The sequence below is a fragment of the Pseudomonas sp. TMW22089 genome (assembly GCF_022496645.1).
GTDB lineage: Bacteria > Pseudomonadota > Gammaproteobacteria > Pseudomonadales > Pseudomonadaceae > Aquipseudomonas > Aquipseudomonas paraversuta.
This window is the reverse complement of the sequence record NZ_SCFG01000019.1, coordinates 1-57671: the sequence shown is the minus strand read 5'-3', so window position 1 is coordinate 57671 and position 57671 is coordinate 1. Positions and strand designations below refer to the sequence as shown.

At 60.3% G+C, this 57671-nt stretch carries 43 protein-coding genes (1 of these 43 running past the window's edge); 21 read left to right on the top strand and 22 right to left on the bottom strand.

All coding sequences use genetic code 11. From position 1 onward, the window contains the following. Positions 1-661: the 5' portion of a M24 family metallopeptidase gene (locus tag EQV90_RS16430; RefSeq protein ID WP_010657253.1), read on the bottom strand. 551 nt of this gene lie to the left of the window's left edge; 661 of the gene's 1212 nt are visible here — the first part of the coding sequence; it begins with the start codon at positions 659-661; its stop codon lies beyond the left edge, outside the window. A gap of 230 nt (positions 662-891) precedes the next feature. Next, the gene (locus EQV90_RS16425) at positions 892-1140 is read right to left on the bottom strand and encodes a hypothetical protein (protein ID WP_240878421.1); all 249 of its coding nucleotides are present in this window, start codon (positions 1138-1140) and stop codon (positions 892-894) included. Between the two features lie 108 nt (positions 1141-1248). Between EQV90_RS16425 and EQV90_RS16420 the strand changes: the two genes are divergently transcribed. Both EQV90_RS16420 and EQV90_RS16415 read left to right on the top strand, forming a co-directional pair. Continuing rightward, a complete protein-coding gene (locus EQV90_RS16420) occupies positions 1249-1686 on the top strand; it encodes a YqaA family protein (protein WP_010657252.1) in 438 nt (145 codons plus the stop codon). 165 nt (positions 1687-1851) lie between these two features. Continuing rightward, on the top strand, positions 1852-5172 hold the full coding sequence (locus EQV90_RS16415) for an RHS repeat-associated core domain-containing protein (RefSeq protein WP_240878420.1): 3321 nt from the start codon (positions 1852-1854) through the stop codon (positions 5170-5172). Positions 5173-5181: 9 nt separating this feature from the next. Here EQV90_RS16415 and EQV90_RS16410 read toward each other — a convergent pair whose 3' ends face one another. From EQV90_RS16410 to EQV90_RS16390, 5 genes are read right to left on the bottom strand one after another with little or no spacing between them, the layout of a single operon-like run. After that, positions 5182-6093 (bottom strand): SMP-30/gluconolactonase/LRE family protein, encoded by a 912-nt coding sequence (locus EQV90_RS16410; protein WP_010657250.1) that lies wholly within the window; start codon positions 6091-6093, stop codon positions 5182-5184. 11 nt (positions 6094-6104) lie between these two features. Continuing rightward, positions 6105-7067 carry an ABC transporter permease gene (locus EQV90_RS16405; protein WP_240878419.1) on the bottom strand — a complete coding sequence of 321 codons (963 nt, stop codon included), beginning with the start codon at positions 7065-7067 and terminating at the stop codon, positions 6105-6107. Continuing rightward, the gene (locus tag EQV90_RS16400; protein WP_003444823.1) at positions 7064-8068 is read right to left on the bottom strand and encodes an ABC transporter permease; all 1005 of its coding nucleotides are present in this window, start codon (positions 8066-8068) and stop codon (positions 7064-7066) included. The genes EQV90_RS16405 and EQV90_RS16400 overlap by 4 nt, the downstream gene beginning before the upstream one ends. Next, positions 8065-9519: a sugar ABC transporter ATP-binding protein gene (locus EQV90_RS16395; RefSeq protein WP_003444825.1), complete on the bottom strand. Its 1455-nt coding sequence runs from the start codon at positions 9517-9519 to the stop codon at positions 8065-8067. The genes EQV90_RS16400 and EQV90_RS16395 overlap by 4 nt, the downstream gene beginning before the upstream one ends. A 24-nt stretch (positions 9520-9543) precedes the next feature. Then, the gene (locus EQV90_RS16390; protein ID WP_160627362.1) at positions 9544-10566 is read right to left on the bottom strand and encodes an ABC transporter substrate-binding protein; all 1023 of its coding nucleotides are present in this window, start codon (positions 10564-10566) and stop codon (positions 9544-9546) included. Between the two features lie 233 nt (positions 10567-10799). Between EQV90_RS16390 and EQV90_RS16385 the strand changes: the two genes are divergently transcribed. From EQV90_RS16385 to mntP, 3 genes are all read left to right on the top strand, one after another. Next, positions 10800-12038 (top strand): GAF domain-containing sensor histidine kinase, encoded by a 1239-nt coding sequence (locus EQV90_RS16385; RefSeq protein WP_240878418.1) that lies wholly within the window; start codon positions 10800-10802, stop codon positions 12036-12038. Between the two features lie 14 nt (positions 12039-12052). After that, positions 12053-12796 (top strand): response regulator transcription factor, encoded by a 744-nt coding sequence (locus tag EQV90_RS16380; protein WP_010657248.1) that lies wholly within the window; start codon positions 12053-12055, stop codon positions 12794-12796. A gap of 940 nt (positions 12797-13736) precedes the next feature. After that, the gene (gene mntP / locus EQV90_RS16375) at positions 13737-14306 is read left to right on the top strand and encodes a manganese efflux pump MntP (protein WP_240878417.1); all 570 of its coding nucleotides are present in this window, start codon (positions 13737-13739) and stop codon (positions 14304-14306) included. Between the two features lie 48 nt (positions 14307-14354). On the opposite strand, the gene EQV90_RS16370 is transcribed toward mntP, so the two are convergent. After that, positions 14355-15539, bottom strand: coding sequence for a sugar transporter (locus EQV90_RS16370; protein WP_003444849.1), 1185 nt, complete (start codon positions 15537-15539; stop codon positions 14355-14357). Between the two features lie 1338 nt (positions 15540-16877). Then, positions 16878-18017, bottom strand: coding sequence for a metallophosphoesterase (locus EQV90_RS16365; RefSeq protein ID WP_240878416.1), 1140 nt, complete (start codon positions 18015-18017; stop codon positions 16878-16880). A 279-nt stretch (positions 18018-18296) separates the two neighbouring features. Between EQV90_RS16365 and EQV90_RS16360 the strand changes: the two genes are divergently transcribed. Next, positions 18297-19355, top strand: coding sequence for an aromatic ring-hydroxylating dioxygenase subunit alpha (locus EQV90_RS16360; protein ID WP_003444870.1), 1059 nt, complete (start codon positions 18297-18299; stop codon positions 19353-19355). Positions 19356-19414: 59 nt separating this feature from the next. Then, entirely contained in the window at positions 19415-20365 is a 951-nt protein-coding gene (locus tag EQV90_RS16355; RefSeq protein WP_240878415.1) for a PDR/VanB family oxidoreductase, read from the top strand. 2 nt (positions 20366-20367) lie between these two features. On the opposite strand, the gene EQV90_RS16350 is transcribed toward EQV90_RS16355, so the two are convergent. The 3 genes from EQV90_RS16350 to EQV90_RS16340 all read right to left on the bottom strand — a co-directional run bounded on the left by EQV90_RS16350 (position 20368) and on the right by EQV90_RS16340 (position 23931). After that, positions 20368-21081 carry a GntR family transcriptional regulator gene (locus EQV90_RS16350; RefSeq protein ID WP_003444865.1) on the bottom strand — a complete coding sequence of 238 codons (714 nt, stop codon included), beginning with the start codon at positions 21079-21081 and terminating at the stop codon, positions 20368-20370. Positions 21082-21213: 132 nt separating this feature from the next. Next, the gene (locus tag EQV90_RS16345; RefSeq protein WP_232286876.1) at positions 21214-22434 is read right to left on the bottom strand and encodes an OprD family porin; all 1221 of its coding nucleotides are present in this window, start codon (positions 22432-22434) and stop codon (positions 21214-21216) included. A gap of 165 nt (positions 22435-22599) precedes the next feature. Further along, positions 22600-23931 (bottom strand): MFS transporter, encoded by a 1332-nt coding sequence (locus EQV90_RS16340; protein WP_240878414.1) that lies wholly within the window; start codon positions 23929-23931, stop codon positions 22600-22602. A 599-nt stretch (positions 23932-24530) separates the two neighbouring features. Here EQV90_RS16340 and EQV90_RS16335 point away from each other — a divergent pair. Then, a complete protein-coding gene (locus EQV90_RS16335) occupies positions 24531-25772 on the top strand; it encodes an MFS transporter (protein ID WP_240878413.1) in 1242 nt (413 codons plus the stop codon). Here EQV90_RS16335 and EQV90_RS16330 read toward each other — a convergent pair. From EQV90_RS16330 to EQV90_RS16315, 4 genes are read right to left on the bottom strand one after another with little or no spacing between them, the layout of a single operon-like run. Next, positions 25690-26559: a sugar phosphate isomerase/epimerase gene (locus tag EQV90_RS16330; protein WP_240878412.1), complete on the bottom strand. Its 870-nt coding sequence runs from the start codon at positions 26557-26559 to the stop codon at positions 25690-25692. The two genes, EQV90_RS16335 and EQV90_RS16330, sit on opposite strands and share 83 nt — an antisense overlap. 1 nt (position 26560) lies before the next feature. After that, the gene (locus tag EQV90_RS16325; protein ID WP_240878411.1) at positions 26561-27802 is read right to left on the bottom strand and encodes an FAD-dependent oxidoreductase; all 1242 of its coding nucleotides are present in this window, start codon (positions 27800-27802) and stop codon (positions 26561-26563) included. A 17-nt stretch (positions 27803-27819) separates the two neighbouring features. Next, the gene (locus EQV90_RS16320; RefSeq protein ID WP_003444856.1) at positions 27820-28140 is read right to left on the bottom strand and encodes a MocE family 2Fe-2S type ferredoxin; all 321 of its coding nucleotides are present in this window, start codon (positions 28138-28140) and stop codon (positions 27820-27822) included. 29 nt (positions 28141-28169) lie between these two features. Continuing rightward, a complete protein-coding gene (locus EQV90_RS16315; RefSeq protein WP_003444855.1) occupies positions 28170-29249 on the bottom strand; it encodes a fatty acid desaturase family protein in 1080 nt (359 codons plus the stop codon). A 153-nt stretch (positions 29250-29402) separates the two neighbouring features. On the opposite strand from EQV90_RS16315, the gene EQV90_RS16310 reads away from it, so the two are divergent. The 4 genes from EQV90_RS16310 (at position 29403) to EQV90_RS16295 (ending at position 41277) form a co-directional block, all read left to right on the top strand. After that, the gene (locus tag EQV90_RS16310; protein ID WP_003444854.1) at positions 29403-30446 is read left to right on the top strand and encodes a LacI family DNA-binding transcriptional regulator; all 1044 of its coding nucleotides are present in this window, start codon (positions 29403-29405) and stop codon (positions 30444-30446) included. 165 nt (positions 30447-30611) lie between these two features. Beyond that, positions 30612-31079, top strand: a complete 468-nt coding sequence (locus EQV90_RS16305; RefSeq protein WP_240878410.1) for a hypothetical protein — start codon at positions 30612-30614, stop codon at positions 31077-31079. 3 nt (positions 31080-31082) lie between these two features. Beyond that, positions 31083-35666, top strand: a complete 4584-nt coding sequence (locus EQV90_RS16300) for an RHS repeat-associated core domain-containing protein (protein WP_240878409.1) — start codon at positions 31083-31085, stop codon at positions 35664-35666. A gap of 550 nt (positions 35667-36216) precedes the next feature. Further along, positions 36217-41277, top strand: a complete 5061-nt coding sequence (locus EQV90_RS16295; protein ID WP_240878408.1) for an RHS repeat-associated core domain-containing protein — start codon at positions 36217-36219, stop codon at positions 41275-41277. A 200-nt stretch (positions 41278-41477) separates the two neighbouring features. Here the strand turns inward: EQV90_RS16295 and EQV90_RS16290 are convergent, their stop codons facing one another. Next, complete coding sequence (locus EQV90_RS16290; protein WP_010657235.1) at positions 41478-42500, bottom strand: LacI family DNA-binding transcriptional regulator; 1023 nt, start codon at positions 42498-42500, stop codon at positions 41478-41480. Positions 42501-42636: 136 nt separating this feature from the next. On the opposite strand from EQV90_RS16290, the gene EQV90_RS16285 reads away from it, so the two are divergent. Together EQV90_RS16285 and EQV90_RS16280 are read left to right on the top strand one after the other, a co-directional pair. Next, on the top strand, positions 42637-43479 hold the full coding sequence (locus tag EQV90_RS16285; RefSeq protein ID WP_003446400.1) for an SDR family oxidoreductase: 843 nt from the start codon (positions 42637-42639) through the stop codon (positions 43477-43479). Next, entirely contained in the window at positions 43476-44636 is a 1161-nt protein-coding gene (locus EQV90_RS16280) for a phytanoyl-CoA dioxygenase family protein (RefSeq protein ID WP_003446399.1), read from the top strand. Before EQV90_RS16285 ends, EQV90_RS16280 begins: the two co-directional genes overlap by 4 nt. Here the strand turns inward: EQV90_RS16280 and nikR are convergent. Beyond that, positions 44627-45046, bottom strand: a complete 420-nt coding sequence (gene nikR / locus EQV90_RS16275) for a nickel-responsive transcriptional regulator NikR (protein ID WP_003446397.1) — start codon at positions 45044-45046, stop codon at positions 44627-44629. The two genes, EQV90_RS16280 and nikR, sit on opposite strands and share 10 nt — an antisense overlap. Before the next feature lie 151 nt (positions 45047-45197). Between nikR and nikA the strand changes: the two genes are divergently transcribed. Genes nikA through EQV90_RS16250 form a run of 5 tightly spaced genes read left to right on the top strand, consistent with a single transcriptional unit; the run spans position 45198 to position 50069 of the window. After that, positions 45198-46712 carry a nickel ABC transporter substrate-binding protein gene (gene nikA, locus EQV90_RS16270; protein ID WP_240878407.1) on the top strand — a complete coding sequence of 505 codons (1515 nt, stop codon included), beginning with the start codon at positions 45198-45200 and terminating at the stop codon, positions 46710-46712. 3 nt (positions 46713-46715) lie between these two features. Continuing rightward, on the top strand, positions 46716-47657 hold the full coding sequence (gene nikB / locus EQV90_RS16265) for a nickel ABC transporter permease subunit NikB (RefSeq protein ID WP_240878406.1): 942 nt from the start codon (positions 46716-46718) through the stop codon (positions 47655-47657). Then, positions 47654-48499, top strand: a complete 846-nt coding sequence (gene nikC, locus EQV90_RS16260; RefSeq protein WP_003446390.1) for a nickel ABC transporter permease subunit NikC — start codon at positions 47654-47656, stop codon at positions 48497-48499. Before nikB ends, nikC begins: the two co-directional genes overlap by 4 nt. After that, complete coding sequence (locus EQV90_RS16255) at positions 48496-49269, top strand: ATP-binding cassette domain-containing protein (RefSeq protein ID WP_160627424.1); 774 nt, start codon at positions 48496-48498, stop codon at positions 49267-49269. The genes nikC and EQV90_RS16255 overlap by 4 nt, the downstream gene beginning before the upstream one ends. Further along, the gene (locus EQV90_RS16250) at positions 49266-50069 is read left to right on the top strand and encodes an ABC transporter ATP-binding protein (protein WP_003446388.1); all 804 of its coding nucleotides are present in this window, start codon (positions 49266-49268) and stop codon (positions 50067-50069) included. Before EQV90_RS16255 ends, EQV90_RS16250 begins: the two co-directional genes overlap by 4 nt. 58 nt (positions 50070-50127) lie before the next feature. Here the strand turns inward: EQV90_RS16250 and EQV90_RS16245 are convergent, their stop codons facing one another. Both EQV90_RS16245 and EQV90_RS16240 read right to left on the bottom strand, forming a co-directional pair. Continuing rightward, positions 50128-51228, bottom strand: coding sequence for a polyamine ABC transporter substrate-binding protein (locus tag EQV90_RS16245; protein WP_240878405.1), 1101 nt, complete (start codon positions 51226-51228; stop codon positions 50128-50130). Further along, positions 51225-52049 (bottom strand): carbon-nitrogen hydrolase family protein, encoded by an 825-nt coding sequence (locus EQV90_RS16240; protein ID WP_240878404.1) that lies wholly within the window; start codon positions 52047-52049, stop codon positions 51225-51227. The genes EQV90_RS16245 and EQV90_RS16240 overlap by 4 nt, the downstream gene beginning before the upstream one ends. Positions 52050-52141: 92 nt before the next feature. Between EQV90_RS16240 and EQV90_RS16235 the strand changes: the two genes are divergently transcribed. Together EQV90_RS16235 and EQV90_RS16230 are read left to right on the top strand one after the other, a co-directional pair. Then, positions 52142-52930 carry a helix-turn-helix transcriptional regulator gene (locus EQV90_RS16235; RefSeq protein ID WP_003446382.1) on the top strand — a complete coding sequence of 263 codons (789 nt, stop codon included), beginning with the start codon at positions 52142-52144 and terminating at the stop codon, positions 52928-52930. Positions 52931-53037: 107 nt separating this feature from the next. Next, positions 53038-54777 carry a dipeptidase gene (locus EQV90_RS16230; protein WP_127197082.1) on the top strand — a complete coding sequence of 580 codons (1740 nt, stop codon included), beginning with the start codon at positions 53038-53040 and terminating at the stop codon, positions 54775-54777. Between the two features lie 363 nt (positions 54778-55140). Here the strand turns inward: EQV90_RS16230 and EQV90_RS16225 are convergent, their stop codons facing one another. Together EQV90_RS16225 and EQV90_RS16220 are read right to left on the bottom strand one after the other, a co-directional pair. Then, a complete protein-coding gene (locus tag EQV90_RS16225; RefSeq protein WP_202210544.1) occupies positions 55141-56238 on the bottom strand; it encodes a P1 family peptidase in 1098 nt (365 codons plus the stop codon). A 106-nt stretch (positions 56239-56344) separates the two neighbouring features. Further along, positions 56345-57445 (bottom strand): polyamine ABC transporter substrate-binding protein, encoded by a 1101-nt coding sequence (locus EQV90_RS16220; RefSeq protein WP_203009454.1) that lies wholly within the window; start codon positions 57443-57445, stop codon positions 56345-56347. Positions 57446-57671 lie beyond the last annotated feature (226 nt).

The window sequence follows — 57671 nt, the reverse complement described above, 5'->3', positions numbered from 1 at the left end:
AGGTCCAGGTGTCCATCAGCTCGGAGTCCGGAAAGGTGCGGGCAATTTCGCGCACCATCGCCCGGGTTGCATGCAGGGCCACTTCGTATTCCGGCACCTGGTCGCCCAAGGCTTCAATGACAGCAGCGCCGCCGATGTCTGCAATTCGCGCACCATGACGAATAATCGCGTGTTCCTCTGCTGACTTGATCATGCGCATACGCATGCACGGCGCGGCAATATCCACCAGTTCGGCCTGGGGGTAACGGCTGGCGAGCTTGTCGCGGTTGAGCAGGTTCAGATGGTCGAACTCGATGCCGATGCGCCCTGCTTTTGGTAGCGCCTGCTGGATCGCAACAAAGTAGTTATCGCGCTGCCAGTCGGTATACACAATATTGTCGGTACCCATGGTCCGGCGCCATGGCTGGCCACCGTCGATATTGGCACTGATGGTGACTGCACTGTCCTGGGTCACGACCAGCGCGTAATGCCTGCCGAACGAGCAGTACAGGAAATCACTGTAATAGTTGATGTTGTGATAAGAGGTAAACACCGCCGCATCAATATTGTTCTGTGCCATGTAGGCGCGCAGCCTGGACTGGCGATTGGCATATTCCCGGGCCGAGAAGGTTGGAGTGACTTTCTCACCGTTCTTGATCTCGATGGTTTTCGGCATTTGCATGTCAGTTACCCTGTTCTGTGATCGATCTTCGGAAGCCGCCGGCAGGCGGGTCGTTGAGGATCATTCGAACAGATAAAAAGCTGACTTTTTTGTGTGAATCCGACCTGTAGTTGGTCATACCCGCTGCCGGATCAGCGCTCCCTAGCCTGTTGCCTATGGAAGGGATGTAGTCGCTGACCAGGGACGAGGCTGCGATGGGCTGCGCAGCAGGCCCTGGTGGCACTTATGCGTTAGCCCGGCAGTTGCCATTCGATATTTTCCTCGTTGACGGCAATTTTGTCGGCAAGCAAAAAGCGCGGCTCGCGGTGCTGCACCTTCAGGGTGGGCATGCTCTGGCTCTGCTCGAAACGGTGGATAACGCCTTTGCTCAAACTCGTGCCAGCATGGCGACTCAGGCGGACGGCAGCAGGTAAGACCCCTCCTGAAACAGCGGCATAAACCGCCTCTATGTGCTGCAAAATATTGCCAGCCCGCAACAAACTCCGGCATCCCTCCCAAGGATGATGTTAAAAAGCCAATCGGCGCAGCAGCCTCGCAAGGATTGCTGCAATAAGTGCGTGCAGCTCCCCTCACCCGTGGACCCCACAGTGTTTGAAATCACCAGCTATCTCGGGCTGTTTCTGGCCGCCTTCGGTGCCGCGTCATTGCTGCCGATGCAATCTGAAGCCGTACTGGTGGCCATGCTGCTTTCCGGAAAATACCTGGCAAGCACCCTGCTGCTCGTTGCTACTTTGGGCAATGTACTGGGCTCGGTCCTGAACTGGCTGCTGGGGCGTTCAGTCGAGCGCTTGCGGCATAAACCCTGGTTCCCGGTCAGTGAGCAAAAGCTCGACAAGGCCCGGCAGTTCTATCTGCGCTACGGCCGCTGGTCATTGCTGCTGAGCTGGGTGCCTATCATCGGCGATCCACTGACCATGATCGCCGGCGTGATGGGCGAACCGCTGTGGCGCTTTGTGCTGATTGTCACATTGGCCAAAGGCGCACGTTACCTGGCACTGGCTGCGCTGACTCTGGGGTGGACCTAAACATCCCATAGGTAAAAATCCAATTGCCTACACAAGCTTCACGCAATTCCTAAAATCTCAGAGACACGCCCTACAGCCAACTTGAACACCGCCTTGCACACTTGCGTGACCAAAAATCCCTGACGTTCAATTGCGTCAGAACGACCGCAGCGCAAGGAAACGCGGATGTCACGTTCACTGCCCCGACATCGCTTCAACCTGTTATCCGCAGGCATCGGCGATGATCTTCAAGCCCCTCCTTTCAACAGTGCGCCCTGCGCGTTCGACCGGGAGCCGGCCGGTTGGCCCTCGGTATCGATGGCTACCGGCGAAGTTCTGCTGCGGCTCAGCGATGGTGTGCTCGACGGCCCGCTGGCCTTTGAGTGGACACGCCGGTATTGCAGTGGCGTCGTGGAAACCGCCAGTGAACTGGGATTTGGCTGGACCCACGCCCTGTGCCATCGCCTGCACTGCGACGGGCAAAGCCTGCTATGGACCGATCCTGAAAACCGTGAGACGCGTTTTCCCCGGCCTGTCGGGCAACGCCCGGACATCAGCGCCTGTGTGACCGGCCCGGCCATTTACCGCGGCGACAGCGACGGCGAACTGATCCTCGCCCCGGCCGCCAGGCCCCGGCATTTCTATCACTTTCAAGACCTCGAACTGTCAGGCATCAGCGATGCCTACGGCAATCGTCTGAGCATTACCTGGCACACCGCAAACCTTCGGCGCATCGACAACGGCGCAGGACGCGCCTTGTTGCTGCGCCATGCACATGGCCGGCTCTGCGCGGTGGACTATCAGCAATATGATGACAGTGGTGAACCCGGCGACACCCTGACCGGACACAATGCCGGCTGCCGCCCCGAGCGCTGGAGCACCCTGTTCACCCTCATGACTTATCAGTACAACGACAGCGGTCAACTGATCAGCGCCAGTAATGCCCTGCAAGAAACCGAGCACTATCGCTACGACGCCCGGCACGTGATCCAGGAGCGGCAACTGGCCGGCGGCGCAGCGTTGTTCTGGGAGTGGCAACACTGTGGCAAACACTCGCGCTGCATCCGCCACAGCACCAATTTCGGGCATATGCAGATCCACTACGAACGGGATGGCCAGGGCGCTGTCACGGCCAAAAGCCAGGACGGCAGCCAACAAACCTGGGTGTACGACAACAACGGACGCCTCGTCAGTCAAACCGGCCCGGACGGTGCCCAACATCAGAAATCCTACGATGAGCAAGGCCGTTTGATTGCCGAAATTGACCCTCTGGGCGCCGTCATCCAATACCGCTACAACCCGGCCGGGCAGCTCTCGGCACTGATCCCGCCCCACGACGAACCTACGTTTTACAGTTACTGCAACGGCTACCTGCACTCAGTCCGGCAGGGACCGGCCAGCTGGAGATACGAGCGCAACGCCCAGGGTGATATCACCCGCCAAACCGACCCCGACGGCTGCGTCACCACCTGCAGCTACACCGCCAAGGGGCAAATCAGCAGCATTGTGCAAGCGGACGGCAGCGCTCACCGGCTCATCTGGAACGCCCTCGGCCAGTTGCTGGAGCACTCCCTGCCCGATGGCTCGCAACAGCGTTACAGCTATGATCTGCGGGGTCGAAAAACAGCCCGCCAGAATGCTCGCGGCGTCATCACCCGCTACCACTGGGACGCCGTGGGGCGCATGAGTCAGATCATCCAGCCCGACGGCAAAACCCGCGCCTGGAGCTATAACGCCTACGGCAAAGTGACCGCCGTGCGCGACGAGCGAGGGCACATTACCCGCTACGAATACCTCGACAACCTGCCCCTGCCCCTGCCCCGCCGCCGTATCAACCCCGACGCCAGCCAGGTCAATTACCGCTATGACAATGGCCGCCTGTTGCTCACCGGCATCGAAAACCAGCGCAACGAACACTACCAGCTCGACTATTACCCCAACGGCCTGCTCCGTCTGGAAATCGGCTTTGACGGTGGTACGACTGGCTATAAATACGATCTCAACGGCCAGTTGCTGGAAAAAACCCAGTACCCGACACCCGATTACCCTGACCAGCCACGGCTGATCACTGCTTATCAGCGTGACAGCGCCGGGCGCCTGCTTCTGAAAACCCTGCCCGACGGCAGCCAGATCCGCTACAGCTACGACAGCCTGGGCCGCCTCACCCGGGTCCATGACGGCGACCGGCCACTGATTTTCCAGTACGACCTGCAGGACCGCCTGATCACCGAACATCAGGGCCAGGTCACCCTGCGCTATCAATATGACGCTCAGGGCCGGCTCAGGGCCTGCCAGCTACCGGACGGCAACCGGCTGACCTACTACTATCGGCAAGGGGCCGGCCTGACAGCCATCGACCTCAACGGTGAATGCCTTACCAGCCACTGCTTCGACGACGGCCGCGAAACTGACCGTCAGCAGGGCGACTTGCTCAGCCACTACCAATACGACCGACAAGGACGAATGCAAGAGCATGTCGTCACCCCGATCAGCCACCACCATGGCTTCGCCGCCCTGGCGCTTTACCGGCGCACTTACCAGTACGACCCCGGCGGCAATCTGCGGCTGCTCAGCGACAGCCGCAAAGGCCAGCACAGTTTTGCCTACGACCCGCTGAACCGGCTGATCGCAATAAGGGGTCATGCTGAAGAGTATTTCGATCACGACCCGGCGGGTAACCTGCTACGCCAGAGCGCCAGTGGCAGAGGGCGCAGCAGCCTGGCCAACGTCAAGGCAAACCGCCTCCTGATACAGGGCGACTGCCATTTCGTGTACGACGCCTACGGCAACCTGATCCAGGAACGACGCGGCGCGGGCCAGCGCCTGGTGCGCCAATACCGCTACGACTGCCAGCACCGCCTGAGCGCCCTCACCCTGCCTGACGGCAATGAAATCAACTACCGTTATGATCCCTTCGGCCGCCGCATCGCCAAGCAGCTCAAGCACCAGAGCACAGAATTTATCTGGCAAGGGCAGCACTTGATCGCCGAATGCACCCGGGTCTCAGACACCGCAGAAAGCTCCCGCTACCGCAGCTACCTCTACGAGCCAGGCACCGGCAAACCGCTGGCCATGCTCCAGGGCAAAGGCCCCCGCGGCGAAATTTTTTACTACCAGCTCGACCCGCTGGGTATGCCCCTGGAGCTCACCGGCCGCAAGGCTGATATCGTCTGGTCGGCGCACTACCGTGCCTACGGCAAGGTGCAGCAACTCGACATCGCCGACATCAGCAATCCCCTGCGTGTTCAGGGCCAGTATCACGACGAGGAAAGCGGCCTGCATTACCACCGCCATCGCTACTACAACCCCCATACGGGGCGCTACCTGACCCCCGACCCGGACAAACTGGCCGGGGGGCTCAACAGTTACCGCTATAAGCCCGACCCGAGACAAGACTGCAGCAGGGCAGATTCCCCGTGGGAACCGGGCCGCGCCAAGGCATCAACCGCGAGCATCAGCGACCCTGCGCTGCCTGTGGCGGGCACCGGGCCCGGGCAAAACCCCTAGCCGATGCCATCAAGGTCGCTGCGCCCCCGCCACCGCGACATGAATCATGTACAGCGAGGTATTGGCGGTGATGAACAACTGGTTACGCCGTGGCCCGCCGAAGGTCAGGTTGGCCACGGTTTCCGGCAGCAGGATTTTGCCCAGCATCACCCCGTTGGCATCAAAGCATTGCACGCCATCCCCGGCGCTGGTCCAGATGTTGCCCTGCACATCAACCCGCAAGCCGTCCGGGATGCCCGGTTCAATATGGGTCAGCACCCTTGATTCACCCAGGCGGCAGTTGTCGATGACGGTCATGGCGCGGATGTGGTGGGCCGCATCCGGGTCGTGGGAGCGGGCGGAGTCGGCGATGTAAAGGGTCTTGCCGTCCGGGGAAAAGGCCAGGCCGTTGGGTTGTTCAAAATCATCGGCAACACAGGTGATATGCAGCGTATCGGGGTCGATGCGAAACACGTTGCGCCCGCTCTGCTCGGGCTCGGCCTGGTAGCCCTCATAATCGCTGAGGATGCCGTAGGTGGGATCGGTGAACCAGATACTGCCATCGCGGTGCACCACTACGTCGTTGGGCGAGTTCAGGCGTTTGCCTTCAAACTGATCGGCCAGGGTGGTGATGCTGCCATCTGCTTCGGTGCGGGTGACGCTGCGCGTGCCGTGTTGGCAAGTGACAAGTCGCCCCTGCAGGTCGCGGGTGTTGCCATTGGCGAAATTGGACGCCGGACGAAATACCGAAACCCCCTGCTCCGGAGTCCAGCGCAGGATGCGCTGGTTGGGAATATCACTCCACAACAGGTAGCCGCCGTCGTTGAACCACACCGGGCCTTCTGCCCAGCGGCACTTGTCGTACAGACGCTCCAGCTGGGTATTGGGCAGGGTCAGGCGACGAAAACGCTGGTCGTGAAACTGGTAAATATCATCGTTCATGGTTCTGTCCTTTAAAGGCTGCGCAGCGTCTTGCGCCCGCTGACGGCGGCAATCACCGCGATTATGATGACGCCGGTGAGAATCAGCCGCACACCGGCGCTGGCGCCAAAGGTGTTGAGCATGCTCACCAGCAAGTAAAGAAACAGTGCCGCCCCCCACAGCCCCGGCACATTGGAAAACCCGCCCGCCACCGAAGTGCCGCCAATCACCACCACCGCAATCGATGCCAGCAGGTATTCCTCGCCCATGCTCAGGGACGCGCCGCCGGAAAACCCGGCCAGCAGTACCCCGCAGACACTGGCAAACACCGCACTCAACACATAGGTGGCCCAGCGCACCCGCTCCACCCGCACTCCGGCAAGCTCGGCAGCACGCATATTCTGGCCGATGGCCAGGGTCCAGCGCCCATAGCGGGTGCGCGTCAACAGGTAGCCGGCCAGAACCGTAAACAAGGCAACGGCCAGCGCCAGGTAAGGAATGCCCAGCCACCTGCCGGTAGAGAACTGATAGAACAGCTCCGGCGGCGCGATTCGCACGCTGCGGCCGTAGGCAATGGCCATGGACTGCAACAGAAAGCTCGCCGACAAGGTGGCGATAATCGGCGGGATGCGCAGCAGAAGGATCAGCCCATAGTTGGCACACCCCACCAGCACGCCAATCCCCAGCACCCCGGCCAGCCCCAAAGCGATCAGGCTGTTCTGGCTGTCCATCAACTTCATGCCGACCGCTGCGCTGAGGGCGATATTGGCCGGAATCGACAGATCGATATTGCCGGGGCCGGTGGTGATGACGAACATCTGCCCCACGCCGACGATGACAAAAAATGCCGAGAACGACAGCGCACTGGACGTCAGCGCAGCGGCACCCTCACCGCCGGTAAACCCCAGGGTCGCCAGCCACACCAGCAACGCCGCCAGAAACGACCACAACCAGGGTTTGCTGCGAATACGGTTCAGAGCAATGGGCAGATTCATACCGGACGTACCTCCAGACGATTGACGGCAGTGCGCAGGGCCAGCACCAGGATCAAGATCGCGCCCTGGGCACCGATCTGCCAGTCGGGGGAAATGCGGATAAACGACAGTAGCGAGCCGGCCAGCACCAGGGTCAAAGCCCCCAGCACCGCACCGATGGGGGACACCCGGCCGCCGGTAAACTCACCACCGCCCAGAATCACCCCAGCGATCGACAGCAAGGTGTAACGCAGCGCCATATTGGCGTCGGCCGAGGTGGTCAGGCCCACCAGAAACAATCCGGACAGCACTCCGAAGCCACCCGCCAGGGCATACAGCGTGACCTTGATCCGCAACAGCGACCAGCCGGCCTTGGCCATCGCCAGCGGGTTCCCGCCAGCGCCACGCAAGACCACACCAAACCTGGAGCGCATCAAAAACAGATGCACCGCCACGGCCAGTACCACGCACACCACAATGGCAAACGGCAGCACCGGGGTCTTGATTTTGACCAGCGCCTGCAACCATTGCGGCGCACTGCCGCCGGGTGCGGGCAGCAACAGCACGGCGCCGCCGACCCAGATGAACGACATGCCCAGGGTCACCACAATCGCCGGTAACCGGCGACTGTGAATCAGCGCCCCGAGCAACGCGTAAACACCGATGCAGCCCAACAGCACCAGGCATCCCAGCAGCGGATGATCGTTGAGCAAGGTAGCTGCCACACAGGCCACAAAGCTGATAAAGCTGCCCAGCGATAGATCAAGGTCGTTGACCGTGATGATCAGCATCTGCGCAATGGTGGCCAGGGCGATGGGCACCGCCAGGTTGAGCATCAGATTCATGCCCATGTAGCTCATGGCCCGCGGCTGCATGATAAAAATCGTCGCCAGCAGCACCACCAGGGAAATCCCAGGCAAGGCGTTACGCAACCAGCGGGCGCGGTTCACCCCCCCGGCTGCGCGGTCCACGGTGTTGGCCGCGGGCGGTTTTTTTAATGTCATGGGTTGAGGCGCGTTCATGCCACCTCCTCCTGAAAGGAACTGCGCAGGATTTGCGCTTCACTCAGTTCATTGCGCGGCAGATCCGCCACCGCCTGGCCGTTGCGGAACACGTAGATGTGATCGCAGTGATTGAGCTCTTCAAGCTCGGTGGAGTACCAGATAAAAGTCCGGCCGCGGGCCGCCTCTTCCTTGATGATGGCGTAGACCTCGCGCTTGGTGCCGACATCGACCCCGCGCATGGGGTCATCCATCAGAATCAGCTCGCTGTCACTGGCCAGGGCCCGGGCAAACAGGGCCTTTTGCTGGTTACCGCCGGAGAGCGACAGAATCGGATTATTCATGTCCGGGGTGCGGATGTTCATCCGCTGCTGCCACTTGGCCGCCATGGCTTGCTCTGCCTGCGGATCAATCAACAGGCCGTGCCTGAGTGCCGCCAGGGAGCTGATGCTGATGTTCTCGGCAATCGACCACAGGCTGAACACCCCGTCGGTCTGCCGGTCGCCGGCGACCATGGCCACTCGCTTCCCGCTGGCAATCCGTTCGCGCAGCAACTGCACCAGCAACTGGCTCTGGCCCTGCCCGGCCAGCCCCGCCAGACCGACGATTTCACCCGGCCAGGCGGCCACTGCCTGCCCGTTCTGCTGGCGTGCCGGCAACTGTTCGACCACCGGTGGCTGCCCGTCGCGTCTGGACACAAACACCCGGTCCTGATCCTGGGGCTTGCTCACCGTGCCCATGCACTCCACCAGCGAAGCATGGGTAAAAGCACTGGCACCCCGTACCTCCACCACACAGCCATCGCTCATCACCGCAATCCGGTCACAGGTGGCGAGCATCTCCCCCAGAATGTGGCTGATCAGCACCACGCAGCCGCCGCTTTCGACATAGCGCCGCACATGGTGCAGCAATTGCCCGGCGACCCGGGCGTCCAGCGACGAGGTGGGCTCATCGAGAATCACCAGCGCCAGATGCTCATCCACACAGGTAAAAGCACGGGCGATTTCCACCATCTGCCGCTGGGCGATCGGCAAGTCCGCCACCACCTCCCCGGGGCTGATCCTGTGGTCCGGGAAGATGCTGTCCAGGGTTGCCACAATCAATGCGCCGGCCTTGCGCCGCCAGCCAAAACCGCGCAGGCCGGGGCATGTCAGCCGGGTATTCTCGGCAACGGTCAGGTTGGGGCACAGCGACAGTTCCTGAAACACGCAGCGAATCCCGTGTTGCCGGGCCACCTGTACCGAGTAGCCGTTGCGCACATCGGCACCGCCCATCAGCACCGTGCCGCTGTCGGCACTCAGGGTCCCCGCCAGAATATGCATCAGGGTCGACTTGCCCGCGCCGTTGTGACCGATCAGCCCCAGACACTCACCGGGACGAAACGTCAGATCTACGTCATTAAGTGCGCGCACGGCGCCAAAACGCTTGCCGACCCCCTTGAGGTCAACCAGCGCTGCTTGAGTAACTGTCATTGCGCTCTCCTTCCCCGGCCAGGCTTATTGAGGTGCAGGGCTCTTCAGTTGGGCAACGTCGTCGACGCTGTACACCTGACTCACGATCCCGCCCTTCTCCAGGCCTTTGAGCGAGCTTTCGAGAGTGTCCTGGGTGACGCTGATCGCGGGCGACAGCAGGTCATGGGGCAACTGTTTGCCATCGAGCAACTGCTGGGCAACCCAGAACGACAGGCTGGAGATGCTCGGCGCGCTGGAGATCGAGAACGACTGGTAGCCGTTGGCGTCTTTCTGTTTTTTCCACCACGCCAGTTCTTCTTCGCGGTTACCGAAAATGATCACCGGCAATGGCCGACCCGCTGCGGTAAAGGCCTGGGCCACCCCGAAGCCGTCATCGCCCTGGGTCACCACCGCATCGATTTTCGGCAAGCTGGGCAAGATCCCCGCCACGGCTTTTTGCGCCGCGGTCTGCGACCAGTTGCCATTGACCGAGCCTACGACCTTCAACTGCGGATGCTTGCTCGCGCCGGCGACGACCCCGGAGTGGATCATCCCGTCCACCGAGACCCCGGCCAGGCCGCGCACTTCCAGCACATTAGCCCCGTCCGGGAAGCGCTTGGCCAGATAGTCCATGCCATCCAGACCGCTTTGCTTGAAGTCCATGGAAATTCTGTAGGCACAGGGTTCAGTGACGATGCCGTCGAAAGACACCACGACAATTCCCGCATCGCAGGCCTGCTTGACTGCGCCGTTCAGTGCGGTGGGCGAAGCCGCATTGATCACGATGGCGTTGTAGCCCTGCAGGATCAGGTTCTGGATCTGCGCCGCCTGTTCAGTGGCCTGGTTCTCCGCTGTGGTGAACGAGTCCGCCCCGGCAATGACCCCGTCCTTGACCGCCTGCTCAGTGGTCTGTTGCCAACTGTTGAGCATGCTCTGGCGCCAGGAGTTGCCGGCATAGTTATTGGACAGCGCGATGGTTTTGTCGGCCGTGTCGGCCTGGGCGTGCATGAAGGGGGTAATCAGCAATGCAGTGGACAGCAAGGCGCAACGCAGCGTGTGACGTTCCATGACATGACCCTTATTATTTTTGTGGGCTAATTGACACCCTCAGTCTGATCGGGCCACGGGGCTCTGTCTGGGGCGTTGATGCACACTTGATACCCTTTGCGCGCAAATAACCTGCGGGATCCCGCAAAAGAAACGCGCAAATATGCAGGGTTTTTGCCCCTGGCCGCTGAGCGCTTTGGGTCATACTCGGATATCGGGCCGCCAGCGGGTGCGCCTCTGACGGATTGCAGGCCATGACCCAAAGAGTCCCCATCGCGGCAGAAAACGTGTTGCATCATTTTCTCGGGATTTCCCGCGCACTGGCCGGGCGCCTGGACTTTCAGTCGATGATCGATGCGGTATCCGAAGAGATCCGTTTTATCCTGCCCCACGATCATCTTGACGTCAGCCTGCTGCTGGATGACGACAGTCACCTGTCGGCCTACGAAACGGGTCTGCACACCTCCTGGAGCGATTTTGCCTTTCATCCGCTGGCCATTACCCGAAGTCCGATTCGCGCGCTGTTGCTGGGGATGGAGCCCTATATCCTCAGCGACGATGCGATGAACGACCAGCGCTTCCAGTTCCCCGGCGCCCTCAACCACCCTATTTTCGATGCCAATTTACGCAGCCGCCTGCACGTCCCGCTGCGCGCCCGGGGTGAAGTGATCGGCGCCCTGAGTTGCTCCACCCACGCCGCCAACTTCTATACCCTGGATGATGTACGCCACACCCAGCATGTGGCTGATCTGCTGGCGTCCTATCTGTATGCCCTGCGCCAGACCGAACAGGCCAAACATATGGCAATCGCCGAGGCGCAGATCCGTGCCCGCGAAGAAGGCCTGCGCCTGGGGGCACTGCGCCTGACCGAAGAGCTGGAAAACGAGCGCCAGCGCATCGGCATGGACCTGCACGACCAGACCCTGGCCGATATGACCCGTCTGCACCGGCGTATCGCCCGCCTGCAACTGCTGGACCAGATCCCGGCAGCAGAACTGGCCCCGGTCGGCCAGGCCCTGCAAGAAAGCATGCAGGAATTGAGACTGATCATTGATGCGGTCAAACCCACCGTGTTGCAGCTGTTCGGGTTTGTCGAGGGGCTGGAGGACCTGCTGCTGCGCAGCGTGCGCAACAGTGGTCTGGAGATTGTCACCCGCCTGCGGGACAACACCGGCGGGCGGGCCAACGACCTGGCCGAACCCCAGCAGATCGCGCTGTTCCGCATCATTCAGGAAGCGGTCAATAATGCGATAAAGCACGCGGCACCCAATGTGATAATTGTCGAGATCACCGTCTCTGGCAGCCACTTGCAACTGACCATTGTCGACGACGGCCCCGGGCTGGACAGCCTCAATCGACTGGAAACCGGCGGTATCAAAAACATGCGCATACGCGCACAGCTGCTTGGCGCGCAGGTGCAGATCGAGAAAGGTCCCGACAACAAAGGCACCTGCGTCCAGGTCAGCCTGCCATTGTCGGACCGGGCCCAATAGGTAGAGAGAACACCATGCAAATCCTGTTGATCGAAGACGACCCGGTGCACCGTGCCTTTTTCAGGGAGGTGATCGAGGGGGCGCTGCCAGAATGCGAGCGCCTGCATGAAGCCGAGGATGGCCTGGTGGGCGAGCGGCTGGCCCATGAATTTGCCATCACCTCGGTGGTCATGGATCTGCAGATGCCAAAACGCACCGGGGTCGAAGCTGCACGGGCGATCTGGCGCGAGCGTCCCCACACCTCAATCATGTTCTGGTCCAACTACGCCGACGAAGCCTATGTGCGGGGTATCTCACGCATCGTTCCCGAGGGTGCGGCGTATGGTTATATCCTCAAGACAGCCTCCGAGGATCGCCTGCGGCTGGCACTGCGCAGCCTGTTTATCGAGCAGCAGTGCGTGATCGATCGTGAAGTGCGCGGAGTGCAGCAAAAGAGCCAGAATCACCTGCTTGGTCTGACCGATACCGAATACGAAGTATTGCAGGATATCGCCCTGGGCCTGACAGACCGGATCATCGCCCAACGTCGCAACCTGTCGTTGCGCAGCGTGCAAAACCGCCTGCAACAACTGTATGAAAAGCTCGGCGTGCGCCAGCCCGGCGCCGACAGTGACAGCAGCCCGGCCTTTAACCTGCGTTCGAGGGCGGTCAACGTGGCACTGTTGCGCAAACTGCTCAACCGCACAGCCCTGGAACAGGCCGAACTTGAATTGCAGGAATGGCTCAAAGACCCGCGCTTCAACCCCCTGCGGCATTGAAACAGGCCTGGATCAAGCCACAGAAATGCCTCCAGCGAACCGCAACCTGTAGGGGCGAGCTTTTGATCTTGAAAAGCTCGCGAGACAAGCTCGCTCCTACAGAGGGAGGTGCTCAGCCTGACGCGGCCGCGCAAAATCCTGCACCGTACGGCACTGAAACAGGTCTACATCAAATTACAGAAATTCCTCCTGCGACCCCCAACCTGTAGGAGCGAGCTTGCCTCACGAGCTTTTGATCTTGAAAAAGCTCGCGAGGCAAGCTCGCTCCTACAGAGGGAGGTGCTCAGCCTGGCGAGGCCGCGCAAAACCCTGCACCGCACGGTCCTGAAACAGGTCTGCATCAAATTACAGAAATGCCTCCTGCGACCCCCAACCTGTAGGAGCGAGCTTGTCTCGCGAGCTTTTGATCTTGAAAAGCTCGCGAGCAAGCTCGCTCCTACAGAGGTAATCAGCCTAGCGCGGCCACGCAAAATCCTGCACCGCACGGCATTGAAACAGGTCTGCATCAAATTACAGAAATGCCTCCTGCGAACCGCAACCTGTAGGAGCGAGCTTTTGATCTTGAAAAATCTCGCGAGGCAAGCTCGCGTCTACAGAGGGAGGTGCTCAGTCTGGCGCGGCCACGCAAAATCCTGCACCGCACGGCATTGAAACAGGCCGGGATCAAATTACAGAAATGCCTCCTGCGCCCCCCAACCTCGCTCCTGCAGAAGGCAAGGGCAATCAAGGACTTCACCTTTTTTTCACATGCAGCTGCTATCCTGCGCGCCTCTTTGGGGAGTAGCTGGCCGTCACGCTTGTGGCGGCGCTCTGGTCAACATTCTCGGCAACCTGCCGTGGCCATGGCATCCGTCTGGATTTGCGAGACCAACGACATACCTGTGCTGAAGTCGGGCGCACAGTGTTATGCCGTTGTCTTGAGCCCGACTGGATAACAAACATGAACCCGATTGCCCTGATTCTCCTCGCTTTCGCCATGTCGACAGATGCCTTCGCGGCAGCCATCGGCAAAGGCTCCAGTCTGCACAAACCGCGTTTCACAGAAGCCCTGCGCACCGGCCTTATCTTCGGCGTGATTGAAGCCATCACCCCCGTAATCGGCTGGGCCATCGGCAACGCCGCCACCAGCTATGTCACCCAATGGGATCACTGGATCGCCTTCACCCTGTTGCTGGGTCTGGGTCTGTACATGATCTACAACGGGGTCAAGCCCGATGAGGAAGAAGCCGAAGAGAAACCGTCGCAGCACTCATTCTGGATTCTGGTGATCACCGCCATCGCCACCAGCATTGACGCGCTGGCGGTCGGGGTTGGCCTGGCATTTGTCGACGTGAATATCTGGATGGCCGCCGCGGCCATTGGTCTGGCCACCATGACCATGGTGATCATCGGCACCATGTTGGGGCGAGCACTCGGCAGTCTGGTGGGCAAGCGTGCGGAAATCGTCGGTGGCGTGGTGCTGATTATCGTGGGTGCAACGATCCTCTATGAACACCTGAGCGCCGTTTAAATCCTCACCGGTATCTGACGCAGGGGCTGCGTCAGATACCGGCATTGCTCAGCCCGGCGTGACCGAGCGGCTGATCCGATACAGTGACCAGCTGTACAACGCCAGCGCCAGGCCTGCCAGCGCACCGCCCACCAGGCCGATCCAGGCAAAGCCCAGATGGCCACCGACATAACTGCCCAGCAGCGCACCGCCACCGATACCGATGTTGTAAATTCCCGAAAACATCGCCATCGCCACGTCTGTCGCATCTGGCGCCAGGGTCAGCACCTTGGACTGCAACGCCAGACCGAAGCCCATGATCGCCATGCCCCAGAAAATGCTCAGCACTCCCAGGGACTCAATCCAGCCGCTGGCAGGCAGCAGCAGCAACAGGCAAAGCGTCAGTAAAGCCACAGCACCGAGCAAGAATCGCTGCGGGTTGTGCTTGTGGAACCAGCTGAAACACAGGGAGCCAATGATCCCTGCGCCACCGAACAGCAACAGGACCAACGTCACCATGCTGCCACTCATGCCCGCTACGCCCTGAACAAAGGGTTCGATGTAGCTATAGGCCGTGAACTGCGCAGTCACCACCACTGCCGTCAGCACATAGATCGCCACCAGCGCCGGACGCTTGAACAGAATCGGCAGGCTTCTGAGCGAGCCCGAGTTCTGGCTTGGCAGCAGGGGCAATGTGCGGGTCAACCACAACACCAGCAACCCGGCCAGCCCGGCAATCACGATGAACGTGGTGCGCCAGCCCATGGCCTCACCCAGTAAACGACCGAGGGGCACACCCAGCACCATTGCCAGCGAGGTACCGGTGGCCAGCAAACCCAGGGCCTGAACCTGCTTGCCCTCGGGTGCCAGACGCACGGCCAGGGAGGCGGTAATTGACCAGAACAGGGCGTGAGACAACGCTACCCCTATTCGGCTGAGTAATAAAATGCCGAAGTTGGTGGCCAGGCTCGACAGCACATGACTGAGGATAAACAGCCCGAACAGCACCAGCAGCAACTTGCGGCGTTCCACGTTGCGGGTCAGCAGCATGATCGGCAGCGAAGCCAGGGACACCACCCAGGCATAAATGGTGAGCATCAGCCCGACGCTGGCGGTGGTCATGTCGAAGCTGGCGCCAATTGCGCTCAGCAGCCCGACCGGGACAAATTCGGTGGTATTGAACACGAACGCGGCCAGAGCCAGTGCGATGACAGGTTGCCAGTTTGCGCGGGATGCAGAAGTGGGGTTGCTCATTTAAGGGGTGAACTACTCGCTAGCGATGGTATGACAGGTTCAGGATCCGGTCTTGCTGATGCTCCATGTTGTATGCACAACAGGTGCCATCTGAAAGCGTCGGGGCTGAACCAACGGGGCGGCATTCTATAGACTTCTGTGATGCCGGTTGGAGCACATTGAAATACCCCTCCGGGACATTTGGCCGCACCCCTAGGGGTGTTGCTCATTCAAGTATTTGCAATGGCCTCGATCAAGATCAAGGTTAGGTGCTGTGGCCAGTTTTTGCTTTTTGCTTTTAAAGCAGGTGCATCTGCCGCCACTCGATAGTCGAAACGACGCGGACGCCCATCACAGAAGGCCGAACGCAGGTGCTGTTTTGGGGGTGGCGAGGCAGGACGCCGAGCCAGCCGTGCCGGGCCATGGATGGCCCGTCACGGCGTGCCCCCACAACAGCGCCGGAGTGAGGGCACCGGGCGAGCCTGGGCGAGCTCGGCCGTATGGTAGGGCGCAGACTTTTTGGTTCCTTTTGGGGCGTTTGCCAAAAGGGACTCGCTGTAAGAGCGAAACCGATATTTCAGTTAAACCCCTGTAACGGATATGTACGCGGTACTGCAGTTAAAACTGAGCGTACATATCCGTTCTATGTATCACGGCTTTTTACGGGTTTCGCCCTTACGGCGAGTCCCTTTTGTCAAACAGCCACAAAAGGAACCAAAAAGGCCTTGCCCCAGCGTACGGCCTTCGCTGCGCTCAGGTTCCCTCGCTCCGGTCCCGCTCCGTGGCCACGCCGTGACGGGCCATCCATGGCCCAACACGGCTCTCCCGGCATCCATGCCGGGAGGACCACTACGCAGAACCTCCTCTCGGCCTCCCGAAGGGGCAGTAGATCAAGATCAAAAACAAATCAAAAGCAGATCAAAAGCAGATCAAAAACGACCTTGTAGTCGCTGTTTTGCTTTTTGCTTTTAAAAACGAGGCCCCTGCCGCCACTGGATAGTCGGAACGACGCGCATGCCCATCACAGAAGGCCGAACGCAGGTGCTGTTGTGGGGGTGGCGAGGCAGGACGCCGAGCCAGCCGTGCCGGGCCATGGATGGCCCGTCACGGCGTGCCCCCACAACAGCGCCGGAGTGAGGGCACCGGGCGAGCCTAGGCGAGCTCGGCCGTATGGTAGGGCGCAGACCTTTTGGTTCCTTTTGGGGCGTTTGCCAAAAGGGACTCGCCGTAAGGGCGAAATCTATATTTCAGTTAAACGCCTGTAATGGATATGTACCCGGTAGATCTATAGATCCCACCGCGTACATATCCGTTTGATGTATCACGGCTCTCTACGAGTTTCCCTGCGCTCAGGTCCCCTCACTCCGGCTGCACCTTCGGTGCACGCAATACGATCTCGGTGATTTCCGATGGCCGCCCCAGTCGAACCGGGAAACCATTCCACAAACCCGTGCCGTTACTCACATACAACTGCATGCCGGCCACTGCATACAGCCCCGAGACGAAGCCTTCGTTAGCCCACTTCGCAATCAGATGCGGACCCAGTATTTGCCCGCCATGGGTGTGCCCCGACAGTTGCAGGTCAACGCCCTGCCCCGCGTTGAGCAGTGCACCGCCCGGGCGATGGCTGAGCAATATGACCGGATCACCCGCCGGAGCGCCTTTGAGGGCCTTGATGATGTCCGGCTCCGGCAACTTGAACGGTTGCGCCGCTTTGTCGGTGACCCCGGCCAGTACCAGATCGCGCCCGTTATGGGTGATCAGCACATGCTCGTTGAGCAGCATATGCAAACCAAGATGCTCAAAGGCCGGCAGCCAGTGCACGTAGTCGACGTAGTACTCGTGGTTACCCGGGATGGCAAACACACCATAACGTGCCCGCAGATCCTTGAGCGGCTGTACGTCGTCGACCCTGGCCCGGGGCGAACCGTCCACCAGGTCGCCGGTGATCAGGATCAGGTCCGGTTTCAGTGCATTGGTTTTGTCCACCACGGCCTGGAGCCAGGGAGCCTGCAACAATCGGCTGGCATGCAGGTCGGTGAGCTGCACAATGCGCAACCCGTCGAGCTCTGCAGGCAGACGTGGCAAAACGATCTCCATGGTTTTGACGTCCGGCACACGAATCGCCTGCCACACACCCACAGCCGACAGGCCCGTGCTGATCAGGCCAAGGGCAATCCCCAGGCGACTGCCGCCCAGCAAGACCCGCCCGGTTCTACCCCGCAGGGCCCAGACCACAATGCCGAGCAGATCCCGGATCAACAGCAGCAGCGCCAGCAGTATCAGGCTGGCAAATGCCCACCCCAACACCACAAGCACCTGACCCGGCACCTCGGGGGACGCCATGCTGCCAAAGAAGGTACGGGTGACAAGGTGGTGCTCGGCGATCAACAGCAGCAGAACACCCAGCCCGATCTTGCCCGCCCGGCCCACGGAGAGCGGCCGGACAAAGCGCCAGATCACATAAAGAGCAATGCTCGCGGTGATGAAATGAAACATGTTTCCCCCTGCCATAAGCCTGTACGTCTGACTCGCGCACTCTGGCGCAGGAGAGACCGATTTGCACGCGAGCCTGACAACCCGGTCGCAGCAGTGCAAACGGCAATGCTTACAGAATGTATCCAAGGCCTGAATATCGTCCAATGGATCCATTAAAGCCCAACACTCCAATTAACCGTTCGATAATCGGCTATTAATGCCAAACAACATTGACCACATAGGCACAGCCGATTACTAATGGATCCATAAAATCAATAACACCTGATTTGGAGATTGGTCATGTACCCAAAAAACACTTGGTACGTCGCGTGCACCCCAGATGAAATTGCCGACAAACCCCTGGGTCGGCAGATTTGCGGTGAAAAAATCGTCTTCTATCGCGCCCAGGAAAACCGGGTCGCCGCGGTCGAGGACTTTTGCCCCCATCGCGGCGCTCCGCTGTCTTTGGGCTATGTCGATAACGGCAATCTGGTATGTGGCTATCACGGCCTGGTCATGGGCTGCGACGGCAAGACCGTGGAGATGCCAGGGCAGCGGGTTCGCGGTTTTCCGTGCAACAAAACCTACGCCGCGGTTGAGCGCTATGGCTTTATCTGGGTCTGGCCCGGCGACCAGGACCTGGCCGACCCCGCACTGATCCATCATCTGGAATGGGCGGTTAGCGATGAATGGGCCTACGGCGGCGGGCTGTTTCATATCAATTGCGATTATCGCCTGATGATCGACAACCTGATGGACCTGACTCACGAGACCTACGTCCACGCTTCCAGCATCGGCCAGAAAGAAATCGACGAAGTTGCCCCGACCACCACCGTCGAAGGCCACGAGGTGGTCACTGCGCGGCACATGGAAAACATCATGCCCCCGCCCTTCTGGCGCATGGCATTGCGCGGTAATAACCTGGCCGACGACGTGCTGGTGGATCGCTGGCAGATCTGCCGCTTTTCACCGCCCAGCCATGTCTTGATTGAAGTGGGCGTGGCCCATGCGGGCAAAGGCGGCTATCACGCAGCCCCCGAGTTCAAGGCGTCGAGCATCGTGGTCGACTTCATCACCCCCGAAACCGAAACCTCGATCTGGTACTTCTGGGGCATGGCGCGCAATTTCAACCCCCAGGACCAGGCCCTCACCGATACGATCCGCGAAGGTCAGGGGCAGATCTTCAGCGAAGACCTGGAGATGCTCGAGCGCCAGCAACAAAACCTGCTGGACCATCCACACCGCGCCCTGCTCAAACTCAATATCGACTCGGGCGGTGTGCAGTCACGCCGGGTACTGGAGCGCATCATCGCCAGCGAACGCTCCCCCGAACCGCAACTGATCGCCAGCGCACAGTAACAACCCGCGCACGGCAGCCGCTGCCGTGCCAGCCTCCCCCATAAGAACAAGGAACCGGCATGATTGATGTGGTGGTGATTTCACGCAAAAACGAAGCGCAGGACATCTGCAGCTATGAGCTGGCCAGTATCGATGACTGCGCCCTGCCCGGGTTCAGCGCCGGCGCACATATTGATGTGCATCTGCCCGGCGGGCTGATCCGTCAGTACTCCCTGTGCAACCATCCCGACGAGCGCCATCGCTATGTGATCGGCGTGCTCAAGGACCCGGCTTCACGGGGCGGTTCGCAAAGCCTGCACGAACAGATCAAGCCCGGCGACCGCCTGCGCATCAGCGAGCCGCGCAATTTGTTCACACTGACCCACGATGCCCGCCGCAGCCTGCTGTTCGCCGGCGGGATCGGGATTACCCCGATTCTGTGCATGGCCGAGCGCCTGGCCCATAGCGGTGCAGATTTCGAACTGCATTACTGCGCACGCTCCAGTACTCGCGCCGCCTTTGTTGAGCGCCTGCGCAATTCGCCTTTCGCTGACCGGGTGTTTCTGCACTTCGACGAACAGCCCGAAACCGCCCTGAACGCCGTCCGGGTACTGGCCGACCCACAGCTCGACACCCACCTCTATGTATGCGGCCCGGGAGGCTTCATGCAGCACATTCTGGACAGCGCCCGGGCCCAGGGCTGGGAGGAAGCGGCGCTGCACCGCGAGTACTTCGCTGCAGCACCGATGGACAGCAGCAACGACGGCAGTTTTTCCGTCAAGCTGGGCAGCAGCGGCCAGGTATTCGAGATTCCGGCCGACAAAACCGTGGTCCAGGTTCTGGAAAGCCATGGCATCGACATCCCCATGTCTTGCGAACAGGGCGTCTGCGGAACCTGCCTGACCCGTGTACTTGAAGGTGTACCGGATCACCGCGACATGTTCCTCACCGAGCAGGAGCAAGCCTGCAACGATCAGTTCACACCCTGCTGCTCACGCTCGAAATCGCCGCTGCTGGTGCTGGATATCTGAACTCAGTCCGGGCGGTGAATCACTTTCATCCGCTCACTGGCCACCGCCGAGCCAAATATTTCGGCATAGCGCAAAGTTGCGTTGGCGTGTTCGCGCATGATGGCTTCGGCGCGGGCACCCTGGCCACTGACCAGGGCATCGAACACCGAGTGGTGCTGCATGTGCGCGTAGTTGAAACGCCGGTACTCGCGCACCATGTCCTTGCGATCGACCGCCAGCGCGGTCACCGAAGCAAATGGCAAGTGATCATTGCGCGCCAGCGCATCGGCAATCGCCGGGTTATGGCTACCCTCGATGATCACCTGATGAAAACGCATGTTCAGATCGTGATAGATCTCAAGATCGTCCTCGGTCACAAAGCCCTTGTCGAACAGCTCATCGCCTTGCATCAGGCACAGTTCGAGGACTTTACGCCCTTCGGCCGACAACCCGCGCTCGGCAGTCTGACGGGCCGCCAACCCTTCCAGCACACCGCGCACCTCTACCGCGCCGGCAATATCATCGGCACTCACCGAGCGCACCTGAAAGCCGCGACCGCCAAAACGCACCAGCAAGCCTTCCTGCTCCAGGGTGCGAAACGCCATGCGCACCGGCATCCGGGACACACCGAACAATTCAGCGGTAGGGATTTCCATCAGGCGCTCGCCCGCGGCAAGCTCGCCTGAGGCAATCATTTTGCGCAGTGCGATCAGCACTAATTGACCGGGCTTGCTCATCCAGACAACTTCCAGAAAACAGGGGCGGCCATAGTAACAGGCACATCCAAAAACCCGTAGGAGCGAGCTTGCTCGCGAGCTTTGCGTGATCAAGAGCTCGCGAGCAAGCTCGCTCCTACGGGCCTGTCGAGGCTATATCGACAATGGATAACTCACGATCACCCGGGTCTGGTCAAAGTCGCTGTTGAAGCTGCGCCGGTTGGTGGCATTGTTGATGCGCAGGCCGAGGTTTTTCAGGGTACCGCTCTGAAAGGTGTAACTGACCTCGGTATCACGTTCCCACTCCTTGCCGTTGGTGCCTTGCTTGGTGGTGGCGTTGTCACCATGTCCATAACGAACCATGGCCAGCAACCCCGGCACTCCCAGTGCGGCAAAGTTGTAGTCATAGCGCGCCTGCCAGGAACGTTCGTCGGCATTACTGAAGTTACCGTTGAACATATCGTTGCCCAGGGTACGGCCACTGCTGCCGTACACCGACATCCAGCCGGTGTCGCCACTCACCCGCTGCAAGCCCAGATACAAGGTATGGCCGCCGGTTGCTGCCGAAAACAGGCCATAGGCCGTGTGGCTGCTGACCTTGCCGATGCGGGCACTGCCATCATCCTTGTCAATGAAGTAACCAAGATTGGCCCCCAGCACCCAGTCGCCGACCGGTTGCTTGTGCAGCAGATTGAAATAGCTTTGCTGGTAGATATCTTCCAGCTGCGAATGCCACAGCCCCACCTGGGTGCGCTGCTGATTGAAACGGTACTCGGCACCCGCGTAATTGAAGCGGTCGGAGGTTACCCCCGGCGCAGCCCAGGCCGAAAGATCCTGCATATCCGAAGAGTTGCGCAAGCTGACAGATCGGTACTGACCCGCCTGCAACCCCAGCCCTTCGATCTCTTTGGAGACCAGCATGGCACCGCGGAAAGTCTGCGGCAGCAGGCGGCCATCGTCGTAGCGCAACAGCGGAACATCCGGCAGCAGCTCACCGAGCTTCAACTCCGTAGCGGAAAAGCGCGCTTTCGCCGCAACCCCGGCACGGCCGAAATTGTCAGCGGCGCGACCGTCATCGTGTACCGGCAGCAATTCCGAACCGCTGGCCAGCCGGCTGCTGTCCAGCTTGACCCCGAACATGGCTATCCCCTCCAGACCAAAGCCCACCGGCCCCGGGGTGTAGCCCGAGTTGAACTTGAGAATAAAACCCTGCGCCCACTCATCCACCTTGCTTTTAGTGGCGCCCGGATCACGGAAGTCACGGTTGAAATAGTAATTGCGCAGCAGCAAGTCGGTGCTCGACCCTTCAAAGAAACCCTCTTGCTGCGCCAGTGCCGAGGCGCAAAAGCTCAACGAGAGCAAGCCAGTCATCATCTTCATTATTATTGTTCTCCGATTATCGGGCGCAGCCGCTCCCCGCAGCTGATACAGCCCGCCCGTTTTAATTGTTATTTGAATCTGCAGGAACGAGCTTGCCTCGCGATCTTTTCAATCGCACAGGGCTCGCGAGACAAGCCCGCTCCTACAGGCGGAACATGATCAGGCCGACGCCAGCACCGGCTGTGCCTGCGCCGACGGTGGTTTGAGCAGCAACAGACAGCCCGCCGCGACCACAAATACGATGGCAAACACTCCATACAAGTGCAGCGGCTGCCAGCCGGCATCCAGCAAAAACCCGGCAGCGATTGGCGACACAATGGCGCCGATACGACCGATCCCGATGCCCCAGCCCACCCCCGTCGCCCGTACGGAGGCGTCATACACCACCGGCGACAGTGCATACAGGCCAGCCACACAGCCGTTGGAAAACATCCCGATCAGCAAGCCCAACCCCAGGGCAGCCATCACCGAAGACGCCGAGCCGACAAACAGCACCAGCAAACCGGCGGTAATCAGCATGAACAGCGACAGTACACGGGCCAGCGGCCAGCGCGATGACAAGCCGCCAATCAATGCCGCACCGAAGATGCCGCCAACACTCAGCAGTACGCCCCCGGTAATCCCCTGTTGCGCGGAAAGCCCGGCCGACACCAGCAACTTGGGGGTCCAGCTCATCACAAAGTAGAAGCCGAACATCACCAGGAAGAACAACAGCCAGATCACCAGCGTGGTGCGACGCATTGCAGGTGCCAGCAGTGCACCCAGGGCATTGCGGTTGCCGGACGGGCTTGCGACCAGCGGTGGCATTTGACTCAGGGGCGGCTGCCCCAGACGCCGGGCCAGACGGTTGATCCGTTGCAAGGCGGTTGCCGGACGACGCGCCAGCAGAAAATCCAGCGACTCGGGCAGCCACAACAGCACCAGCGGAATTACTGCAAAGGTGACCAGCCCGCCGAATACAAACACCGAGCGCCAGCCCCAATGGGTCAGTAACCAGACTGCCAGCAAGCCACCCAGCGTTGCCCCAAGGGCATACCCGGTGGACTGCAGGCTGACCGCCAGGCCGCGCCAGCGCTTGCTCGCATATTCACTGGCAATCACGTTGCTGCTCGCCAGAATCCCGCCAATCCCGAGCCCGGTGAGACCGCGCAACAAAGCCAGTTGCAGCGGACTCTGACTCATGGCTGAAAGCAGCATGCCGCTGCCCGAGATCACCAGGCACAACAGGATCAAAGGTCGACGACCGATGCGGTCAGCCCAGGGCGCGATAAACAAGGAACCTGCGGCCATACCGAACAAACCGGCACTGAGCAGCAAGCCGATCTGCGCACCGTTGAGTGCCCACTCGGCCGATACCGAAGCCGCTGTGAACGCCATCACCAGCACGTCGAACCCGTCAATCATGTTCAACACAATGCAAATACCGATCGCGAGCAACTGAAAGCGACTCATCGGGCCGTTATCCACGGCGGTTTTCAGCTCCATGGACATGGCTGTGCCTCCGTGTCGCCAAAGACCGGAACCACGCAAAAAACGGTAGTGCGCACAGACGTAAAGTCAGCAGAACTCAGGCAGTTCTGCGCCCTGGATAAGCCATTCATGACGAGACCCTTTTTTTGTAGTTTTGATGGGTGACGTTCAGGAGGGGCCCTGCAATCACCTTGCGCTAGTCAACCCGTTAATGGATCCACAGGCAATATGAGGGGACAGTGCAAGGACCGGATATCCTTCAGGGGAGTGGCCTTAATGCGATACATGAATCAATTTTTTCTTTGTTTATCAATACTTTGAATAAATACAAAGTCTTCACTATTAGCGTGCGATTATCGACCAATCTCCTTGCGCCCCGGGGCCGAGGGCGATATTTCCAGGTATTCGACTATCGGTCCCGAGCCATTGGATCCACTAAACCTCAATCACGGGTTCCATCGCAGCCGCAAAAGACGCTCTCAGGGTTGAAGAAACACGCTTTGTTTAATGCTTCGCGATGTCAGGATCCAAAGGTTTGCATCACGACCTGGTGCTGTTGCCTGCTATTAAGCTTCGACGCTCACGTACAACAAAAACCGAACCCCCGAGGAACCCCCTGAATGCCATCCACTGCATCTGCCACTGCAACGCCAACCCGGGGGGTGTTCGGTCTTTTCTGCCTGGGCAGTTACCTGTTGTCGGTGTCTTACGGCACCACCTTCTTGCTGGCCATGGTGCTCAGCGCGCACGGGGGCAGCGAGTCCGACGCCGGCACGATCATTTCGGTGGCCATGCTCAGCACCTTTGCTGCGGTGATTTTTTCCGGGCACCTGACTGATTTGTTCGGCGCGCCAAAAGCCATTGCCGCCGGCGCACTACTGCTGGCTGCAGCGTGCCTGGGCTTCGCCACGGTTCCGACATTTGGCGCTGCGGTGCTGGTATCCGGTTTGCTGCTGGGCTTTGGCTGGGGGGTGTTTTACACCCTGGGCCCGATCATCGTGGCCATGATGATTGAACCCGCGCGCCGGGTTAAATACTTCGCCCTGCTGTCAGGCAGCATGATGAGCGGGATCGGTAGCGGTCCACTGGTCGGACGCGCTGGCGAGGCAATGGGCTATCCGGTGGAATCGGCGTTTGTGGTGGCTACCGTCGCCAGCCTTCTGGGCGGCCTGGTATTTGTGTTGCTCGGCCCGAAAATAAAACGCCAGAGCGCCACTGTCGGCCCCGTCAGTGTGTGCAAAATCACCCTGCCGGCGGCGCGTCTGGTACTGCGTTCAAAGGCTGTATGGGCGATTGTCATGGTCGGCCTGGGCGGTGCGATCTTCGGCGGGCTCTCGAGTTTTCAAACCTCTTACGCCAGTCTCATGCAGCTGGACTATTCGTTGTTTTTCCTGGGTTTCATGGGCGCGGCCATTTCCTGCCGGCTGTTGATCGCAGGCTTTATCGTCAGGCGCGACCCCTACGTGATGGCCTGCATCCTCACGGCCATGATCGTAGCCTCGGTGTTGATGTTCATGTTCTGCGTCAATTCGGCCAGCACTTATTTGTTGGCCGCGATGACCCTGGGTGTGGGTTACGGCCTGACCTACTCGGTGATCAATGGCCAGGCTGCCAATGAAGCGCCCCCCGGGCACACGGCGCAGTCACTGGTGCTGTTCAGCCTGGCTTATTTTGTCGGAGTGTTCGGGTTTCCATGGCTGGCCGGGCACGTGATCGTCAACTACGGCATCCCTGCCCTGCTGTCGATCATTCTGCTGATCGCCCTGTGCAACTGGTCGATTACCCTGGGCCGGTTGCTGTGGCGGCGCCTTTCTCAGAACGCTTGTGGCAGTCCTGCCAAACCTCGCGCATCAACGCCTTGAGCATCAGGGCTTCGTCCCAGCGATCACTGATGTCACGCCCGTCTGCACCGGTGATGGCATAGGGCGGCGGGCCCAGTTCACAGGTGAAGGACAGGCTTGGGGGCGTGTCCGGGCGGGCCAGCCAGTCCTCTATCCCGTATTGCCACCAGCCCACAAAGCGCTGCAACCAGGGCTGATGCCGGGCAAAGCTGATGGGCACCTGCACCTGCTCGCTACAGGCGACACGGCCGTGAAAGCCCCAACTGTTTCGCAAAATGGTGTGGATCATGGCGTCGTCCTCGGCGCTGGCCTGCAGCGGCAACTCACGGCCGACCACGTAGTGGGACAAGTCAGCCAGCAACTTGAGGTCGGGCATCTCGGCCAGCAGATCCAGGGTAAAAAACAGGTCATTGGTCAGTCGATAGCGATGGGTTTCCAGCAGCACCGCAAAGTCCACCTGTTCGGCCAGCCGCTGCCAGCCTTCGGCCAGTTTCACCGCCTGAGACAGACTGCGCGGCCGCACATCGGCCTGTAGCGTCAGGTGATGGCAGCCGTATTGGGTGGCCACGTCCAGTGCGGCCGCCAGATCATCCACCGATTGTGGAAACACCTGACCTTCGATCTGCAGCCCCCGGGCACTGGCGGCGCGGTGCAGGCGTGCAGCAGGCTGGGGCAGCCAAAAGTGATCGGTGACCCCGTCAAACCCGGCGGCCGCTATTTTATCCAACTGGGCTTCCAGGGGCTGGTCGCATTGACCGTTGTGATCCTGCATGGCCCAGAGTGACTGAAACACCAGAAATTCACGCATATCAGTTCCTCAACAGTTGTTTGAGCGACACGCCGGCATCCATCAGTGCAGGCACCTGAAGCGGTGTACCGCAGGCGATCAGGCGTTCGCAGAGCTTGATATCCCTGGCAATGCTGTTGCCCATGCCCCAGCCGCAAGCACCCAGCAAACGCTGCCCGGCATCGAGGTAGAACAGTACAAAGCCACCGTCTGCCGTGGCCCGGCTGGCGGAGGGCTCAGCGCTGCTGATCTGCCCCGTGGTTTGTAAACCCCAGTCATAGTGGTCGGACCAGAACCCCGGAATGCTGTTGAAGGGCAGCCCGGCGCCCAACAGATTGAGGGCGGCGTGATGGCCCTGGTGCTCGGCATTACGCCAGGTTTCCTGACGCTGGAACTCACCGCCGGGGTGCAGGCGAAATTCACATACATCACCCGCAGCAAAAATATCCGCCGCGCTGCTCTGCAATTGCCCATCGACCCGAATGCCCTGCCCCACATCGAGCCCGGCGGTCCTGGCCAGCTCGACATTGGGTTGCATGCCGATCCCCACTACCAGCAGATCACAGGGCAGGCACTGGCCGTCCACCAGTTGTACCGCCTCGGCCCGCTCGCCGCCCAGCACCGCTTCAATGGCCACGTTCAAGCGCACATCAACACCCCGGGCCCGATGCAAAGCCAGCAACACCCCGGACAAGCGCTCGGGCAACACCCGCCCGGCCAGACGCGGCCCGGCTTCAAGCAAGGTCACACTGCAGCCCAGGGACCGCGCCGTCGCGGCCACTTCCAGGCCGATAAAGCCGCCGCCTACAACCACCAGCCGCGAGCCGGGGCGCAATCCGTTGCGCAGGGTCAGAGCTTCATCATGGGTGCGCAAATACAGCACATTGGCCATATGCTCCGGCACGTTGGGCAAGCGCCGTGCCCGTCCACCCGTTGCCAGCAACAACCGCCCGTAGGCCAGCCAGCTGCCATCGGCCAGTTGCAACCCATGCTGCGCCGGTGCCCGCGACAGCACCGGAACGGCCGTCCAGTGTTCAATGTCCAGCTCACCCAGCCGGGTGCTGTCGCACAGGCTGCAACCCGCCAGGTCGGTGGTGCCCTGCAGCAACCCCTTGGACAGCGGTGGCCGTTCATAAGGTGCATGGGCTTCGTCACCGATCAGGATCAACCGCCCGCTGTATCCCTCGCTGCGCAAGGTCAGGGCTGCACGCCCGCCGGCATGGCCGGCGCCGATAATCACCAGTGGAGCATTGACTGTATTCATGGTCTGGCTCCCCGCTCTCAAGTCGGTACGCCAAGATACAAACGACCGGCCTCGACCCGTACCGGATAGGTCTTGAGGTTGACGCACACCGGAGCCCCAAGCGCCTTGCCCGAACGGTAATCAAAACGCCCGTTATGTTTGGGGCACTCGATGACGTGGTCCATCACCAGCCCGTCTGCCAGGTGGATGGACTCATGGGTACACAGCCCGGCAGTGGCGAAAAACTCGCTATCGGCCGACCGGTACACGGCATAAGTGTGCTGGCCGTGGTCAAAACGCATTACATCTTCTTCATCTATGTCGTCCACGCAGCAGACGTCGATCCATTGCTCGCTCATGATCTTCTCTCTTGTAGTTGTGGTCGCGATCAGCCGGGGACAGCCTGGTTTTGCGCTGGCGCAGCAGTGCGCGGCCCTGTGGGACGATCAATGAAATAACCGGGGTCTTTACGCTGTTGCATAACGGTCGGGATGATTTCCTTGAAGGCAGCAAGCAGGTCTGGATACGGCGGCGGACAGTCGTGGCGGATTTCCTCATGCAACTGTGCCAGGGCGTGGTAAGGCACCATCGGGTACATGTGGTGCTCAAGGTGATAGTTCATGTTCATGTAGATAAAGCGCAGCAGCGGGTTCATGTAAATCGTCCGGCAGTTACTGCGGTGATCCAGTACATCCTCGGCCAGCCCCACATGCTGCGACAGCCCGAACAGGTAGGACAGCCACGCGCCATACAGGCTTGGCAGGCCGATAAACATCAGTGGCAACCAGCTGTGCTGATACAGCGCCAGTCCGATCACCAGGGCGTAAATCACCAGCCAGATCCGCGCCGTGCGCACCACTGCCGGCCATTCAGACTGCGGAATAAAGCTCTGCTCTTCGTCATCCATACGCCCGGCTGCATGGCGCAATACCGAGCGCAGGGTATTGAACCCATGGGGCAGATTGAACAGGCTCAGCGCCATGCGCACCAGACTTGGTGGACGCGGCTCGACGATTTCCGGATCGCGCCCCACCACGATAGTGTCGGTGTGATGACGGGTATGGCTCCAGCGCCTGACATGAGGCTCGAACAGGCACATGAAGCTGGCGACCTGATACACCGCATCGTTCATCCAGCGGGTTTTGAACGCCGTGCCGTGGCCCATTTCATGCCAGCGCGCATTGGAGGCGGTGCCATACAACACCCCGTAGGCAATAAAAAATGGCACACAGGCCCAGGAGCCCCAGAACCAGTAGCCACCGAACCCGGTTGCCAGCAGCGCCAGAATCCACAACGCGGTGTCACGCAGGGCCGGGCCATCGCGACGCTGCATCAATTCCTTGAGGCGCTTGCGGGAGATCGGGCATTGATACCAGCTGGCCGAGACCAAGCCTTTTTCGGCAGCCCTCGCGGCTTCAGGGCCGGTCAATCGATAGTCGCGGTGTTCGGTTGAACTGGAGTGGGACATGGCAGTTTCTCCGCTGGCTTGATTATTGTTCTGGAGAAAATATAAGCAGCCATGCCATGGCCCTCAATGCCTTGAATAGATTCCCTATCAAGCTATCATCGTGGCCCAGTGCAGCTTGATAGTTTTCTATCAAGGCCTTCTTCAAGGCTGACCATGGACAACAATAAACGCCCCACCATCGCCACCGTTGCCGCTCAGGCAGGGCTGAGTGTGGCCACCGTAGACCGGGTGCTCAATGCCCGGGCCCCGGTCAACCCGGACACTGCCGAACAGGTGTTCCAGGCCGCCGAAGCAGTCGGTTATTTCGCCGCTCGCCTGATTGGCCAGCGCATCCGCGAGCGCCGCCCCACTTATCGCTTCGGCATTCTGCTACTGGGTACTGCCCAGGCGTTCTACGGCAATCTGGCGGCCGCCATTGGCGAAGCGGCCCGCCGTCAGCTCGAGGCCAACCTGAGCTGCCATTTCGAGTACGTGATCGACCGCAGCCCCGGCGCCATCGTGGCGCAAATCGAGCACATGGCAGTGCAGTACGATGGCCTGGCGGTGGTCAGCTTCACCCATCCGCAGATCAATGCCTGCATTGCTCAGATTCGTGAAGCCGGAGTGCCGGTGATTGCCCTGCTGTCAGACATCCACGAACAGGCGCAGGAGGCCTATGTCGGCGTGGACAATCTCCAGGTGGGCCGCACCATGGGCTGGTTGCTGGCCCATACCTGCAATGCGCGCAAGGGCAGCATCGGCGTATTGCTGGGCGGCCACCGCTTCCAGGGGCATCAGGCGCGGGTCGATGGCTTGCGCAGTTACCTCACAGAGCATGCACCGGGGCTCAAACTGCTCGATCCGCTGATCAATATGGACAACGATGACGTGACCGAAGAAGCGGCCCTGGACCTGCTGGCCCGACATGCCGATTTACGCGGCCTGTGCGTGGTCGGCGGCGGTGGTGACGGCATCATCCGCGCCCTGGCCCAGTTGCCCGCTCGCCCGGGCCTGTGCAGTATCTTGCCGGAGTCCACGCAGCTGTCGCAGCAGGCGCTCAAGCAGGGGTTGATTCGCATAGTGGTGGACTCCCAGCCCGGGCTGATCGCCACGGCGCTGATGGACTTGCTGGTAGAACTGCAAACAGCGCCGCAGTTTGATCCGTTGCGTCACCGCATCCATGTGCCGCTGCAGATCGTTACCAGCGAGAACCTGTGACCCGCCCATCCCGTGCAACGAAATCCAGACAGCTTTGCAGGTGCACCTTGGCTGCAATCGTGCAGCTTCTTGTCGCGAAGACACCTACAGCCCTTGCTCATTGTTTCCCTTAAGTCTGCGCTTCTATGTTGCCACTCCGTTTCAGCGAACCAAGGAGTAGCAACCATGTTTGACCCCTCTGAAAATACCCCCGACATCCAGGCCGCTGCCAGCCTGCTCAGCAGCGGCAATGTGTATTCCGGGGCCTACAACTTTATGAGCAGCATCAGTGCCGGGGTCGATCCGCGCACCGGTGCGTTCTCGGCCTCGATAACCCTGCCCACCGGCGCCGCCAACGATTTGCGCGGGCCCATCAGCCAGTTGCGCCTGAGCCATAGCCCGCTGATGGGCGAAGATCAGGGCTTCGGTCTGGGCTGGATGCTCGGCACCACCTCGTGGGACGGCGCCAGCCAACAACTGCAACTCAATTCCGGCGAGCGCTTTCGCGGTGAAATTGTCGGCCAGAGCATGCGTTTCCCGGATGTGCGTTTGCCGGTAGTCGCAGTGACCGTTCAGCGTCAGGAAATGTGGGTCAGGCATAACGATGGCAGCTGTGAACGCCTGATCCCGCTGGCCGGACACTCCAGCCTGTGAGTGGTGAGCACCCTGGTGGGGGCCGATGGCAGCGCCCTGAATTTTTACTGGCGTTCGGTTGGCAATGGGGCGTACCTGCAAAAGGTCAGCGATGCCCGGGGCCGTACGGTGCTGGCGCTTTCCTACGAAGGCCAGCAAACCCGTCTGACCTTACAGCCGGACACCCCCCCACAGGTGGTGATGTCTTTTCACCGGGTCTCCGGGCAGTTGCGCCGGGTAACGGTGGACGGACTTCCCGACAGTGGCTGGCAGTTTGAATACACCCGCAGTGATTCAGGTCTGTTGCTGCTGAGCAAATGCACCCAGCCCACCGGCAGCACCGAGGAAGTGACCTACAGCGAAGCCAACGGCCTCAACCTGCCTGCAGGGGCGCCGTTTGCGCGGATGCCGGTGGTCAGTCAGACCCGCAAAGACCCGGGGGACGGCCAGCCGGTGCAGCTGGTTCGTTATGACTACGGCCTGTACGGCAGCAACAACTATTTTGGCTGGCCGGCAGTGCGCCAGTGGCGTAACCGCGAAGACAACCTCTACCACCTGACCGGGGGCGGCGATTTTCTCTACGGCTCCACCGAAACCCTGATGGATGCCCGGGGGACTGTTTTGCAAACAGTGTCCCGCACCTTTAACCGCTTCCACCTGCTGACCCGGGAACGCACGCAACAGGGCCAGACCCTGCAGGAAACCGAGACCACCTATTACGACGAGCCCTGGCTGCCCATTGCCCGGCAGGTGCCTTACTTCCAGTTCCCGCATAAAGTCATTACCCGCAAGGCGCAGCTGGATGGCCAACGGGTGTTGCGAGAGCTTGTTACCGAAGAACAAACCCGCTACGACGAGCTGGGTAACCCGGTGTGGCACCGTAATGCCCTGGGCGGGATTGAAGAGTCCGAGTACTACCCGGTGAGCGGCGAGACCGACAACTGCCCGGCCGACCCATTGGGCCGCATCACCCGCCTGAAAAGTCGTACGGTCAGTCCGCCACCCGGCACCGAAGGCCCGGTCAAGCAGACCCGCTACCGTTATCAGGCGCTGCCGGTACGTCGGGATGCCCCCGGATTTGCTTTGCCTACCTTTGTTCAAAGCAGCGAGGAACAGCTACTGCTGGTCGAAGGTGAAAAATTTAGTGAGCTGGGCCGCTCGACTCAAAGTTTCATTAACGATCCGGCCTCGCCCCATCACACTCGCATGCTCAGCGAAACCCAGACGGTAGAGGGTAAAAGCACCACCCGGGCCTACAGCTACAGCCTCACTCAGGCGCGCAACGCCCGCTCGCTGGAACGTGCCGTATTGCAGGAAAAGGTCACGATCACCAGCCACGACGGACATAAATCCAGCTCCCAATCCTCACAGGATCTGTACTCGGGGCTAATGGTCACCGAACAGACCGACGAGCAGCTGCGCATGGCCTTTGCCCACGATGCCCTGGGCCGTGTGACTCAGGAAGTCGCAGCCCCGGATTCGGCGTTCGAGGCAGAGGTCAACTGGGCCTATTCGTTGTCAGCGAACCAGCGCTGCCAGACCCGAATCGGCGCTTCCGGGCGTAAGGAAACTGTCTGGCTCGATGGTATGGCCCGGGAAATCCGCCGTGAAAAACAGACCGACAGCGGTGAGACCTATACCGCCTGGACCGCCGAATATGACGTGCTGGGCCGGGTGTTTCGTGAAACGACTTACGATCCCGGTAACGAAGACGTCCCGGCCCTGAGCCTGACCACTGAGCGGACCTTTGATGACTGGGGCAATGTGCTGACCGAAACCGGCGCAGACGGTGTCACCCAACACACCCTTGCCGACCCGGTGGCCCTGACCGGAACCCACTGGCAGACCGACGCCAAGGGCGTGGCCGGGGCCAGAACCGTGACCACCCATAGCCTGGATGGCAAGCCGCTGACCGAGCAATTATTTTGCGCCCAAGGGGAGTTGCAACACACCTTGCGCTGGAGCTATGACGGCCTTGGCCGTTGCGTCAGCCAGTTCGATACCATGGGCCGGGAGACCCGCCAAGAATGGGATGTGCGGGATCGGCTGGTATCCACCACGCTGCCTGATGGCTCCCTCATTAAACGCACCTACGCCCAAGGCCATGACGGTGATTTACCGGCCACGGTCTCGATCACTCATCCGTCGTTGGGCACTAATGAAGTCCTGCTGGGCGAGCGCAAATATGACGGCCTGGGCCGACTGGTGTGGGAAAAGGTCGGGCAGAGTGTCTCTGAATGGGAATATGCCGAAGGAGAAATCCACGCCCATACCCAAACCTTGCCTGACGGCACTCAAGTCCATACCGAACGCCAACCGGAACTGGGTGGTGCGTTGCTGTCGATGCAAGCTCCCGGGGTCAGCGTGTTCAACACCTACGATCCCAAAAATGGCCGTTTGCTGGAGTCCCAAGGCAATCTGGGTCTGCAAAAAGATCACTGGTCTCCCTCAGGCCAACTGACCAAAGCCGACTACGCCTGGCAAGGCGATCAGCCACGCTCGCAACAGCAAAGCACCACCCCGGCGGGCACAGTGACGCGCCTGACAGATGCCGACGGTGCCGAACAGCGCTGCCAGTACGATGAATTCGGGCGTTTGAGCGTGCAGCAAGGTCCCGATGTGAGCATCAGCATTACTTACGATGCAGCGTCGCGGATTCATCAGCAGCGAACCCAATCAAACGATGGCTCGCGGGACATGACCGTAACCCTGGGCTACGACAGCCTGGGTCGCCCGGCCCGTCGTGAAACGGCTACCCGCACGCCCACCCGACAGTCCCTTGAAGTCCAGACCCAGCAATGGCGTAAAGACGGCAAGCTTGCGCAGCGTGAACTGACCCGTGACGGTGTTCTGGTCCGGAGTGAAAGCTTCGACTACGACCTGCGCGGACGGATGATTGCCCATCGCCTTGCAGGCCCGTCGTTACCCGAAGATGCCCACGGCAAAACCTACCGCGAGCAACACTTCCAATACGACGCCCTCGACAATATTCGTCGACTGGAAACGGTCTTTGCCGACGCCAGAGCCAGCAATGTCAGTACATTTACCTACAACCCCGCCGACCTCACCCAGCTGCTCAGCGTCAGCCACAGTCGCGCCGATTACCCGGCACCGGTAACCCTGGAGTACGACGCGCTGGGCAATCTGAAACGCGACGAGCGCGGTAATCCGCTGCACTACGATGCCCTGGGCCGACTCATTGGCGTCACCCTGCCTACCGGCCAGCGCCGCTGGCACTACGGCCCGGCGGGCAACATCATCAAGACCGAAGACTCTACCGGCCCTCGCTGGCGTTACCACACCGGAGGTCAACTCAGTTGCGAGATGGGTGAAACCACCCAGACCCGCTGGGTGCGGGCCGGTGACGTTCCGGTGGCTGAAAGCCGTCTTGCAACGGCGGTGCGCGAAGTGATGCTGCTGGGCACCGACGCCCAGGGTTCGATAACCACTGAGGCCAACGACGGGATCAATGCCCCGGTCTACGGCGCCTACGGCCAGAGCCAGCCCGGCACCAGCCGACTGGGCTACGCCGGCGAATTGCGCGAACAGGACAGCGGCTGGTATTTCCTGGGTGATTACCGCATCTACAACCCGGCACTGATGCGCTTCCACAGCCGTGACAGCCTCAGCCCCTTCGGCGAAGGCGGCCTCAATGGCTATGCCTATTGCGCCGGCGACCCGGTCAACCGCATCGACCCGTCGGGTCATTCGTGGCTGGACTGGCTGTTGCCGGCGGCCGGCATCGCCTTGGCCGTAATCGGCACCGTGGCCTCCCTGGGTGCATTGGCGGCGCCCACTGCGGCGCTGACCGCCAGCTATGTAACGGCAGTCACCACCGCGACCTTGAGCGTGGTGTCGCTGGCAGCGGACGTGGCCTCGATAGCCTTGCTGGCCAGTGGCAATGAAAACGCCGGACGGATTCTGGGCTGGGTGGGCATGGCAACGGGGCTGGCCTCGGCGGCCCCGTCTATGGCCGGGGCTGCCGCCAAGGGGGTCAAAAAGGCCGGCAAGTTCGTGGGCAGCTGGCAGCACAAACTGCAGCATGCCGGAGGAGCTCCAGGAGGGGGGCGGGCTTTTAACCCTGCGACGCTTCAGCACTCAGCTTTAAATGCAATGGACCCTAAGGAAGCCTGGCTTGCTACTCGCAGTATGAACCCTTCAGGAGGAGCAAATAATATTATGTACGCTGCTGCTCAACGGTACAGCAGCGTCAGTAGGGAAACTTCTATAGAAGTTCGAAACTTTTACAGGCTCAACCCGACGAAGGCTGCGTTGCCACAGAACACAATTCCATCCACGACCGTTAGAAGTATGGATGGCATTACCGTGATGCCTGTTTTTCAGAACAATCCGGATTATGTTAATGATGTCAGGCAAATAGCTGCCAACATACACCCGGCGTATCCACCTGAGGTCTTGCAGGGCTACAACATAAACACTAACTCTCTAGCCATCACCGCCCCTGACTTTTACGAAGCGACATTTATTCGTACGCATATATGGGATCTGCCTTACGAAAATGATTTTGTGAAATATGTAACCCAGGATGGATTATGGATAAGGGATCAAACCAGATGGCAGGAGAACTTTATGCTCTGGCGTCTCTAGGAAAGTCTTGACTCGCCACCATTTTTTATATTCCAGCCTTATGGGAATTCAAAAAATGGTGGCCCACCAAAAGTCAGGTTTGAGCAAGGGCTGACTACGGTTGCCAGCATACTCGCCATCAACGATGTGCATTTGTCTGATGCGCAGCCCGATCGAGGTGTTCAGACCAGACGGCTCCTTGAGCAAAGCTGTTTTTTTTGAATATTGAAGTGTTACCGGAGACAGCAGTACCTATCTGAAAATGATGGGTACTGCCATACGCTTTGGTTCGAATCTCCAGCCATCAGGCACTGGAAAGTCCGGTGGCCTGCCAGCAATCAGCCTCTTTGTGGTTTTCTTGATTCAATATTTTTTCTTGAACAGCCACTTTCTCCGTGATTTTGCGCATCACCGACGCACCCCTCCCACAATCAACAATGGTTGGGCATCTTCCCCACGTATTAAAAGATACTTTTTGTGCCGCCCCCCCCTACAACACTTGCTCATTGTTAGCCCTCAGCGAGGGACCCTATTTTGCTACCCCTTTCTAGCGAAACAAGGAGTAAGACACATGACTGAGCACACCTCCGTACCCCTATCCGCCGCCAGCCTGCTCAGCAGCGGCGACGTATATTCCGGGGCCTACAACTTTATGAGCAGCATCAGTGCCGGGGTCGATCCGCGCACCGGTGCGTTCTCGGCCTCGATCAGCCTGCCCACCGGCGCCGCCAACGATTTGCGCGGACCCATCAGCCAGTTGCGCCTGAGCCATAGCCCGTTAATGACTGCCGATCAGGGCTTTGGTCAGGGCTGGATGCTTGGTACCACCTCGTGGGATGGAGCCAGCCAGCAACTGCAACTCAATTCCGGCGAGCGCTTTCGCGGTGAGATTGTCGGTCAGAGCATGCGCTTCCCGGATGTGCGCTTGCCGGTAGTTGCAGTGGCCGTTCAGCGTCAGGAAATATGGGTCACGCATAACGATGGCAGCTGTGAACGCCTGATCCCGCTGGCCGGACACCCCAGCCTGTGGGTAGTCAGCACCCTGGTGGGGGCCGATGGCAGCGCCTTGAATTTTGACTGGCGTTCGGTCGGCAATGGGGCGTACCTGCAAAAAGTCAGCGATGCCCAAGGCCGCACGGTGCTGGCACTGGCCTACGAGGGCGTGCTGACCCATCTGACCTTACAGCCGGATACTCCCGCACAGGTGGTGATGTCATTTCATCGGGTCTCCGGGCAGTTGCGCCGGGTAACGGTGGACGGCCTTCCCGACAGTGGCTGGCAGTTTGAGTACAGCACTGCGACTTCCGGATTACTGCTGCTGAGCAAATGTACCCAGCCCACCGGCAGCACCGAGGAAGTGACCTACAGCGAAGCCAACGGCCTCAACCTGCCTGCAGGGGCGCCGTTTGCGCGGATGCCGGTGGTTAGTCAGACCCGCAAGGACCCGGGGGACGGCCAGCCGGTGCAACTGGTTCGCTATGACTATGGCCTGTATGGCAGCAACAACTATTTTGGCTGGCCGGCAGTGCGTCAGTGGCGTAATCGCGAAGACAACCTCTACCACCTGACCGGTGCCGGGGATTTCCTTTATGGCTCCACCGAAACCCTGATGGATGCCAGGGGCACCCCCCTGCAAACCATCAGCCGCACCTTTAACCGCTTCCACCTGCTGACCCGTGAACGCACCTTGCAGGGCCAGACCCTGCAGGAAACCGAGACCACCTATTACGACGAGCCCTGGTTGCCCATTGCCCGGCAACTGCCTTACTTCCAGTTCCCGCACAAGGTCATTACCCGCAAGGCGCAGCTGGACGGCCAACGGGTGCTGCGAGAACTTGTTACCGAAGAAGAAACCCGCTACGACGAGCTGGGCAACCCGGTGTGGCACCGCAATGCATTGGGGGCCGTTGAAGAGTCCGAGTACTATCCGGTAACCGGTGAGAGCGACGACTGCCCGGCCGACCCTCTGGGCCGCATCGCCCGTCTGAAAAGTCGTACTGTCAGCCCGCCACCCGGCACCGAAGGCCCGGTCAAGCAGACCCAATATCGCTATCAATCCCTGCCCGTGCGTGGGGATGCTCCAGGGTTGGCATTGCCGACTTTTGTCCAGAGCAGTGAAGAGCGGTTGCTGCTGGTTGAAGGCGAGAAACGCACTGAATTGGGCAGTTCCAGCCAGACCTTTATCAATGCTCCGGCCTCACCCCATCACGGCCGTATGCTCAGCGAAACCCAGACGGTAGAGGGTAAAAGCACTACCCGGGCCTACAGCTACAACCTGACCCAAGCCCCAAACGCCCGCTCTCTTGAGCGCGCAGTCCTGCAGGAAAATGTCACGATTACAGGTCACGATGGCCAGTCAACTGTTGCGCAATCGTCGCAGGATCTGAACTCCGGCCTGATGGTCACCGAGCAGACCGACGAGCAACTGCGCATGGCCTTTGCCCACGATGCCCTGGGCCGTGTGACTCAGGAAGTCGCGGCTCCGGATTCGGCTTTCGAGGCTGAGGTCAACTGGGCCTATTCGTTGTCGGCCAGCGAGCGCTGCCAGACCCGAATCGGCGCTTCCGGGCGTAAGGAAACTGTCTGGCTCGATGGCATGGCCCGGGAAATCCGCCGTGAAAAACAAACCGACAGCGGTGAGACCTATACCGCCTGGACCGCCGAATATGACGTGCTGGGCCGGGTGTTCCGTGAAACGACTTACGATCCCGGTAACGAAGACGTTCCGGCCCTGAGCCTGACCACTGAACGCACCTTTGATGACTGGGGCAATGTGCTGACTGAAACCGGCGCGGACGGTATCACCCAGCACACTCTGGCCGACCCGGTGGCCCTGACCGGCAGCAGTTGGCAGACCGATGCCAAGGGTGTGGCCGGGGCCAGAACCGTGACCACCCACACCCTGGATGGCAAGCCGCTGACCGAGCAACTATTTTGCGCCCAAGGGGAGTTGCAACACACCTTGCGCTGGAGCTATGACGGCCTTGGCCGTTGCATCAGCCAGTTCGATGCCATGGGCCTGGAGACCCGACAGCAGTGGGATGTACGGGACCGACTGCTGTCCACCACCTTGCCTGACGGCAGTGTCATCAAGCGCACCTATGCCCAAGGCCATGACAGTGATTTACCGGCCACGGTCTCGATCACTCATCCGTCTTTGGGCACTAATGAAGTCCTGCTGGGTGAGCGTAAATATGACGGTCTGGGCCGACTGGTGTGGGAAAAGGTCGGGCAGAGTGTCTCTGAATGGGAATATGCCGAAGGAGAAATTCACGCCCATAGCCAAATCCTGCCCGACGGTACCCGGGTGAAGAGTGAGCGCCAACCGGAACTGGGCGGTGCATTGCTGTCGCTGCAAGCCCCCGGCATCAGCGTGTTCAATCAATACGATCCGCTAAGCGGCCTTTTACTGGAATCCCGGGGCAATCTGGGTCTGCAAAAAGATCACTGGTCTCCCTCAGGCCAACTGAGCAAAGCCGACTACGCCTGGCACGGTGATCAGCCGCGCTCGCAACAACAAAGCACCACCCCGGCGGGCACCGTGACGCGCCTGACCGATGCCGACGGTGCCGAGCAGCGCTGCCAGTACGACGAATTGGGTCGCTTGATTCAACAGCAAGGCCCTGACGTCACGGTCACCCTCTCCTACGATGCGGCCTCGCGGATTCACCAGCAGCGAACCCAATCAAACGATGGCTCGCGGGATATGACCGTAACCCTGGGCTATGACAGCCTGGGTCGCCCGGCCCGTCGTGAAACGGCTACCCGAACGCCGAATGCACAGCATGTAGAAGTGCAGACCCAGCAATGGCGCAAAGACGGCAAGCTGACCCGGCGCGAACTGACCCGCGACGGTGTTCTGGTGCGTAGTGAAACCTTCGACTACGACCTGCGCGGACGGATGATTGCCCATCGCCTTGCAGGGCCGTCGTTGCCCGAAGATGCCCACGGCAAAACCTACCGCGAGCAACACTTCCAGTACGACGCCCTCGACAATATTCGTCGACTGGAAACAGTCTTTACCGACGCCAGCGCCAGCAATATCATTACATTTACCTACAACCCTGCCGACCTCACCCAACTGATCAGCGTCAGCCACAGCCGCGCCGATTACCCGGCACCGGTAACCCTGGAGTACGACGCGCTGGGTAATCTCAAACGCGACGAGCGCGGTAATCCACTGCACTACGACGCCCTGGGCCGACTGATCGGGGTAACCCTGCCTACCGGCGAACGCCGCTGGCATTACGGCCCGGCGGGCAACATCATCAAGACCGAGGACGCTGCCGGCCCGCGCTGGCGTTACCACACCGGCGGTCAACTCAGTTGCGAGGTAGGTGAAAACACCCAGACCCGCTGGGTGCGGGCCGGTGACGTTCCGGTGGCTGAAAGCCGTCTTGCATCGGCAGTGCGCGAAGTGATGCTGCTGGGCACCGATGCCCAGGGCTCTATAACCACTGAGGCCAACGACAGCCTGAACACCCCGGTCTACGGCGCCTACGGCCAGAGCCAGCCCGGCACCAGCCGACTGGGCTACGCCGGCTCCTTGCGCGAACAGGACAGCGGCTGGTACTTCCTGGGCGATTACCGCATCTACAACCCCGCACTGATGCGTTTCCACAGCCGTGACAGCCTCAGCCCCTTTGGCGAAGGCGGGCTCAATGGCTATGCCTACTGCGCCGGGGATCCGGTCAACCGCATCGATCCATCGGGCCATTCGTGGCTGGACTGGCTGTTACCGGCGGCCGGCATCGCCCTGGCCGTAATCGGCACCGTGGCCTCCCTGGGTGCGTTGGCCGCGCCTACAGCGGCGCTGACCGCCAGCTATGTAACGGCCGTCACCACCGCGACCTTGAGTGTGGTGTCGCTGGCAGCGGATGTGGCCTCGATAGCCTTGCTGGCCACCGGCAATGAAAACGCCGGGCGGATTCTGGGCTGGGTGGGCATGGCAACCGGGCTGGCCTCGGCGGCCCCGTCTATGGCCGGGGCTGCCGCCAAGGGGGTCAAAAAGGCCGGCAAGTTTGTGGGCAGCTGGCAGCATAAATTGCAACATGCAGGGGGCGCTCCGGGGGGTAACCGGGCGTTTCCCGGCAGGGCTCATCGAGTGGCAACGAGCGCCCCACCCCCGCAAATGCAAAATATGAACTTTGCCTATTTACTGGAACAAACACCGATCCGGGACAGCTTTTTGCCGCACTTGTCCCGTGGTGACTTGCAGAACATAGGACAGACCAACAGAGCCAATAGAGCCGCCGTATATAATCCGACATCAAGCACGGCGGTCCAGCCATTAGAGCTGCCTTTTTCCGGGACCAGAGGTATGGAAAATGGAATACAGGTCGAGTACCGGAGGCCGGTTATCAACAACCCGCATTATGTCAACGAAGTGAGACAAATCATTACTGGCAATCACCCGCAGTATTATCCTTGGCAGGTTGGTGTTGAAACAGGTATTAACAACCCGTCCCGATTAAGAATTGTAGAGGCCTCGACTTACCAGGCTTACGAAACAGCAAGGGCTGCGGGTAACAGGTCCTGGCCAACAGGCTTCCAGAATTTTGAAGACGATTACAAATGGTTTGGCCCTCAGGGGGAACTTATGCGCAGAGGATGGGCCAATCGAATGCTGTAAGGGTTTCGATGGGGCAACTTTTGATCCATGAAGTTTTTATTCCCCCTCCATCCGGCAATACCGCCAGCACAGCCCAATGCCTCGCATTGGGCTGTGCTGTTTGAAACCTGCTGTTGAAACGACCTGGTCTTTTTAGACACTAAAGACCTTGCCCGTTGTTCGCTATATAGCGGCCACTCCAGGCCGCAACCGGATACGACTTATGGCAAATTGAACGGGGTCACGATCTGCACCTGTGACGGGCTTATCGGACCTGCTTTCCATACCCGGTGATAGTGCAGGATATGCAGGAACACATGCCGGGCATCGACCTGCAGGTTGTGATCGATGATTGCGGCGATTTTTTCTTCGGCCAGCAATTGCCGGTTTTCTTCATCCAGATCATGCCCGATAAACACTTGCAGCGGCCGTCCAAGGGCGGCGAAAGCATCGACAATCGCCCGGTTGCCACCGCCCACGCTGTACACCGCCTGCAATCGCGGATGCTGTTCCAGGGCCAGGGTCACGCGGGCAAAGGTCGGTTCGTAGACCCCGAGCCCTTCACTGATGTCCAGTACCCGCAGGTGCGGCGCCCGCCCACGCAACCACATGCGAAAGCCCATTTCACGTTCTTCCTCGCCGCGAAAACGTTCGCTGCTGATCACCACCGCCACCTCTTGCGCCTCCGTACCCAGCCAGCGTGACAGCAAGTACGCTGCGGTTTGCCCGGCGTTGCGGTTGTCCATGCCGACGTACGCGATGCGATCACTCTGGGGTAAATCGGTGACCAGGGTCACCACCGGAATCCCGGCCGCCACCAGCCGGTTGACCGCAAGGTTGATCAATGGCTCATCCGCCGCCTTGAGCACCACCCCCTGACTGCCCTTCTCTGCGCAGCGCCGGATCAAGTCGTGCATGGCCTGGGGGTCGATCTCTTCGAACAGATGAAAACGCGGCGAAATACGAAACGGCGCCATGCTGCTCAGCTGTGCCGTTATGGCTTCTTTTACCGCCGTACTGAAGCGCTCCGGGGTGTGCAGGATGACGTCGACATGAAAAGTGCGACCCATCGCCAGGCCACTTTTCTCCTGAGCTTCCAGCTCGCCCAGGGCCTGCTCGATACGCCGTTGAGTCTGCTGATGAAAACTGCCGCGCTGGTGCAGCACGCGGTCGACCGTGGCTTTGCTGACACCGGCCTGGGTAGCAATTTGCTTGATGGAGAAACGCTTGGCACGGCTGAGCATGATAATCCCCGGGCTTTTTCTTGAGGTTTTTATGAGGTCTTTTCTGCCAGTTATGAGGCTTGGCTGATGCTAGTCTCGGTTTCACGAGGTGTCACCCGACGATCTCGACAACAATAAAAAACCGCAGGAGACGTTCATGTCTGAAGCCGATTTTTCCACCCAGTTCGCAGGCCGTTTTTTTGTCGTTACCGGCAGTACTCAAGGCCTCGGCGCAGCCGTGGCCCATACCCTGGCGCGTCGCGGTGCAGCCGGGCTGATCATTTGCGGGCGCAGCCGTGACAAAGGCGCCGAGCAGGTGCGCCAGCTGGCACAACTGGACTGCCAGGCCTTTTTCGTCGAGGCCGACATGGAGCGTGTGGAAGATTGTCGCGCCGTGATCGAAGCCGCACGCAAACATTTCGGCACCTTGCATGGGTTGGTCAACTGCGCAGGCATGTCTGACCGAGGCAGCATTCTCGACACTTCGCCAGAACTGTTCGACCGCATCTTCGCAGTCAATGTGCGGGCACCGTTTTTCCTTATGCAAGAAGCCATCAAGCTGATGATCCGCCAGGGTGTTGAAGGCGCCATCGTCAATATCCAGAGCGTCAGCGGCCATGGCGGCCAATCGTTTCTCTCGGCTTACTCGACGTCCAAGGGCGCACTGGCGATCCTCACCAGGAACGTGGCCTTCAGCACCCTGCGCAACCGGATCAGGGTCAACGGTCTGAATATCGGCTGGATGGACACCCCCCACGAAGACCAGATCCAGCGCCAATACCACGGCGCACAGGATGGCTGGCTGGCCGAAGTGGAACAGTCGATGCCGTTCGGCCGGCTGCTCAAGCCTGAAGAAGTCGCCCGCAGCGTGGCCTTTTTGCTGTCCGCTGAGTCCGGAATGATGACCGGCTCGGTGATTGACCTGGAGCAAGGCGTGATGGGCTGTGGTGACGGTTCAACCCCGCGCCCGGACGCACCTTTGGCATTGGGTGATGCATGACCGGCGCCAGCGCTTTCGTCCGCCAGAGTGCAGTGGCTCTGAGTGACTTTGCCGCGCTGTGCGGGCAGTCTGCCAAAGCCGCGGATTACCCGGGTTGCGCCGGGGTCCAGAGCAATGTGGTGATCTATCACGCCGATACGCTACACAAGGCATTGCGTGACGACCCGCTACCGCTGATGAACCAGCTGCACCATTTGTTGCGCCATGGCCCCGGGGTGCTGGTGGTGCGCCAGGCCTATGGCGATCTGCAAGTGGTCGATCGCCATAGCCGGGTATTCGAAGCGATTCTTGCCCGCCAGGCACAGGCCGCAACCGGTGCCGATCATTTCGCCAAAGCAGGGAGCAACGGTCGCATATGGAACTCCCTGCAAAAGGCGGCGCTGTATTCACCCGAGTCGTTTATCGAGTACTACGCCAACCCTCTGATCGGGCTGATTGCCGAGGCGTGGCTGGGGCCGCATTTCCAGATCACGGCCCAGGTCAACGTGGTGCATCCCGGCGGCCAGGCGCAGCAGCCCCACCGTGATTATCACCTGGGTTTTCAGTCGGTGGACGAGGTGCAAAGGTACCCGTTGCCACTGCATGTGCTGTCGCAGTATCTGACCTTGCAGGGCGCCATCGCCCACACCGACATGCCGCTGGAAACCGGGCCGACCCTGTTGCTGCCGTTTTCCCAGCAATATGACTTGGGGTATCTGGCATGGCGGGACGAGGCATTTATCGACTACTTCAACCAGCACGCGGTGCAACTGGCGCTGAGCAAGGGCGATATGCTTTTTTTCAACCCGGCGCTGTTTCACGCCGCCGGCAGCAACCACACCGCCAACTGCCAGCGCATGGCCAATCTGCTGCAAATCAGTTCGGCGTTCGGTAAGACCATGGAAAGCCTGGACCGCGAAAGCATGATGCTGGCGCTCTATCCGGCGCTGCTCAAGGGGCTGCAACAGGATGAACTGGACGCCCGGGATCTGGCGGCAGTGATTGCTGCGGTCGCTGACGGCTATGCATTCCCCACCAACCTGGACACCGACCCGCCGCTTCACGGCCTGGCACCGCAGACCGGGCAGCAGTTGATGCTTGAGGCCCTGAACAAGCGCTGGTCGTATGAAGTCTTTGAGCAACAGGTCAGCCTGATGCGCAGCAAGCGTCAGGCCTGATCACCTTCGATACCACCCAACGGAATGATCTGCGCGCTGCCATGCCGCACCCCGCGTTCGGCCATGACGTGGCGCGCCAGTTCCGAAACTTCGCCAATGCTGCCCTTGAGCACCGACACTTCCATGCATTTGCCCTGATCCAGATGCACATGCAGGGTCGAGAGGGTCAGGTCATGGTGCTCATGGAAGGCGGTGTTCAAACGCTTGGACAACTCCCGGGTGCCGTGATCGTAGACATAGCTCAAGGTGGCCACGCAGGGCTCCTGCGGGTTGCGGTTCTGCGGTTCCAGCAAACCGGCGCGCAATAAATCGCGAATGGCTTCGGAGCGTCCCTGATAACCGTGGGTGCCAACCCGCTGGTCAATCGCAGTCAGCAAGGCATCGTCCAGCGTGATTGTGACCCTCTGCATCTAATCGGCCTCGCAGTTATGATCTTTTGACATAGACTTCATACCCAATTAGTGGACAGGCCAGCGGCCATCAACCTGAGGGAGACGCAGTGTGGAGCAGTCAAGGATGAAAAAACAACTTGCCTTATGGATGTCCGGAGTCTGCCTGAGTATGGGCCTGATCACAGCCCACGCCGCCGACCCGGCCCCCACCCTCACCTATTCGTGGCCGACCAATGCCGGGCCGCTTGACCCCCGGGGTTACTCGCCAAACCAGATGTACGCCCAGGCCATGGTCTATGAGCCCCTGGTGCGGTACACCGACAAGGGCACGCTGGAACCCTGGCTCGCCACCCAATGGACAGTCTCGCCGGACGGCAAAACCTACACCTTTACCCTGCGTGACGCGGTGACCTTCAGCGATGGCAGCCCGTTCAATGCGTCCGCCGCCAAAGCCAGTCTGGACGCCGTACTGGCCAACAGCAAACGCCATCAGTGGATGGAACTGGTCTCCACCCTGGAGGGTGTTGAAGCACCGGACGAGCACACCCTGGTGCTCAAGCTGAGACACCCTTACTACCCGACCCTGATGGAACTGGCGCAAGTGCGCCCGCTGCGCTTCGGCGCACCGCACGCCAAACCGGGTGCACCGGTGGGCACCGGGCCCTGGATCCTGGCGCAAACCCGACGCGGCGAATACGACCGCTTCGAGCGCAACGAACGCTATTGGGGGGCCAGACCGGCTTACGGCTCAGTGCTGGTGAAGGTCATCTCCGACCCCGACAGCCGCGCCATTGCCTTGCAGACCGGGGAGCTGGATCTGATTCAGGGCGCCGAGGGTGAAATCTCCCCCGGGACCTTTGTGCGCCTGCGCGACTCAGGTTTCAACACCGCCATTTCCGCGCCCCTGGCCACCCGTTCGGTGGCGATGAACACCGGCCTGGCCCCCACCAACGAACTGGCGGTGCGCCAGGCGATCAATCAGGCCGTGGACAAGGACACCATCATCGCCAAGGTCCTGCATGGTCTGGAACCCCGTGCCGACGCCCTGTTTTCCAACAACATGCCGTACACCGATCTGGGCCTCAAGGCCGCGCCCTACGACCCGCAGCAAGCGCGCCAGACCCTGCTGGCCGCCGGCTGGAAAGCCCCGTCGGGCAAGGGCATCCTTGAGAAGGACGGTCAGCCCCTGAGCATCGAACTGGTGTTTCTGGGCACCAGCGCCCTGCAAAAAAGCCTGGCCGAAATCATCCAGGGCGAGCTGGCCAAGGTCGGAATCGAGGTCAAGCTGCGGGCCGAGGAAGACGGCGCGCTGGTGCAGCGCCAGCGTGAAGGCCGCTTCGGCATGATCTTCGCCGATACCTGGGGCGCGCCTTACGACCCGCACTCCTTTGTCAGCTCCATGCGCTATGCCGGGCACGCCGACTATATGGCCCAGCGCGGCCTGCCGATGAAGGATGCCATCGACGCCAGGATCGCCGAAGTCCTGGGCCAGACCGATGAGCAACAGCGCGCCGAAGGCTACCGCGAAATCCTCACCACCCTGCACGATCAGGCGGTGTATTTGCCGATTTCCTATCTGACCGCCATCAGTGTCAGCCGCAACAATGTGGCTAACGTCCAGTTCGGCAGCACGCTGTTCGACGTGCCGTTCGAAGTCATGCACCCAGCCACCGGGAAGCCCTGAGCCATGCTGCGCTATATCATTTTGCGTCTGGTACTGCTGATCCCGGTGCTGCTGGGGGTGTCGCTGATCGTGTTCATCCTCCTGCACCTGGGCAATGGCGACCCGGCCCTGGATTACCTGCGCCTGTCGCAGATCCCGCCGACCGACACCGCACTGGCAGAGGCACGCCAGGCTTTGGGGCTGGATCGCCCGCTGCCCGAGCAGTACATCAACTGGCTGTGGAATGCCCTGCACCTGGACTTCGGCACCTCCTACATTACCGGCCGCCCGGTGCTGGACGACCTGCTGTATTACCTGCCGGCCACTCTGCAACTGGGTGGCCTGGCCCTGCTCACCACTCTGCTCATGAGCATCCCGCTGGGCCTGGCCGCCGCGCGCTGGAAAGGCCGCTGGCCGGATCAGGTGGTGCGTTTCATCACCTTTATCGGTGTGTCGATGCCCAACTTCTGGCTGGCCTTTTTGCTGATCGCCCTGTTCTCCCTGTGGCTGGGCTGGTTGCCGCCGATGGGGCGTGGCGGGCCGCAGCACTTGCTGATGCCGGTACTGGCCATCGCGCTGATGTCGATGTCGATCAACGCCCGCCTGCTGCGCGCCAGCCTGCTGGATGTGCGCCAGCAGCGGCATGTGTTCTACGCCCGGGCCCGTGGCCTGAGCGAACGGCGGGTGTGGCGTGATCACATCCTGCGCAACGCCTGGATGCCGCTGGTGACCGCCACCGGCATGCATATCGGCGAACTGCTGGGGGGTGCATTAGTGATCGAAACCATCTTCGCCTGGCCCGGCGTCGGGCGCTTTGCGGTCAGTGCCGTGCTCAACCGCGACTTCCCGGTGATGCAGTGCTTCACCCTGTTGCTCACCACCCTGCTGGTGCTGTGCAACCTGGTGGTGGACATCTGCTACGCCTGGCTCGATCCGCGCACGCGTCTGTCGGGGGTGATGGCATGAGCACCTCAACCATGGCCTTGCCGGGTAAAAAACACGGGATGCGGGTCGGCTATCTGCTGGTCGGCCTGTTGCTGTTGATGGCACTGTTCGGGCCCTGGCTTGCGCCTTACGACGCGACCCTGGTGAGTCTGGATGATCGCCTGCTGCCCGCCAGCGCCAGCCACTGGCTGGGTACCGATCACCTTGGGCGCGACGTGCTTTCGCGCTTGATCGTCGGCACCCAGCTGTCCCTGGGCAGCGTGGTGCTGGTGCTGGCCCTGGTGCTGATCATGGGCGTGGTCATTGGCGGGATCGCCGGGATCGTTGGCGGCAAGGTCGACATGTTTCTGATGCGCCTGTGCGACATGTTCCTGACCTTCCCGACCCTGGTCCTGGCGTTCTTCCTGATTGCGCTGCTGGGCACCGGCCTGACCAACGTCATCATCGCCATCGCCCTGTCCCACTGGGCCTGGTACGCACGCATGGTGCGCGGCATGGTGCTGGCCCAGCGCAACCGCGACTATGTGCTCGCCTCACGGCTGGCCGGAGCCTCGCGCCTGACCCGTCTGCGCCAGCACGTGATGCCCAATGTGGTGGGACAGTTGCTGGTGCTGGCCTCGATGGATATCGGCCACATGATGCTGCACGTCTCGGGCCTGTCGTTCCTGGGTCTGGGCGTGAGCCCGCCGACTCCCGAATGGGGCGTGATGATCAACGACGCCAAGGAATTTATCTGGACCCAGCCGCAACTATTGCTGTGGCCGGGGCTGATGATTTTTATCTCGGTCATGGCCTTCAACCTGCTGGGCGACGCCTTGCGCGACCGGCTTGACCCCAGCGTGCTGGCGGAGATCAAGGAATGAAACATACCCTGAAAATCAGCGGCCTGACCCTCAAGCACCGGCAACGCACCCTGGTCGAGAGTGTCGAGCTGACCCTCAAGGCCGGCGAGGTGCATGCACTGGTGGGGGCCAGCGGTTCGGGGAAATCCCTGACCTGCCTGGGCATCCTCGACCTCTTGCCGCCCGGGGTGCACAGCAGCGGCGCCAGCCTGTTGCTGGACGGGCAGGCAGTTGCGGCCGCCAGCCTGCGCGGGCGCGAAGTGGCACTGGTACTGCAAAACCCGCGCAGTGCTTTCAACCCGGTCCGTTCACTGCGCCAGCACGCCTTGGAAACCCTGCAGGCGCGGGGCATACGGGGCGTCGACGCCGAGCAACTGATCCACGCCACCCTGCTTGAAGTCGGCCTGTTTGACGGCCAGCGGGTGCTCGATTCATTTGCCTTCCAGCTCAGCGGCGGCATGCTGCAACGGATGATGATTGCCCTGGCTCTGCTTGCCGACAGCCGATTCTTGCTGGCTGACGAGCCCACCAGCGATCTCGACGTGGTGGCCCAGGCGCGCTTTCTCGACCTGCTTGAACGACTGATGGTGCACCGTAATCTCGGGGTACTGCTGATCACCCATGACATGGGCGTCGTGGCCCGCTGCGCCGATCAGGTCACGGTCATGGCCCACGGCCGGATCGTCGAGCAGGCCGATGTGCATAGCCTGTTCCATGCCCCGCAGAGCCAGGAGGCGCGCACCCTGCTTGCGGCGCATCACTCGTTAACGATGGAGAGCTGCCCGGCATGAATTTATTCCAGATACGCAACCTCAGCCACGGCTATACCGCTGGCGCAATGTTCAGCAAACGGCATCGGGTGCAGGTGCTCAGCGAACTGAATCTGGACCTGCCCGAGGGCCAGAACCTTGGCCTGCTGGGGGGCAGCGGCAGCGGTAAAAGCACCCTCGCCCGCCTGTTGATGGGCCTGGAAAAGCCCGACCAGGGCAGCATCCACTTCAATGGCCAGGCTTTGCAGGGCACCCATCCGGAGTTTTTGCAGCGGGTGCAGATGGTGTTTCAGGATGCCCTCAGTGCTTTCAACCCCCAGCGCAGCATTGGCTGGAGCATTGCCGAGCCGTTGCGCCACCTTGCGGGCATGCACCGCGAGGCGTGCCAGGCCCGGGTTGAACAACTGTTGCAGCAGGTCAAACTCGAACCGGCCGACATCGACAAACTGCCGGCGCAACTCAGCGGCGGGCAGCTGCAAAGGGCCGGGATCGCCAGAGCCATGGCGGTTGGCCCGCAACTGATCATTCTTGACGAAGCCCTGTCCAACCTTGACCGGGTATTGCAGGTGCAGATTCTTGATTTGCTCGCAGAGGTGCGACGTGAATCCGGGACAGGGTTCTTGCTCATTACCCATGACCTGAGCCTGGTCCGGCGTTTTTGCCAGCGGGTGGTGGTGCTGGCCGACGGCAACCTGGTGGAAGACCGCGAAGTAACGCCGGGGATGCGCTTTGAGCATCCTGCGGCGCGCATTCTGCAGGAAGCCGTGCTGCCGGCGATGCCCGGGGCCCGACAGGTGGCCCCTCGCACGGCCAGCGCCTAGTCGCCGACCAGGCACGAAGCTGCGCTGGACTGCGCAGCAGCCCCCGGGTATCGGGGGCTCAGGTCCCGCTTTTGACCTTGCTCCACAACCGGGTGCGTATCCGCTCCAGTTTGAGTGCCATGGGCTGAAGCGGGAACAGGGTCGCCATCACTGCCTCGGTCGGGTAAATATCAGTGTCATCGCGAATGACTTTGTCCACCAGCTCCCTGGCGTCCTGGTTGCCATTGGGGTATTTGAGGTGGTTAGAGGTACGGGCAATCACTTCGGGGCGCAGCATGTAATTGATAAACGCCAACCCCTGTTGCGGGTTCGGTGCATCATTGAGCAACACCAGGTTCTCGATCCAGATCGGTGCCCCTTCACGGGGGATGCTGTAGCCAATGGTGCGACCATTGCCAGCCGCCAGCGACGCCGTTTTCGCGTCCTGCACCCCGCCTGCCCAGCCCACCACCACGCAGACATTGCCATTGGCCAGATCGGTGATGAACCTCGACGAGTCAAAGTAACGGATATACGGCCGCACCTTGAGCAGCAATGCCTCGGCCTTTTGGTAATCCTGGGGGTTGCTGCTGTTTTGCGGCAGGCCAAGGTAATGCAGGGCAATGGAGATAATATCGCCCGGGGCATCAAGCATGGCCACGCCGCACTGGCTCAGTTTGCTGATGTTTTCTTCCTTGAAGATCAGGTCCCAGGAATCCACCGCAGCATCAGGACCGAGAGTCGCCCTGACCTTGTCCGCGTCGTAACCAATGCCCGTGGTGCCCCACAGATAAGGCACCGCATAGCGATTACCGCGATCATTGTTTTGCATTTTCGCCAGAATGGCCGGGTCAAGGTGTGGCAGGTTGGGTAACTGCGAGCGATCGAGTTCCTTCAGCACCCCGGCTTTTATCAAATTAGGCAGCACATCGTTGCTGGCGACCACCACGTCGTACCCGCTGCCTCCCACCATGAGCTTGCTCTGCATCACATCACTGCTGTCGTACACGTCATACACCGAGCTGATGCCGGTTTCAGCCTGGAAATTCTTCGTCGCATCCGGGGCAATAAAGTCATACCAGTTGTAGATATGCACCTGAGAATCCGCCGCCTGCACCTGGGCCAGACCGACACTCAACAGGGTGGCCAGGGCCCAGTTGACAATGCGTTGACTTTTCATTGTGCAACTCCGGTCAGCAGCTCGCGGCGGCCATCTGGGTGGACGATCTGTTCGCCGGCAAGCAGCACACGGCGGTCCTTGAGATAGTCGTAATCACGGCGGGCGGACCTGAGCAGATCCAGGTCCAGCTCCACCACCTGTCGCAGTTCTTCGCGCCCGGCCTCAAAGACCACCTGGCCATGGGGGTCAACCACTGTACTGCCACCGGCAAATACCAGGCCGTCATCCCCTGCCCCGACGCGATTGACCATCACGGCAAAGATCTGGTTCTCCTGGGCCCGAGCCATGATGGCGGTACGATGCACCGCACCGTAGGGGTCCATATTACCGTTGGTGACGATAATCAGATCAGCGCCCAGTTGCGCCAGCGCACGGCTGGTTTCGGGGAACTCGATGTCATAACAGATCAGCAAACCCACTCGAATCCCGCGCCATGGCACCGTGCTGAAACGATCGCCGGGGCAAAAATCACCGCGCTCGGTTGGCCACAGGTGGGTCTTGCGATAAGCCAGCGCTATGCCCTCGGGGGTCACCAGAACCGAGGTGTTGTAGTAGGTACCGTTGTGCTGTTCAGCCATGCCCAGCACCACCGAAACATCCCGCTCGCGCACGGCCTGCAACACCCTGTGCAGGGCCGGGCCATGCACAGGTTCGGCGACGCGGGCCAGCTCATCGGCGCCGACAAAGCCGCTCAGATGAGTCTCGGGGAACACCAGCAAATCGGTGCCGGCCTCACAAGTGGCGATGGCATTGAGGGTACGCGTCAGGTTATAAGCGGTGTCGCCGTCACGGCCTGCCAGTTGCATCAGTTCAATCTTCATCTCAGATCCTTGCACGGGGGATGAACCGAGTATGGAACGCGGCATCGCGCCAATAAATGACATCGATGGGGTAACCCCCTCTGGGTACAAAGATGAGTCTGACATTGCAGGATGTGGCCTGGCATGACGCCATGGGCCGGGTGATTGAAACCCTCGATCGCCCCAATTTCTGGACCGCGCTGGTGCGCTTGCTCGGCCGCTACCTGCCCGTGGACAACTGGGTGGTGCTGATTTACGGCGCCGGCAAGCCCCAGGTACTGGCCGAGTCCCCCGGTGCCGACGGCGCCGTGGACCCGCTGTTCCAGGACTACCTCAAGGGCCTGTACCTGCTGGACCCGTTCTATATCGCCAACCGCGAAGCGCCCCAGAGCGGGTTGTTCCAGCTGCAGGACGTGGCTCCCGAATGCTTTGAACAGACCGATTACTACCAGCGTTATTTCCGTCTGAATATCGTGACCGACGAGGTGCATATCAACGTGCAACTCGACAATGAACGCACCCTCAGCCTGTCCCTGGGCAGCCAGTGCCGGTTCAGCCTGGAACAGACCGCCCTGCTGGGACTGGTCCAGCCGTGGGTCGCGGCGCTGATGCGCCAACGCCTGCTGTTTGAACGCGATCCCGGGGAAGCGCCAGAACTGACGCCCAACTGGCAGGCTCGCCTGGAGGCGGCCACTGCACAGTTGAGTTCGCCCCTCACCGCACGGGAGATGGAAGTGGGCCGGCTATTGCTCAGCGGCTGCTCGAACAAGGAAATCGCCCGCAAACTGGCAATCTCGGCCGAAACCGTAAAAGTGCATCGCAAACACATGTACAGCAAGCTGGGAATCAAGTCCCAGTCGGAACTGTTTTCACTGTTCCTGCAAGCCCAGCAATCGGTGTAGGCGCGAGGGTGAAATAAAGGGGGCTGTTTTTGACCCATTTTCGATAATGTTTTGTTACATTCATCCGCTAATCACCCTCAACCACCTGCAAAGGAATGCCCTGCACAATGGATTTCTCACTCAAGCAACTGGCCGCCGCAACCCTGATGATGGCCAGCCTCACAGCGTTCACCCCGGCTGCTATGGCCAATATCACCCCGCAGCAGAGCGAGCTCATTCTCAAGTCCTTCAGTGATAAATCGGTAACGGATTTCAGGCAGTTCCTGACCAGCCTGGCCAAGAGCGATCTGGCTAAAACCGATGACCTGGGCCCTGCGATCAATGCTTTTCTCGACAACAAAACCCTGTCCGCCGAGCAGCAGAACGAGATCTATCGCCTGCTGGGCCTGTACACGCGGATCAAGTACGGCAGCGCGGCCACCCAGACCCTGATCGAGCTGGTGGCCATCCCCACCGTCAACGTGGAAGGCGTGCCATCGTACAAGAATCCTGAATTCATCAAGATCGGCGACAAGATCAGAGACCTGGCCAAGGCCTTCAATCTGAACTATCGCAACGTCGATGGCCGGGTCTACGAGATCTCCCTGGAAGGCAAAGGCGATGAAGTGGTGGGCATCCACGCCCATGCCGACGTGGTACCGGTGAGCCCGGAAAACTGGGTACTGAAAGACGGCACCCGGCTTGACCCGTTCAAGGTCACCCTGATCGGCGACCGCATGTACGGCCGCGGCACCGAAGATGACAAGAACGGCATCGTGGTCACACTGTACGCAATGAAGGTGATCAAGGAAGAAAACCTGCCACTGGCACGCAATTTCAAGCTGCTGGTGGACACCACCGAGGAAACCAGTGGCGACGCCATTCCGTATTACTTCGAACACAACCCGACGCCCAACTACAACCTGGCACTGGATGGCGGCTACCCGGTGGTCATTGCCGAAAAAGGCTACGGCACGGTGATGGCCAACTTTGCACGGCGTAAAGCAGAAGGCCAGGGTGCAGAAATCACTTCGCTGACCGGCGGCCTGGCCACCAACCAGATCCCGTCGACATCAGTCGCCACTTTTGTCACTGACAAGCCTGCCGAGCTGGCCGCCAGCCTGCAAAAAGCCGGCATTGAATATGCCAGACGCAATGGTGAGAACTTCGAAGTGAGCGCCAAAGTGGTTGGCAAGGACGTGGTGCTGACCGTGACCGGCGTATCCGCCCACTCCTCCAAACCCGACTCCGGAGTAAACCCGGTGGCGCGGATGCTGGACTTCATCAACAGCCTCGAAGGTCAGGTAGCGCTCAAGCACAACCACATCACCGATGCGGCCCGTTATGCAGCCGACAACTGGGGCCTGGACTATCTGGGCGGCAAGTTGGGGATCGGTTTTGCCGATGATTTCATGGGGCCGCTGACCACTTCCCTGACCTATGTCGGGATGGACGACAACAACTTCAAACTGGCGGTCAACCTGCGCGTGCCCAAGGGTGAATCCCCGGAAGCGCTGAAAGCCGAAATCACCGAAAAACTGACGCAGTGGAGCAAGAACAACCATATCCCGTTGACCCTGGAGACCTCCATTGCCGAGCCGATGTACCGCAACCCTGAAGGCGAGTGGGTCAAGGCGCTGCTGGCGGTGGCCACTGAAAACCTGGGCATGGAACACAAGTTCGGCGCCTCCTCGGGTGCGACTTCGGTACATGAGCTGCCCAATGGCGTGCAATTCGGCCTGGCGATGCCCGGGGTCAAATACACCGGTCACAACGATAACGAGTTCAAGACAGTGAACCAGTTCATGCTGGACCTGCAGATCGTGACCGAAATGATGGCGCGCGTCGGCCAGCTGCCGAACCTCTGACCCGCCTCTGTGGGAGCTGGCTTGCCAGCGATGCATACACCGGGGTTTACCTGGTACACCGCACCGCTGCCATCGCGAGCAAGCTCGCTCCTACAGGTCCACCTGCCCACCCGCCTGGCCAGCGAACCATCATTACTGTGGGAGCTGGCTTGCCAGCGATGCTTACACCGGGATCGCTGACATCGCGAGCAAGCTCGCTCCTACAGGTTCACTTGCCCACCCACCTAGCCAGTGCACCATCATTTCTGTGGGAGCTGGCTTGCCAGCGATGCTTACACCGGGATCGCTGCCATCGCGAGCAAGCTCGCTCCTGCAGGTGCACCTGCCCACCCGCCCGGCCAGTGAACCATCACTACTGTGGGCTCAGGGTTGCCAGCCTACTTTGGCCAGGGCGCTAAGCAGGCGCTCTGGCTTGAGGGAAAACACCTGGCTGGCGCAACCCTTGAGGTCACTGGCAGCCAGCATGGCATTGAGAATGGCCTCTTCTACCGCGTCTGCGGCAGCCACGAACAACGGTGAGATGTAATCGTTATTGACCATCTGCAACTCGGTGGTCGGCGCCCCCGGATGACCAAAATCAGCCGCCGGCAAACTGCTGTTGCCCACCGAAAAGGCAATGAAGATATCGCCACTGGAATCCTCAGTGCCCCCTCCAACACGGGCCAGACCAACACTGGCCCGCTGCGCAAGCCGGGTGCATTGATGCGGCAACAAAGGCGCATCGGTAGCAATGGTAATCACGATGGAGCCCATGCCCGGCTCGCCGACATTGATCTCGCTCCTGAACGGCGACGGCACATCATTCAGTACCTTGCCGACCGGATACCCCGCCACCCGCAGCGCTTCTCGTACGCCGTAGTTGGCCTGCACCAGAGCGCCAACGGTCCAGCCGCCCTGCTCAGTGCTCAGCACCCGCGAAGCGGTGCCGATACCACCCTTGAATTCATGACAAATCATGCCCGTGCCACCACCCACATTGCCCTCCTGGACAGGGCCGGACCTTGCATCCAGCAGCGCCAGTTGCACATGCTCGGGGCGCACGTGCTGGCCCCAGATGTCATTCAAGGTGCCATCGTAGGTTTCCAGTACCACAGGCATGCACCAATAGGTGTGCTTCTTGCCCATTTCACGTTCTGCGGCCACCAGCGCATCGCGCACTACACCGACACTGTGGGTGTTGGTATAGGCGATGGGCGTGGTCAGTAAACCGGCTTCGCGAATCCACTCCAGACCGGTTGCGTCACCGTTGCCGTTCAACACATGGACCCCGGCAAAACACGGCTGCAAGTGCGCCGCACCGGCCCGCGGCTCAATGACCGTGACACCGGTATGGATGGAAGCTTCGGCGGTTTCTACATTCAGCGTGTGATGCCCGACCCGCACACCCGCAACATCGGTGATTGCGTTATAGAGGCCCGGGGTGCCCGAACCAATGGTTATGCCAAGCTCACGGATACGCATCGTTCTGCTCTCGTTGTGGTCAGTAAAGTGCGCCCAGTGTAGAAATCCGGGCAACACTTGACGATACCCCCCATTCACTACCCCAAAGAGGGTATGGATCAATCCTTTACTTGTCCGACTTGATGCTGGTCCAGGCCCGGGTGCGTACACGCTCGAGCTTCTGTGGCAGCGGCTGCACCACATACAGGTTGTTCAGAGCTTCGCTGGTCGGGGTCAGGTTGGGGTTGCCGGTAATGTCCTTGCTGATCAAGGGCAGCGAGTCTTTGTTGGCATTGGGATAACCGAGAAAATCGCTGATCGGGGCAATGACCTTGGGCTCCAGCAAGTTGTTGAGGAATTCATGGGCCTCGGCGACATTTTTCGCGCTTTTCGGAATGGCAAAGGTATCGAACCAGATGGGCGCGCCTTCCTTGGGCAGACGCCAGTCAACCACCACACCGTTGCCCGACTCTTTGGCCCGGTTGCCGAACTGGTAGAAGCTGCCGGAATAACCGATGGCCACGCAGATGTCACCGTTGGCAATGTCGGTCATGTATTTGGCCGAGTTGAAATAGGTGATGTAAGGACGAACCTTCAACATCAGTTCCTTGGCTTTTTCATAGTCGGCCGGGTTCTGGCTGTTCGGGTCCAGACCCAGATAGTGCAGGGCCAGCGGCAGGATCTCGGAAGGCGAGTCGAGCATGGCCACGCCGCAGGATTTCAGTTTTTCCATGTTCTCGGGTTTGAACACAAGGTCCCAGCTGTCCACCGGTGCATTGTCGCCCAGCGCGGCCTTGACCTTGGCCGGGTTGAAACCGATCAGCACCGTGCCGTACATGTAGGGCACCGCGTACTGGTTGCCGGGGTCGTTGGTCTGCAACAGCTTGAGCAAGGCCGGGTCTTGATGCTGCCAGTTGGGCAGTTTGGCTTTGTCCAGTTTCTGGAATACCCCGGCCTTGATCTGGGTATCGAGAAACTGGTTCGACGGCACCACCAGGTCATACCCCGAGTTGCCGGTCAGCAGCTTGGCCTCCAGGGATTCGTTGGTATCAAAGGTGTCCCAGATCACCTTGATCCCGGTTTGTTTGGCGAAGTCCTTGGGCACCGAAGGCAGGATGTAGTCTGCCCAGTTGTACACCCGCAATTCGCGCTGTTCGGCCTGTACGGCACTGGCCAGCAGGGTCAGTCCGCAGACGGTAAGGCCCAGTAAGCGTTTGATTGTGTGCATGCGTGTGTTCCCCGAAGTCGGCGTGAGATCGATATTTTTTATGTTCTGTACACGGCAGCGGCCTGCAAATGGCCAAGGGCAGCTCGGCAAACTTTCTTGTTAGGGAAGGTCTGAAGTAAGCAGCCGTTTTTAACGGTCTAGCTGTCTGAGGTTCAAAAAACACCGACTTAATCGAAAAACAGACCTTTCCTCCTGTCAGTTCACTATTTTTTGCGGAAGAGCACCT

Bases quoted from the DNA above. Each gene is read 5' to 3' on its own strand.
- EQV90_RS16415 (WP_240878420.1), top strand. From the start codon at position 1,852: ATGTCACGTTCACTGCCCCGACATCGCTTCAACCTGTTATCCGCAGGC.
- EQV90_RS16410 (WP_010657250.1), bottom strand. From the start codon at position 6,093: ATGAACGATGATATTTACCAGTTTCACGACCAGCGTTTTCGTCGCCTG.
- EQV90_RS16405 (WP_240878419.1), bottom strand. From the start codon at position 7,067: ATGAATCTGCCCATTGCTCTGAACCGTATTCGCAGCAAACCCTGGTTG.
- EQV90_RS16400 (WP_003444823.1), bottom strand. From the start codon at position 8,068: ATGAACGCGCCTCAACCCATGACATTAAAAAAACCGCCCGCGGCCAAC.
- EQV90_RS16395 (WP_003444825.1), bottom strand. From the start codon at position 9,519: ATGACAGTTACTCAAGCAGCGCTGGTTGACCTCAAGGGGGTCGGCAAG.
- EQV90_RS16390 (WP_160627362.1), bottom strand. From the start codon at position 10,566: ATGGAACGTCACACGCTGCGTTGCGCCTTGCTGTCCACTGCATTGCTG.
- EQV90_RS16385 (WP_240878418.1), top strand. From the start codon at position 10,800: ATGACCCAAAGAGTCCCCATCGCGGCAGAAAACGTGTTGCATCATTTT.
- EQV90_RS16380 (WP_010657248.1), top strand. From the start codon at position 12,053: ATGCAAATCCTGTTGATCGAAGACGACCCGGTGCACCGTGCCTTTTTC.
- mntP (WP_240878417.1), top strand. From the start codon at position 13,737: ATGAACCCGATTGCCCTGATTCTCCTCGCTTTCGCCATGTCGACAGAT.
- EQV90_RS16370 (WP_003444849.1), bottom strand. From the start codon at position 15,539: ATGAGCAACCCCACTTCTGCATCCCGCGCAAACTGGCAACCTGTCATC.
- EQV90_RS16365 (WP_240878416.1), bottom strand. From the start codon at position 18,017: ATGTTTCATTTCATCACCGCGAGCATTGCTCTTTATGTGATCTGGCGC.
- EQV90_RS16360 (WP_003444870.1), top strand. From the start codon at position 18,297: ATGTACCCAAAAAACACTTGGTACGTCGCGTGCACCCCAGATGAAATT.
- EQV90_RS16355 (WP_240878415.1), top strand. From the start codon at position 19,415: ATGATTGATGTGGTGGTGATTTCACGCAAAAACGAAGCGCAGGACATC.
- EQV90_RS16350 (WP_003444865.1), bottom strand. From the start codon at position 21,081: ATGAGCAAGCCCGGTCAATTAGTGCTGATCGCACTGCGCAAAATGATT.
- EQV90_RS16345 (WP_232286876.1), bottom strand. From the start codon at position 22,434: ATGATGACTGGCTTGCTCTCGTTGAGCTTTTGCGCCTCGGCACTGGCG.
- EQV90_RS16340 (WP_240878414.1), bottom strand. From the start codon at position 23,931: ATGTCCATGGAGCTGAAAACCGCCGTGGATAACGGCCCGATGAGTCGC.
- EQV90_RS16335 (WP_240878413.1), top strand. From the start codon at position 24,531: ATGCCATCCACTGCATCTGCCACTGCAACGCCAACCCGGGGGGTGTTC.
- EQV90_RS16330 (WP_240878412.1), bottom strand. From the start codon at position 26,559: ATGCGTGAATTTCTGGTGTTTCAGTCACTCTGGGCCATGCAGGATCAC.
- EQV90_RS16325 (WP_240878411.1), bottom strand. From the start codon at position 27,802: ATGAATACAGTCAATGCTCCACTGGTGATTATCGGCGCCGGCCATGCC.
- EQV90_RS16320 (WP_003444856.1), bottom strand. From the start codon at position 28,140: ATGAGCGAGCAATGGATCGACGTCTGCTGCGTGGACGACATAGATGAA.
- EQV90_RS16315 (WP_003444855.1), bottom strand. From the start codon at position 29,249: ATGTCCCACTCCAGTTCAACCGAACACCGCGACTATCGATTGACCGGC.
- EQV90_RS16310 (WP_003444854.1), top strand. From the start codon at position 29,403: ATGGACAACAATAAACGCCCCACCATCGCCACCGTTGCCGCTCAGGCA.
- EQV90_RS16305 (WP_240878410.1), top strand. From the start codon at position 30,612: ATGTTTGACCCCTCTGAAAATACCCCCGACATCCAGGCCGCTGCCAGC.
- EQV90_RS16295 (WP_240878408.1), top strand. From the start codon at position 36,217: ATGACTGAGCACACCTCCGTACCCCTATCCGCCGCCAGCCTGCTCAGC.
- EQV90_RS16290 (WP_010657235.1), bottom strand. From the start codon at position 42,500: ATGCTCAGCCGTGCCAAGCGTTTCTCCATCAAGCAAATTGCTACCCAG.
- EQV90_RS16285 (WP_003446400.1), top strand. From the start codon at position 42,637: ATGTCTGAAGCCGATTTTTCCACCCAGTTCGCAGGCCGTTTTTTTGTC.
- EQV90_RS16280 (WP_003446399.1), top strand. From the start codon at position 43,476: ATGACCGGCGCCAGCGCTTTCGTCCGCCAGAGTGCAGTGGCTCTGAGT.
- nikR (WP_003446397.1), bottom strand. From the start codon at position 45,046: ATGCAGAGGGTCACAATCACGCTGGACGATGCCTTGCTGACTGCGATT.
- nikA (WP_240878407.1), top strand. From the start codon at position 45,198: ATGGGCCTGATCACAGCCCACGCCGCCGACCCGGCCCCCACCCTCACC.
- nikB (WP_240878406.1), top strand. From the start codon at position 46,716: ATGCTGCGCTATATCATTTTGCGTCTGGTACTGCTGATCCCGGTGCTG.
- nikC (WP_003446390.1), top strand. From the start codon at position 47,654: ATGAGCACCTCAACCATGGCCTTGCCGGGTAAAAAACACGGGATGCGG.
- EQV90_RS16255 (WP_160627424.1), top strand. From the start codon at position 48,496: ATGAAACATACCCTGAAAATCAGCGGCCTGACCCTCAAGCACCGGCAA.
- EQV90_RS16250 (WP_003446388.1), top strand. From the start codon at position 49,266: ATGAATTTATTCCAGATACGCAACCTCAGCCACGGCTATACCGCTGGC.
- EQV90_RS16245 (WP_240878405.1), bottom strand. From the start codon at position 51,228: ATGAAAAGTCAACGCATTGTCAACTGGGCCCTGGCCACCCTGTTGAGT.
- EQV90_RS16240 (WP_240878404.1), bottom strand. From the start codon at position 52,049: ATGAAGATTGAACTGATGCAACTGGCAGGCCGTGACGGCGACACCGCT.
- EQV90_RS16235 (WP_003446382.1), top strand. From the start codon at position 52,142: ATGAGTCTGACATTGCAGGATGTGGCCTGGCATGACGCCATGGGCCGG.
- EQV90_RS16230 (WP_127197082.1), top strand. From the start codon at position 53,038: ATGGATTTCTCACTCAAGCAACTGGCCGCCGCAACCCTGATGATGGCC.
- EQV90_RS16225 (WP_202210544.1), bottom strand. From the start codon at position 56,238: ATGCGTATCCGTGAGCTTGGCATAACCATTGGTTCGGGCACCCCGGGC.
- EQV90_RS16220 (WP_203009454.1), bottom strand. From the start codon at position 57,445: ATGCACACAATCAAACGCTTACTGGGCCTTACCGTCTGCGGACTGACC.